46 protein-coding genes (2 of these 46 running past the window's edge) are annotated in these 57,671 nt (G+C 68.0%); 26 read left to right on the forward strand and 20 right to left on the reverse strand.

Going from position 1 to position 57,671, the window contains the following annotated elements:
* Positions 1–133: the start of a Crp/Fnr family transcriptional regulator gene (locus D620_RS16525; RefSeq protein ID WP_196795245.1), read on the reverse strand. The gene continues 623 nt to the left of window position 1, outside the view; only the first 133 of its 756 coding nucleotides appear in the window; the start codon lies at positions 131–133; its stop codon lies off the left edge, out of view.
* 147 nt (positions 134–280) lie between these two features.
* On the opposite strand from D620_RS16525, the gene D620_RS0102685 reads away from it, so the two are divergent.
* Positions 281–967: an OmpW/AlkL family protein gene (locus D620_RS0102685; protein WP_026091902.1), complete on the forward strand. Its 687-nt coding sequence runs from the start codon at positions 281–283 to the stop codon at positions 965–967.
* An 82-nt stretch (positions 968–1,049) separates the two neighbouring features.
* On the opposite strand, the gene D620_RS0102690 is transcribed toward D620_RS0102685, so the two are convergent.
* Positions 1,050–2,459 (reverse strand): DcaP family trimeric outer membrane transporter, encoded by a 1,410-nt coding sequence (locus D620_RS0102690; protein WP_233991943.1) that lies wholly within the window; start codon positions 2,457–2,459, stop codon positions 1,050–1,052.
* A 146-nt stretch (positions 2,460–2,605) separates the two neighbouring features.
* Here D620_RS0102690 and acs point away from each other — a divergent pair, with 146 nt between their 5' ends.
* Positions 2,606–4,537 carry an acetate--CoA ligase gene (gene acs / locus D620_RS0102695; protein ID WP_017664247.1) on the forward strand — a complete coding sequence of 644 codons (1,932 nt, stop codon included), beginning with the start codon at positions 2,606–2,608 and terminating at the stop codon, positions 4,535–4,537.
* Between the two features lie 7 nt (positions 4,538–4,544).
* On the forward strand, positions 4,545–5,183 hold the full coding sequence (locus D620_RS0102700; RefSeq protein WP_017664248.1) for a response regulator transcription factor: 639 nt from the start codon (positions 4,545–4,547) through the stop codon (positions 5,181–5,183).
* Here the strand turns inward: D620_RS0102700 and D620_RS0102705 are convergent.
* From D620_RS0102705 to D620_RS0102725, 5 genes are all read right to left on the reverse strand, one after another.
* The gene (locus tag D620_RS0102705) at positions 5,153–8,527 is read right to left on the reverse strand and encodes a PAS-domain containing protein (protein WP_017664249.1); all 3,375 of its coding nucleotides are present in this window, start codon (positions 8,525–8,527) and stop codon (positions 5,153–5,155) included. The genes D620_RS0102700 and D620_RS0102705 overlap by 31 nt on opposite strands.
* 108 nt (positions 8,528–8,635) lie before the next feature.
* Complete coding sequence (locus D620_RS0102710) at positions 8,636–10,306, reverse strand: MFS transporter (protein WP_017664250.1); 1,671 nt, start codon at positions 10,304–10,306, stop codon at positions 8,636–8,638.
* 190 nt (positions 10,307–10,496) lie between these two features.
* Complete coding sequence (locus D620_RS0102715) at positions 10,497–10,796, reverse strand: hypothetical protein (RefSeq protein WP_017664251.1); 300 nt, start codon at positions 10,794–10,796, stop codon at positions 10,497–10,499.
* A 120-nt stretch (positions 10,797–10,916) separates the two neighbouring features.
* Complete coding sequence (locus D620_RS0102720) at positions 10,917–13,790, reverse strand: M16 family metallopeptidase (RefSeq protein ID WP_017664252.1); 2,874 nt, start codon at positions 13,788–13,790, stop codon at positions 10,917–10,919.
* Positions 13,791–13,833: 43 nt separating this feature from the next.
* Positions 13,834–16,053: an acylase gene (locus D620_RS0102725; protein ID WP_017664253.1), complete on the reverse strand. Its 2,220-nt coding sequence runs from the start codon at positions 16,051–16,053 to the stop codon at positions 13,834–13,836.
* A 208-nt stretch (positions 16,054–16,261) separates the two neighbouring features.
* On the opposite strand from D620_RS0102725, the gene clpB reads away from it, so the two are divergent.
* From clpB to D620_RS15670, 3 genes are all read left to right on the forward strand, one after another.
* Positions 16,262–18,838 (forward strand): ATP-dependent chaperone ClpB, encoded by a 2,577-nt coding sequence (gene clpB / locus D620_RS0102730; RefSeq protein ID WP_017664254.1) that lies wholly within the window; start codon positions 16,262–16,264, stop codon positions 18,836–18,838.
* Between the two features lie 86 nt (positions 18,839–18,924).
* The gene (locus D620_RS0102735) at positions 18,925–19,467 is read left to right on the forward strand and encodes a hypothetical protein (protein WP_017664255.1); all 543 of its coding nucleotides are present in this window, start codon (positions 18,925–18,927) and stop codon (positions 19,465–19,467) included.
* Between the two features lie 15 nt (positions 19,468–19,482).
* Positions 19,483–21,276, forward strand: coding sequence for a 2OG-Fe(II) oxygenase family protein (locus tag D620_RS15670; RefSeq protein WP_017664256.1), 1,794 nt, complete (start codon positions 19,483–19,485; stop codon positions 21,274–21,276).
* Positions 21,277–21,388: 112 nt separating this feature from the next.
* Here the strand turns inward: D620_RS15670 and D620_RS0102745 are convergent, their stop codons facing one another.
* Positions 21,389–24,349, reverse strand: a complete 2,961-nt coding sequence (locus tag D620_RS0102745) for a TonB-dependent receptor plug domain-containing protein (protein ID WP_017664257.1) — start codon at positions 24,347–24,349, stop codon at positions 21,389–21,391.
* Positions 24,350–24,641: 292 nt separating this feature from the next.
* Here D620_RS0102745 and D620_RS0102750 point away from each other — a divergent pair, with 292 nt between their 5' ends.
* Positions 24,642–25,811 (forward strand): acetyl-CoA C-acetyltransferase, encoded by a 1,170-nt coding sequence (locus D620_RS0102750; RefSeq protein ID WP_017664258.1) that lies wholly within the window; start codon positions 24,642–24,644, stop codon positions 25,809–25,811.
* Between the two features lie 90 nt (positions 25,812–25,901).
* On the forward strand, positions 25,902–26,687 hold the full coding sequence (locus D620_RS0102755; RefSeq protein WP_017664259.1) for an SDR family NAD(P)-dependent oxidoreductase: 786 nt from the start codon (positions 25,902–25,904) through the stop codon (positions 26,685–26,687).
* Between the two features lie 156 nt (positions 26,688–26,843).
* Here the strand turns inward: D620_RS0102755 and D620_RS0102760 are convergent, their stop codons facing one another.
* The gene (locus tag D620_RS0102760) at positions 26,844–27,719 is read right to left on the reverse strand and encodes a hypothetical protein (protein ID WP_017664260.1); all 876 of its coding nucleotides are present in this window, start codon (positions 27,717–27,719) and stop codon (positions 26,844–26,846) included.
* A 322-nt stretch (positions 27,720–28,041) separates the two neighbouring features.
* Between D620_RS0102760 and D620_RS0102765 the strand changes: the two genes are divergently transcribed.
* Together D620_RS0102765 and D620_RS0102770 are read left to right on the forward strand one after the other, a co-directional pair.
* Entirely contained in the window at positions 28,042–28,914 is an 873-nt protein-coding gene (locus tag D620_RS0102765; protein ID WP_017664261.1) for a crotonase/enoyl-CoA hydratase family protein, read from the forward strand.
* The gene (locus tag D620_RS0102770) at positions 28,907–29,422 is read left to right on the forward strand and encodes a MarR family winged helix-turn-helix transcriptional regulator (RefSeq protein WP_017664262.1); all 516 of its coding nucleotides are present in this window, start codon (positions 28,907–28,909) and stop codon (positions 29,420–29,422) included. Before D620_RS0102765 ends, D620_RS0102770 begins: the two co-directional genes overlap by 8 nt.
* Positions 29,423–29,447: 25 nt before the next feature.
* Here the strand turns inward: D620_RS0102770 and D620_RS0102775 are convergent, their stop codons facing one another.
* The 7 genes from D620_RS0102775 to D620_RS0102805 form a co-directional block, all read right to left on the reverse strand.
* On the reverse strand, positions 29,448–30,458 hold the full coding sequence (locus tag D620_RS0102775; RefSeq protein WP_017664263.1) for a type II secretion system F family protein: 1,011 nt from the start codon (positions 30,456–30,458) through the stop codon (positions 29,448–29,450).
* Positions 30,459–30,477: 19 nt separating this feature from the next.
* Positions 30,478–31,449, reverse strand: a complete 972-nt coding sequence (locus tag D620_RS0102780) for a type II secretion system F family protein (RefSeq protein WP_017664264.1) — start codon at positions 31,447–31,449, stop codon at positions 30,478–30,480.
* 127 nt (positions 31,450–31,576) lie between these two features.
* Complete coding sequence (locus D620_RS0102785) at positions 31,577–32,860, reverse strand: Flp pilus assembly protein ATPase CpaE (protein ID WP_017664265.1); 1,284 nt, start codon at positions 32,858–32,860, stop codon at positions 31,577–31,579.
* Positions 32,861–32,863: 3 nt separating this feature from the next.
* Positions 32,864–33,547 (reverse strand): CpaD family pilus assembly protein, encoded by a 684-nt coding sequence (locus tag D620_RS0102790; RefSeq protein WP_017664266.1) that lies wholly within the window; start codon positions 33,545–33,547, stop codon positions 32,864–32,866.
* A gap of 19 nt (positions 33,548–33,566) precedes the next feature.
* Positions 33,567–35,216 carry a type II and III secretion system protein family protein gene (locus tag D620_RS0102795; protein ID WP_017664267.1) on the reverse strand — a complete coding sequence of 550 codons (1,650 nt, stop codon included), beginning with the start codon at positions 35,214–35,216 and terminating at the stop codon, positions 33,567–33,569.
* Positions 35,217–35,258: 42 nt separating this feature from the next.
* Complete coding sequence (gene cpaB, locus D620_RS0102800; protein WP_017664268.1) at positions 35,259–36,380, reverse strand: Flp pilus assembly protein CpaB; 1,122 nt, start codon at positions 36,378–36,380, stop codon at positions 35,259–35,261.
* Positions 36,381–36,469: 89 nt separating this feature from the next.
* A complete protein-coding gene (locus D620_RS0102805; RefSeq protein WP_026091904.1) occupies positions 36,470–36,955 on the reverse strand; it encodes an A24 family peptidase in 486 nt (161 codons plus the stop codon).
* A 134-nt stretch (positions 36,956–37,089) separates the two neighbouring features.
* Between D620_RS0102805 and D620_RS0102810 the strand changes: the two genes are divergently transcribed.
* From D620_RS0102810 to D620_RS15915, 3 genes are all read left to right on the forward strand, one after another.
* The gene (locus tag D620_RS0102810) at positions 37,090–38,073 is read left to right on the forward strand and encodes an alpha/beta fold hydrolase (RefSeq protein ID WP_017664270.1); all 984 of its coding nucleotides are present in this window, start codon (positions 37,090–37,092) and stop codon (positions 38,071–38,073) included.
* The gene (locus tag D620_RS0102815; RefSeq protein WP_017664271.1) at positions 38,070–39,179 is read left to right on the forward strand and encodes an NAD(P)/FAD-dependent oxidoreductase; all 1,110 of its coding nucleotides are present in this window, start codon (positions 38,070–38,072) and stop codon (positions 39,177–39,179) included. Before D620_RS0102810 ends, D620_RS0102815 begins: the two co-directional genes overlap by 4 nt.
* A 62-nt stretch (positions 39,180–39,241) precedes the next feature.
* Positions 39,242–39,418 carry a YegP family protein gene (locus tag D620_RS15915; RefSeq protein WP_017664272.1) on the forward strand — a complete coding sequence of 59 codons (177 nt, stop codon included), beginning with the start codon at positions 39,242–39,244 and terminating at the stop codon, positions 39,416–39,418.
* Positions 39,419–39,539: 121 nt separating this feature from the next.
* On the opposite strand, the gene rnhA is transcribed toward D620_RS15915, so the two are convergent.
* The 3 genes from rnhA to ispH are packed head-to-tail and all read right to left on the reverse strand — an operon-like array spanning position 39,540 to position 42,007.
* Positions 39,540–39,998, reverse strand: a complete 459-nt coding sequence (gene rnhA / locus D620_RS0102825) for a ribonuclease HI (RefSeq protein ID WP_017664273.1) — start codon at positions 39,996–39,998, stop codon at positions 39,540–39,542.
* Positions 39,999–40,023: 25 nt separating this feature from the next.
* Complete coding sequence (locus D620_RS0102830; protein WP_017664274.1) at positions 40,024–41,010, reverse strand: homoserine kinase; 987 nt, start codon at positions 41,008–41,010, stop codon at positions 40,024–40,026.
* 19 nt (positions 41,011–41,029) lie between these two features.
* The gene (gene ispH, locus D620_RS0102835; RefSeq protein WP_017664275.1) at positions 41,030–42,007 is read right to left on the reverse strand and encodes a 4-hydroxy-3-methylbut-2-enyl diphosphate reductase; all 978 of its coding nucleotides are present in this window, start codon (positions 42,005–42,007) and stop codon (positions 41,030–41,032) included.
* 72 nt (positions 42,008–42,079) lie between these two features.
* Here ispH and D620_RS0102840 point away from each other — a divergent pair, with 72 nt between their 5' ends.
* The 9 genes from D620_RS0102840 (at position 42,080) to tatC (ending at position 49,599) form a co-directional block, all read left to right on the forward strand.
* Positions 42,080–42,730, forward strand: coding sequence for a hypothetical protein (locus D620_RS0102840; protein WP_017664276.1), 651 nt, complete (start codon positions 42,080–42,082; stop codon positions 42,728–42,730).
* 255 nt (positions 42,731–42,985) lie between these two features.
* The gene (gene argS / locus D620_RS0102845) at positions 42,986–44,728 is read left to right on the forward strand and encodes an arginine--tRNA ligase (protein WP_017664277.1); all 1,743 of its coding nucleotides are present in this window, start codon (positions 42,986–42,988) and stop codon (positions 44,726–44,728) included.
* Positions 44,729–44,757: 29 nt separating this feature from the next.
* Entirely contained in the window at positions 44,758–45,501 is a 744-nt protein-coding gene (locus D620_RS0102850) for an SPOR domain-containing protein (RefSeq protein WP_017664278.1), read from the forward strand.
* 81 nt (positions 45,502–45,582) lie between these two features.
* Positions 45,583–46,596, forward strand: a complete 1,014-nt coding sequence (gene nagZ / locus D620_RS0102855; RefSeq protein ID WP_017664279.1) for a beta-N-acetylhexosaminidase — start codon at positions 45,583–45,585, stop codon at positions 46,594–46,596.
* The gene (locus tag D620_RS0102860) at positions 46,593–47,381 is read left to right on the forward strand and encodes a segregation and condensation protein A (protein WP_017664280.1); all 789 of its coding nucleotides are present in this window, start codon (positions 46,593–46,595) and stop codon (positions 47,379–47,381) included. The genes nagZ and D620_RS0102860 overlap by 4 nt, the downstream gene beginning before the upstream one ends.
* A complete protein-coding gene (gene scpB / locus D620_RS0102865; RefSeq protein WP_017664281.1) occupies positions 47,378–48,016 on the forward strand; it encodes an SMC-Scp complex subunit ScpB in 639 nt (212 codons plus the stop codon). The genes D620_RS0102860 and scpB overlap by 4 nt, the downstream gene beginning before the upstream one ends.
* A 110-nt stretch (positions 48,017–48,126) precedes the next feature.
* A complete protein-coding gene (locus tag D620_RS0102870; protein ID WP_017664282.1) occupies positions 48,127–48,363 on the forward strand; it encodes a twin-arginine translocase TatA/TatE family subunit in 237 nt (78 codons plus the stop codon).
* 38 nt (positions 48,364–48,401) lie between these two features.
* Entirely contained in the window at positions 48,402–48,809 is a 408-nt protein-coding gene (gene tatB / locus D620_RS14540) for a Sec-independent protein translocase protein TatB (RefSeq protein WP_017664283.1), read from the forward strand.
* A complete protein-coding gene (gene tatC / locus D620_RS0102880) occupies positions 48,802–49,599 on the forward strand; it encodes a twin-arginine translocase subunit TatC (RefSeq protein ID WP_017664284.1) in 798 nt (265 codons plus the stop codon). Before tatB ends, tatC begins: the two co-directional genes overlap by 8 nt.
* On the opposite strand, the gene D620_RS0102885 is transcribed toward tatC, so the two are convergent.
* Positions 49,600–51,249, reverse strand: a complete 1,650-nt coding sequence (locus tag D620_RS0102885) for an amidohydrolase (RefSeq protein WP_017664285.1) — start codon at positions 51,247–51,249, stop codon at positions 49,600–49,602.
* A gap of 148 nt (positions 51,250–51,397) precedes the next feature.
* Between D620_RS0102885 and D620_RS0102890 the strand changes: the two genes are divergently transcribed.
* The 4 genes from D620_RS0102890 to D620_RS0102905 form a co-directional block, all read left to right on the forward strand.
* Positions 51,398–52,660 carry a threonine ammonia-lyase gene (locus tag D620_RS0102890; protein ID WP_017664286.1) on the forward strand — a complete coding sequence of 421 codons (1,263 nt, stop codon included), beginning with the start codon at positions 51,398–51,400 and terminating at the stop codon, positions 52,658–52,660.
* Between the two features lie 208 nt (positions 52,661–52,868).
* The gene (locus tag D620_RS0102895; protein ID WP_017664287.1) at positions 52,869–53,714 is read left to right on the forward strand and encodes an arginyltransferase; all 846 of its coding nucleotides are present in this window, start codon (positions 52,869–52,871) and stop codon (positions 53,712–53,714) included.
* Positions 53,715–53,757: 43 nt separating this feature from the next.
* Complete coding sequence (locus D620_RS0102900) at positions 53,758–56,034, forward strand: autotransporter assembly complex protein TamA (RefSeq protein WP_017664288.1); 2,277 nt, start codon at positions 53,758–53,760, stop codon at positions 56,032–56,034.
* Positions 56,034–57,671: the start of a translocation/assembly module TamB domain-containing protein gene (locus D620_RS0102905; RefSeq protein ID WP_017664289.1), read on the forward strand. The gene runs 2,607 nt beyond the window's last position; the window shows 1,638 of its 4,245 coding nt (coding positions 1–1,638); it begins with the start codon at positions 56,034–56,036; its stop codon lies off the right edge, out of view. Before D620_RS0102900 ends, D620_RS0102905 begins: the two co-directional genes overlap by 1 nt.

Below are 57,671 nucleotides of genomic sequence, written 5' to 3' on the forward strand. Positions count from 1 at the left end.
CGGTCCGCCCGAGCGCGCACAGACCGTCGGCCACGCGTCCCTCGCCCGTTCCGGCCGGCAGTGCGGCGCGGAATGCGGCAAGCCCCGGGTCGGGAGCCGGAGAGGATCGGGGCGGGGGGCTGAGTGTCGCCATGATGGATGCCGCAATGGCCGGACTTCCCGCAATGGTCTTTGATTCCGATCAATGAGGCGCGGGCGGGAAGCGGCCTATCCGGCCCCCACAGGCAGCAACCATCCTGGGCCGCGGAGGGCGGCCACTGCTGCCGGTGAGGACATGAAAATGAAGCGAATTCTGATGCTTGGCGGCGCCTTGCTGGCGCTCGCCGCGACGCCTGCCATGGCTGATGACGGCAACGAGAGCGATCGTGCCGGCGATATCCAGATCAAGGTGCTCGGCACCTATGTCGCGCCCGACGGGGCGATCACCGACATCACCGTCAATCTGCCGGGCCTGCCTGCCACGACCCAGACCAAGGCCAACGACAATGTGACGCCCACAATCGCGATCGAATGGTTCGTGACCGACAATGTCTCGATCGAGACCATCGCCGGGATCACCCAGCACGATGTCGATGCGACCGCCGGGCTTGCCGCAGGGGCCGAGCTGGTCTCGGACGCCAAGCTGATCCCGGCCACGGTGACCGCGAAGGTTCACTTCGACCTCGGCGGCGTCAAGCCCTATGTCGGCGCAGGGCCGGCGCTGTTCCTGTGGGTCGGCGATGATCCGGGTGCGGCGACCGTGCCGCTGGGCGTGACCGAGACCAACCTGTCGAATGAACTCGGCCTCGCGCTACAGGCGGGGATCGATGTGCCGGTCGGCGACAAGGGCTTCGGCCTCAGCCTCGATGTGAAGCGCTATTTCATCGACACCACCGCGCGCTGGTACGTTGGCAACACGCTGGCGATCGAGACCGAACACCAGCTCGATCCCTGGGTGATCAGCGCAGGGATCGCCTACCGCTTCTGAGACGAGTCTCGGTTACGAAGACAAAATGGCAATGTTTCACGTGAAACATTGCCATTTTGGTTATCAGTGCCGGAGGGGGCGCTCAGAAATTGTAGCGGGTCGAAATCATCATCCGCCTGAGATCCCCCGTCCGCCCGTCTTCCAGAGAGCGCTCGGCATAGAGCAGTTCGATCCCGATATCGAGCGGGTCGACCGGGGTCCAGATGAGGTTGACGAGCGCGTTCCAGCTCTCGTCGGTGACCTGCCGGGTCGTCAGCATGACCGGGTTATCGGCCTTGAAATAGGAGGCCGCCACGCTCGATCGCAGCCGCGTGCTCCAGCCGTGCTGGTAAGCGGCAAAGCCCGACCAGGTGAAGATCGGATCGAGCTTGCCGGTGGCGGTCACCGCCGCGTCGTTGACGATGTTGAGCCCGATATAGCGCCCGAGGCCATCGCCTGCCGTCGCCATGAAGCGCAGGTCGTCATGCGCACCGACAATGATCTTGCCCGACAGGCTGAGCCCATAGCCCAGCGCGCTGTCGCTGCCCGTCCCGAAATCGTCGTCCGAGACCTTGAGGGTCCGCCCGATCCCCGCCAGCGACAGCGAGCCCCAGGGCTTGGCAAGATTGTAACGCACCACCACATCGGGGATGGTATCATCGCCCGCCATGATCCGCGCCCCGCTGCGGGTGGTGACGGTGGTCTCGGGCTGTTCGAGCGCGATCTGCCAACCGTTCTTGCTGTAGCGGATCATCGGCTGCCGATCGAACACAGTTCCCGGTGTTACGCCAATGAAATCAAGGCTATCCGGCAAAGCGGCGATGTTCTGGAAGGTCGACCATGCCTGACCGAAAAGCCAGTCATCATAGGTGATGAAGGCCTGGCGCAGGCGCGGGACATAGGAATTGGTGGTCCGCTCGTCGCCCCCGTCGGTGACGTTGAAATCCATCTCGATATGCGAATTGAGCGTATGCCCGGCGCCGACATCGGTGGCGGTCTTGAGGATGAAGCGGGTCTGGCGCGCCGAATAGTCGGTGTCATATCCCGAATCCGTGCCTCCCACCGGGATCAGCGCCGGGATCAGGAAGTCGCGCCCGATCGAATTGTCGGGGATCTGCCCGCCGCTGGTCGCCTGCACCAGCGCATCGAGCTTGACGTAGCCGGCATAGCCGACTGTGGTCTTGCCGATGCGGAAGCCCTTGTCTTCCTGGGCTTGGGGCACCGCGATTTGCGCGGCGAGTTCGGCCTGGCGATCCTTGAGATCGCGGGTCGCAGCGAGCAGCGCGGTGCTCTGCTCGCGTACCGCCGCCTGCTCGGCGCGGATCGCCGCATCGCCCTCGGCCTGGCTGGACTGGTCGGCATCGAGCCGCGCGATCAGCCCCTCGACCAGCTTCTCGAGCCGGTCGAGCCGTGCATTGACGCTCTGTTCCTGCGCCAGCGCCGGAGCGGACGTCAGCACGCTTGCTGCCAGCAGTGCCGCGCGCAAGGCACGGGCCATTCCCGATAGGACCATGTGACTTTCCCATCCTCTCTTTTCTCCCGCGAATCTGCGCCCAAGCGCGGGCGGCGGACAGCTAGCGGATGGTCGTAAGACCTTTGTCTGATGGGGCGCGGCGTGTAGCCTGATGTAGAACGGGGTCAGAACAAGGGAGAGTCGAGATGATCCACGCCGTCGAGCGGCCGAAGCCGCACACGCCGACCCATTGCACCCCCGAGGAATACGCCGCGATGTATCGCGCCTCGGTGGAGACACCCGATGCCTTCTGGCTGGAGCAGGCGCAGCGGCTCGACTGGGTGAAGGTGCCGACGCGGGGCGGCGACTGGGCCTATGATCCGGTCGCGATAACGTGGTTCGAGGATGGCGCATTGAACCTGTGCCACAATGCGGTCGACCGGCACCTTGCCGACCACGCCGATCGCACCGCGCTGATCTTCGAGCCCGACGATCCGGCGACCCCTTCGCGCAAGCTCACCTATGGCGAGCTTCATGCCGAGGTCGTGCGCATGGCCAATGCGCTGAAGAAGCTCGGCGTGACGCGGGGCGAGCGGGTGACGATCTACATGCCGATGATCCTCGAAGGGGTGGTCGCGATGCTCGCCTGTGCAAGGCTCGGTGCGGTGCATTCGGTGGTGTTCGGCGGCTTCTCGCCCGAGGCGCTCGCAGGCCGCATCGAGGATTGCGGCAGCCGCTTCGTGGTCACCGCCGATGAAGGCCTGCGCGGCGGCAAGCACGTGTCGCTCAAGGCCAATGTCGACGCGGCCCTGAACCTCGCCGCCCACGCGACCCATGTCGCAGGCGTGCTGGTCATTCCCCACACCGGCGGCGCCATCGCCATGACCCCCGGCCGCGACCACTGGCTTGCCGACCTTGCCAGCGACGATGATTGCCCCTGCGAGGTGATGAACGCGGAAGACCCGCTGTTCATCCTCTACACCTCGGGTTCGACCGGCAAGCCCAAGGGGGTGCTCCACACCACCGGCGGCTACGGCGTGTGGACGGCGACGACCTTCCACTACATCTTCGATTACCAGCCCGGCGAAGTGTTCTGGTGCACCGCCGATATCGGCTGGGTGACGGGGCACAGCTACGTCGTTTACGGCCCGCTGTTCAACGCCGCGACCGCCGTGGTGTTCGAAGGCGTGCCCAATTACCCCGATCACGGGCGCTTCTGGGACGTGGTCGACAAGCACGGCGTCAACATCATCTACACCGCCCCCACCGCGATCCGCGCGCTGATGCGCGAGGGTGATCACCACGTGACGAGCCGCTCGCGCGCGTCGCTGCGGCTGCTCGGGTCGGTCGGCGAGCCGATCAATCCCGAAGCCTGGCGCTGGTATTTCGATGTCGTGGGCGAGGGCCGCTGCCCGGTGATCGACACCTGGTGGCAGACCGAAACCGGCGGCTGCATGATCACCACGCTGCCGGGCGCACACGACATGAAGCCGGGCAGCGCGGGCCTCCCCTTCTTCGGCATCCGTCCGCAACTGGTCGACAACGAGGGCGGCGTTCTGGAAGGCGCGGCCGAGGGCAACCTGTGCATCACGCATAGCTGGCCGGGGCAGGCGCGCACCGTCTACGGCGATCACGAGCGCTTCGTGCAGACCTATTTCAGCACCTACAAGGCCAAGTATTTCACCGGCGACGGCTGCAAGCGCGACGCGGATGGCTATTACTGGATCACCGGCCGGGTGGATGATGTGATCAACGTCTCGGGCCACCGCATGGGCACGGCCGAGGTCGAGAGCGCGCTGGTGCTCCACCCCAAGGTCGCCGAGGCCGCGGTGGTCGGCTATCCCCACGACATCAAGGGGCAGGGCATCTATTGCTATGTCACCCTCAACGCGGGCGAGGAGGGCACCGATGCGCTGCTCGCCGAATTGAAGGCCCATGTACGCAAGGAGATCGGCCCGATCGCAACCCCGGACGTGATCCACTTCACCGATGGCCTGCCCAAGACCCGCTCGGGCAAGATCATGCGCCGGATCCTGCGCAAGATCGCCGAGAACGAGTTCGGATCGCTGGGCGACACCTCGACCCTCGCCGATCCCTCGCTGGTCGAACGGCTGATCGAGGGCAGGCAGAACCGTTGAGGCGCGCATGACGGGGCGTATCGTCATCGCCGATGACCACCCGCTGTTCCGCAGCGCGCTCGCCCATGCGGTGGGCAAGGTGTGGGAGCGGGCCGCGATCATCGAGGCCAGCACCGCCGCCGAGGCCCGCGCCGCGCTCGAAGCGGGCGAGGCCGAGGCGCTGCTGCTCGACCTGCACATGGCGGATTCCTCGGGGCTCTCGGTGCTGATGGACCTGCGCCAGGATTACCCCGCGCTGCCGATCGTCATCGTCTCGGCTTCGGAAGAGCCGCGCGTGGCGGCCGCGGCGGCGCAGCTGGGGGCGGCAGGGTTCATCCCCAAGTCGGCAAGCCTCGAGGCGATGCGCGAGGGGCTCGCGGCGGTGCAGGGCGGCGACGCGTGGTTCCCCCAAAGCGCCGCCGGCGAGGACAATGACCTCGCCCGCATCGCCAGCCTGACGCCCGCCCAGCGGCGCATTCTGGCGGGCATCCGGCAGGGGTTTTTGAACAAGCAGATTGCCTATGAACTCGCCATATCCGAGGCGACGGTGAAGGCGCATATCACCGCGATCCTGCGGAAGCTCGGCGTCGGCAGCCGCACGCAGGCGGTGCTGCTCGCGGCCAAGCTCGACGTCGATCAGCCGGTCGCCGATCCCGCAAGGGCCTGACCGGCAGCCTCGCGGCCCTCAGCCAGCGCGGTCGCGACGAGGGCGCGCAGGGCGGCAGGGGCGGCGGGCTTGAGCAGGCGGTTCGCGCCCATCCGCGCGGCGGCCGCTTCGGTTTCTGCCGAGGCTTCCGCAGTCAGCAGGATCGCCGGACAGCGCGCGCCCCATCCCTCGCACAGCAGCGCGAAGGCCGCATCGCCGCGTTCGGCATCATCGAGCCGGTAGTCCATGATCGCCGCATCGGGCGCCTGCGGCATGGCGGCGCGTGCTTCAGCGGGACTCGCCGCGGTCGTCACGGACAGCCCCCAGCGGGCGAGCAGCGCAGCGGTGGCGGCGAGCGCGGCGGGATCATTGTCGACCACCAGCACCCGCGCCTCGCCCAGCCCCGACGCCCTGCGCTGCGGCACGATCCGCAGGGCAGGCGCGGCCTCGCGACGCAGCACCGGCAGGGCCAGCGCAAAGCGGCTGCCGCGCCCCGGCGTCGAGGTGGTCTCGACCTCCACCTCCAGCAGCCGGCCCGCGCGCCGGACGATGGCAAGGCCCAATCCCAGCCCCTCGCGGTCGGTCGAGGCACCGCGTTCGAACTCGCCGAAGATACGCTCGATATCCTCAGGCGCGATCCCCCGGCCGGTGTCGTGGATCGCGATCACCGCCTCGCCCCCGCGGCGCCGCACTCCGATCAGGACGCCGCCCCTGGCGGTATAGCGCACCGCGTTGCCGAGGAGGTTGCGCAAGGCGGCAGTCAGCAACGCGCGGTCGGCCATCACCCAGACGCTCGTTCGCGCGCGCTTCAGTCTCAGCCCCTTCGCCTGCGCCTGAAGCGTGAACTCGCGCGCCACATCCTCGAACAGCTGGTCGAGCGCGATCGGTTCGGGCTTGGGCACCACCCCGCCGCTGTCGAGCTTGGAGATTTCCAGCAGGACCCGGATCAGGCGGTCGGCCGCGACGATCGACCCGTCGAGATCGGCGACCAGCCGCTCCAGCGCGGCCTGCCCTTGCACTTCCTCGCCCAGCGCCGAGGCGAACAGGCGCGCCGCGTTGAGGGGCTGGATGAGATCGTGGCTGGCGGCGGCAAGGAAGCGGGTCTTGGACTGCGTCGCCTGCGCCAGCAGCGCGTTCGCCTCGGAAAGCTGGCGGGTGCGCTCGGCAACCTTGCTTTCGAGCGCTTGCTCGGCCCGGCGATCCAGCGTAATGTCGGTGTAGGAGGTGGTGTAGCCGCCGCCCGGCGTGGGCGCCCCGACGATCCTCAGCACGCGGCCATCGTGCTGCACGCGCTCGATGCGGTGCTCGGTGCCCGCGCGCATATAGGCGAGGCGGCGCGCGACCTGCGCGTCGATCTCGGCTCCGGAAAGGTGCCCGCGCGCCAGATTGAAGCGGATCAGATCGGCAATCGGCGTGCCGACGCTGACGAGATGGTCAGGCAGGTCGAAGAGCTGCTGGTAGCGGCTGTTCCACGCCACCAGCCGCATCTCGCTATCGACCAGCGCAATGCCCTGGTCAATGCTCTCGATCGCGGTCTGGAGCAGCTCGGCGGAGAAGGACAGGCGGCGCTGGGTCTCGTCGAACATGGCGACGACCTCGGGCAGCGGGATCGGATCGCCCCCCGCCCAAGACCCCACCAGCATCCGCGCCGAAGAGGTGCCGATCACCCCCGCGATCACCCGCTCGGCCAGCTCCAGCGCCGCCGCGCCTGCCGTATCGCCGTTGCGCAGGCCAAGCGGGGCGAGCGCGGCATCGGCCCGTTCGCGCCCGACGAACTGGGCGAGCAGCGCGCGCACATCGCCCACCCGCTTGGCGGTGGCGTGGCGGGGCAGATCTCCGGGCATCGGCGTGCCCACGAAGGCCGCCGCTTGCGCCTGGTCGAGCAGCGAGGGCCGCACCACTGCCGAGACCAGCCAGTAAAGGGCGGCATTGATCCCGAGGCTGAGGATGACGCCCGAGACCAGCGGGTCGGGGTGGATGCTGACGAGCGGCGCGGTGTCGCTCGCCGCGGGCCAGATGAGGAGCGCGAGCCACAGGACAAAGCCGGTCGCAAGGCCGGTCAGCATTCCGGCGCGGTTGCCGTGCTGGCTCACCATGCCGAGCACGAGGCCCGGCGCGAACTGGGCGGCGGCGGCAAAGGCGAGGGTGCCCATCCCGGCAAGGTTGGTGATCCCGGCAAAGCCGCGGTAGAAGGCATATGCCGCCGCGAGCAGGCCTGCGATGACCACGCGGCGGACCAGCAGCAACCGCCCTGCGATGCGGCTGCGGTCGCCGCGTCCGGCCAGCGCGCGGCGCAGCAGCAGGGGGGCGACAAGGTCGTTGGTGATCATGATCGACAGCGCCACGCAGGCGATCACGATCATGCCGGTCGCCGCCGAAAACCCGCCGAGGAACACCAGCACCGCGAGCCACGGCGCCTCGCGTGCCAAGGGCAGGGCAAGCACGATGGTGTCGGGATCGGTCCCCGCCGGCAGCAGCGCGAGGCCGGCAAGCACAATCGGGACGATCACCGCCGCGGTCGCTGCGAGATAGGCCGGGAACACCCAGCGCATCGCCCGCCCGGCGCGCTCGCCCGGGGCCTCGATGAAGGCCATGTGGAACTGGCGCGGCAGGCACAGGATTGCGGCCGCCGCGATTCCGGTGAGGACCGCAAAGCGCGCGTCGAGCTGGCCGGGTGCCAGCAGCATCGGCCGCGCCGGCAGCGGAGCGCCGCCGCCCGTCGCCAGCCACCACACCGCGAGCGCTGCCACCGCGAGCAGCGCGGCAAGCTTGACCACCGCCTCGAGCGCGATGGTGAGGACCAGCCCGGCATTTTCCCCCGGCCGGTCTGCACGGCGCGAACCGAACAGGATCGCAAACAGCCCCATCAGCGCGGCAACGATCAGCACCAGCTGGTCGGCCGCCACCCGGGTGCGCAGGTCCGGCGCCAACAGCAGCAGGCTCGTGCCCACCGATTGCAGCTGCAACGCCATATAGGGGAGCGTCCCCGCGCTCGCGATCACGGTAACCAGCGCGGCGAGGCTGGCGCTCTTGCCGTAGCGGGCCGATAGGAAGTCGGCGATCGAGGTCGAATGCTGGGCCTTGACCTGCGCGAGGATCTTGCGGACCAGCCCGAAGCCGAGCGTGAAGACGAGGATCGGGCCGAGGTAGATCGCGAGGTAATCGAGCCCCGTCGTGGCCGCGGTGCCCACCCCGCCGAAGAAGGTCCAGCTCGAACAATAGACCGCAAGGCTGAGGCCGTAGATCACGCCGGCGCGGCGTTGGAGCCAGCCACCGGGCGTCTCCTGCCGGTCGCGCCACGCAGCGAGCCAGAACAGCGCCCCCAGATAAAGTGTCGCGGCCGCCAGTGCCGCGCCGAGCATCATCACCTGCGTTCTCCCCCTCGCGACGAAACTACTGCAAGGCCGGGGATAAGCAAAGGGGCCGCGCCCCTGCGGACGCCGCCCCTTCCTTGCGACCCTTGCGGGCTGGTTTTACGCGTCGATGTTGCGGCGGTGTGTTTCGGGCAGGAACACCAGACCCACGACCACGGTGAGGGCGCAGATCCCGATAGGGTACCAGAGGCCGTAGTAGATATCCCCCGTCGCCGCGACCATCGCGAAGGCGGTGGTCGGCAGGAACCCGCCGAACCAGCCGTTGCCGATGTGGTAGGGCAGGCTCATCGCGGTGTAGCGGATGCGGGTCGGGAACAGCTCCACCAGCAGCGCGGCGATCGGGCCGTAGACCATCGTCACCAGCAGCACGAGGTAGGTCAGCACCGCCACGACGAGGCCGGTGTTCATCGCCTCGGGATCGGCCTTGGCGGGGTAGCCGGCGGCGGCGAGCGCGGCCTTCACCTCGCCCTGGAAGGCGTCGATGGCGGCCTTGCGCTGATCGCCTGTGACCTTGGCCGGATCGGGCGCGGTGAAGGTGGCATTGCCGACCCTGACCACGGCGATGGCCCCTGCGGCGGCGTCCACATTGGTATAGCTGACCGCGCTCTTGGCGAGGAACGACTTGGCGATGTCGCAGCTCCTGGCGTCAAACTTGTTCTTGCCGATGGGGTCGAACTGGACCGAGCATTCGGCATTGTCGACGACCACGCTGACGGGGGCCGCGACCTGCGCCCTGGCGAGCGCCGGGTTGGCGGCTTCGGCGAGCAGGTGGAAGGCGGGGAAGTAGGTCACCGCCGCCAGCGCGCAGCCTGCAAGGATGATCTTCTTCCTTCCGATGCGGTCCGACAGCCAGCCGAAGAACACGAAGAACGGTGTGCCGATGGCGAGCGCGACGGCGATCAGGATATTGGTCGTCGCCCCGTCGACGAGCAGCATTTTCTCGAGGAAGAACAGCGCGTAGAACTGGCCGGTGTACCACACCACTGCCTGCCCCGCGACCGCGCCGAGCAGCGCGACGAGCGCCCACTTGCCGTTCTTCCAGTTGCCGAAGGCTTCCGAGATCGGCGCCTTGGAATTGGTGCCTTCCTCCTTCATCTTCTGGAAGACCGGGCTTTCCTGAAGCTGCATGCGGATCCACATCGACACCCCCAGGAGGATCGCCGAGACGAGGAACGGCACGCGCCAGCCCCACTCCTTGAAGGCGTCCTCGCCGATTGCGGTGCGCGTGCCGATCACCACCAGCAGCGCCGCGAACAGGCCGAGGGTGGCGGTGGTCTGGATGAAGCTTGTATAGAGCCCGCGCTTGTTGTCGGGCGCGTGTTCGGCAACATAGGTCGCAGCCCCGCCATATTCGCCGCCCAGCGCCAGACCCTGCATCAGCCGCAGCAGCACCAGCATGATCGGCGCGGCAACGCCGATGCTCGCATAGGAGGGCAGCACGCCGACGGTGAAGGTCGATGCGCCCATCAGGCCCATCGTCACCAGGAAGGTGTATTTGCGCCCGACCAGATCGCCCAGCCGCCCGAACACCAGCGCGCCAAAGGGCCGCACCGCGAACCCGGCCGCAAAGGCCGCCAGCGCGAAGATGAAGCCGGTGGTCTCGTTCACCCCCGAAAAGAACTGCGCCGAGATGATCGTGGCCAGAAGGCCGTAGAGGTAGAAATCGTACCACTCGAACACCGTCCCCAGCGACGAGGCGAGGATGACCCGCTTTTCGGTCCCCGTGGCCTCGTGGTGCTTGGGCAGCGCGCCTTCATATGTCGTTGCCATGCCTGCTCTCCCGCTTGTGCGCCCGGTCCGCAGCAGCAATCATGCCGCAACAGCCGAGGCGTGCAAAGTCGCGCGTAATGCCGCGCGGGGATAGCTAGACCTTGGTCGGATGGGGGCGGAGGGGACGGGCACGAAAAAGCCGCCGGGGCACGAACCCCGGCGGCTTTCGAAAACCCGTGGCGGGAGCCAATCAGCCCTCGCGGGTGCCCGACAGCGGCATCGCGCCGAAAGCGCCGGCATTGACCGAGCCGGTCAGGGTGTCGCCGTCGATGGTCGCTTCGCAATCGAGCGTCATCGGCATGGGGACGACCATGTTCATCTTCCACTTGATGGTGTTGCCTTCGATCGTGCCGCCGGCGATGTCCATCGAGCCGAGGCTGCCGACCAGCGAGCCGCTGAAGGTGTCGCCATCGGGCACCACGGTGAGGGTACCGCTCTGGTCGCCCATCGGGCTCTTGACAGTGGTCTTGTAGGTACCTGCAACGGACATGATCCATCTCCTCCTAAAGGTCCGGACCATCGGTGACCCGGCTCAACTGGCGTCGCTATTTACACCCATGTCAGCGCGCTTCAACCGGTTTCCGGCCGAAGCGCGCCGAGGTCTTCCGCTTTATTCGCCCTCGGGCTCGCGCTGCTCGATCGGCAGGCCGAGCGGTTCGATCTGGGCGCGGACCTTGGCCGCATCGCCGACCACGACCCACACGAACTTGTCGGGGCTGATCGCCGCGCGCGCCGCCGCATCGAGGCTCGCCGTGGTTTGCCCGCGATAGATTGCGGCGAGCTTTTCCTGATAGTCGTCGGCCCGGCCGAACAGCGCGTTCTGCTGGAGCGCGCCGAGCACCGCGGGCGAGGTTTCGAAGGAGCCTGGCAGCGCGCCGATATCGGCCGAAGTGCTGCGCGCAAGCTCGGCATCCGTGACGCCCTTCACGGTCAGGAATTCCCTGGTCTCGCGGATCATCTCGGCAAGGGATTCGCCGGTGCGGTCGGCCTGCACCCCGCCCGAGACGGCGTAAGTCACCGATTTCTCGCGCGGCTGCGCGCCGCCGAACACGCCGTAGCTCCAGCCCTTGGTCTCGCGCAGGTTCATGTTGAGGCGCGCGAGGAAGGTGCCGCCCAGCGCGTTGTTGGCGCTGTTGAAGTTGACGAAGGCCTCCTCGCCCGCCTTGAGCGGGGTGATCTGCGCGCCGACGATCACGCTTTGCGGCGAGTTCGGGCGGTTGACGAGGATGATGCGCCCGCCTTGGCCGACCTGATTGGCGGCGAAGTTCTTGGTGCCCTTGGGTGCCTCGGGTGCCTTCCAGTCGCCGAAGGCAGCATCGAGCGACTTGACGATCTCGGCGAGCGGCTTGTCGGAGATGACGAAGACCTCGCCATTGTCGGGGCGGATCCAGCCGTCCTTGAAGGCGACGAGATCATCGCGGGTGATGCCCGAAACGCTGGCCAGGGTCGGCACGCGGCCATAGGGGCTGTCGGGGCCGTAAAGCTCGGGCGCCATGGTGCGCAGGGCCATCCCCTGGGGCGACTTCATCTGTTGGCGCAGGCCGGTCAAGGTCTGGTTGCGCACGCGCTCGAGATCGGCCGGGTTGAAGGCCGGCTCGCGCATCACCTGGCGCATCAGATCGAGGCTCGGCGCGAGGTTCGCGGTCAGCGCCGAGAGCGTGAAGGTCGAACGGTCATCGCCCCCGCCGACCGAGACATTGGCCCCCAGCCGCTCGCCCGCCTCGGCGATCTGCTGGGCGGTGAGCTTGGCGGTGCCCTCGTCGAACAGCGCCATGGTGAGGTTTTCAAGGCCGCGCTTGCCGGCAGGGTCGGCGGCGTCGCCCGCATTGAAGCTCATCGCCACGTAGGTCGCGGGCACCGCGGTGCGGCGGGCATAGGTGACCTTCATTCCGTTCCTGAGCGTGGCCCGCTCCACCGCCGGGAAATCGAGTTCGGCGACCGACGTCACCGGCGGCTTGGGGCGCTCCACCGAGACCGTGATGGTCTCGGCCGCGCGGTCGCGGGCCGAGGCGTTCCCGCCCGCGGCGGCGACCGAGGCGGCTTCCTCGTAGCTGGCATCGCGCGGGCCGGGTTCAAGCACGATGGTCAGCGCCGGGCGGCTCATCCACCGCGCCATCGCTGCCTTGACGTCGGCCGGGGTGGTGCGGGCGAGGGTGTCAAGCTCGTGCTGGTAGAACGCCGGGTCCCCGGCCAGCACGCCGCCTTCGGCAAGGGTCTGGGCCTTGCCCGAGAAGCCGCCGACCTGTTCCAGCCCGCGGATCGTGCGCGCCATGCTGCTGGTGACCGCGCGGCGCACCTCGTCCTCGGTCGGGCCTTCGGTGATGAGGCGGCTGACGACCGCATCCATCCGGGATTCGAGCGCGGCGATATCGACGCCGGCCTTGGCGGTCGCTTCGACTTCAAGGATGCCGATGCGCTGGAACGTACCGTTGCTGGCCGAGACATTCACGGCGAGCTGTTCGTCGCGCACCAGCACATTGTCGAGCCGGCTCGAGGCGAGCCCGCCGAGGATCGCGGCGCCGACATCGAGCGCGATGCGGTCCTTGCCCGCGATCCCTTCGACCGCCCAGTAGCGGGTCACGCTGGTCGCGGCGACCTGGTCCTTCATGGTCATCCGCACGGGCGCGGCGAGGGTCGGCACATCGGCGGCCGCAGGCACGTTCACCGGCCCGCGCGCGATGGCGCCGAAATACTTCTCGACCAGCGGCCGGGCCTCGGCGGCCGAGACGTCACCGGCAATCACGAGGGTCGCGTTGTTGGGGCCGTACTTGTCGCGGAACCAGGCCTTCACGTCCTCCATCGAGGCCGAATCGAGGTCGGCCATCGAACCGATTGCCTCGTGCTGGTAGGGGTGGCCGTCCGGGAAGAGGGTCTTGAGCACCTCGTAATAGACAAGGCCGCCCGGCTGGTTGTCGCCCTCGCGCTTCTCGTTCTGCACCACGCCGCGCTGGTTATCGAGCTTGCCCTGGGTGATCGCGCCCAGCAGGTAGCCCATGCGGTCGCTCTCCAGCCACAGCGCGCGTTCGAGGGCGGGGCGGGGCACGGTCTGGAAATAGTTGGTGCGGTCGAACCAGGTCGTCCCGTTCTCGTCGGTCGCGCCGATTTCGGCGAGGTACTGGAAGTAGTCCTCGGGCGCATTTTCCGAGCCGTTGAACATCAGGTGTTCGAACAGGTGGGCAAAGCCGGTCTTGCCCTCGGGCTCGTCCTTCGAGCCGACATTGTACCACACCGTGACATTGACGATCGGCGCCTTGCGGTCCTCGTGGACCAGCACGGTGAGGCCGTTCTCGAGCTGGAAGCGCTCGTAGGGTATGGCGATCTGCTTCACCAGCGAGGGCAGGTCGGCGACCGGCTGCGGACCCGCGGGGGCGGCAGGAGCAGCATCAGCGGCGGGCGCGGTGCTTTCGGCGAGCGCGGGGGTCAGCGGCGCGGCCAGCGCAAGGGCGAGCGCGGTGAGGCTGGCGGCAGCAAAACGATGGGTCATGGACGTGGGCTCCGGTAGGGGAACGGGGGGTCTCGGGCGCAGGTCAGCGCGCGTTGGTGACGGTCCTGATGCTGTGGCGGCGGCTGCTGACGCTTGTCAGCAGATCATCGCGCCAGAAGTGGACCGGTTTCAGCCGGTGTTCGACGAACAGCTTCATCTGGTCGGTGTAATGCGGGCTTTCGGGCCGCGTGGTCGCCGCGCCGAAGGGCTGCACCGAACGCGAGCTGACCTTCTGGCCCGGTTGCCATTCGATCCACATGATGAAGCTGTCGCCGTGCTTGAGGCTGAGCCGCCCGTCATCGGCCACGTCCCAGGTGGTGGCGGCGCGCAAGGTGTCCGATCCGCCATCGACAGGCAGGTCCATCTTGCCCTGTCTGAGGCGCACCAGATCGCTCAGCGGCGGGTCGAGCCGGCCGAAGTGCTTCATCAGGTGGTCGCGCGCGGCCTTCAGCTTTTCGGCGACAGCAGGGAAGGGCTTGTTGTTGTAATCGGCGGCCATGAAGTCGCGGATCATCAGCATCGCGATGGCATCGGCCGGGCCCTTGCCGTCCGAGGCGAAGTCCCACGACAGCAGCAGGTCGCGTGGCCGGGCGAGGTCGCCGCCTGCCGGCATCGCTTCCAGCGCCTCGAACAGGCGGGCGACATAGCCGTCGCGTTCGTAGCCGGTGTCGTATTTGATCGCCTCGAGCGCCGCGCGGTCGAGCACGCCCGCCTCGCTCAGCAGCTTGTGGGCGCGGCGCGAGCGGTTGGTCTGCTTCAGCTCGATCCCCAGCGTGGGCGAGAAGGCCTCGGGGTCGAGATCGCTCCCCGCGCCCGCCGCCGTGAAGGGGGTGTTGTTGGAGTTGTAGACCCATCCGCTCGCCGGATTGACGATCCTGGGGACCGCGCTGAACGGCACCGCGCCCTGCCAGATCAGGTCAGAGCGGTTGCCGGGCAGCACAGAGCGCCAGTCGGCCTTCACATTGGCGGGCCGGTTGGGGATCGCCGCATTGTAGAAATAGCCGATCGTGCCGGTCTCGTCGGCATAGATGAAATTGGTCGAAGGGATCGCAAGGCGCGCGAGCTGGCCCTCCCATTCGGCGAAGGTCCGGGCCTTGTTCAGCCGGTAATAGGCATCGAGCTGCTGCAACTGCCCGATCCCGCCATAGCGCACCGCGAAGGCTCCTTTGGCGTTCTTGATGACCGGGCCGTGGACCGAGCGCAGCACCTCCTTGCGCACCGGCAGCACCACCGGGCCCATCCTGACCGGCAGCGTCACCCATTCGCTCTCGAGATCGCGCCACTGGCCATCGAGCTTGTAGCGCATGCCACCCTCGTCGAGCTCGAGCTGGTAGACGTCGATCATGTCGGGGGTGTTGACCGTGTTGGTCCAGCCCAGATGCTCGTTGTGGCCGAGGAAGGGGAAGGGCGAACCCGGGAAATTCGCGCCCGCGAAATGCCAGCCCTCGCCGCTCTCGACCACCAGTTCGTACCACGCCACCCCGCCGCGCAGGGGCTGGTGCGAATTGGATATGAGGGTGGTGGTGCCGCCCGCGCGCCTGGGGGCGACCGCAAAGGCGTTGGAGCCGAGGGCTTCGGCATCCTCGCCCAAGGGGAGAACCAGCGTGCGCGCCTGCCTCGGCGCGGCGGCCTTGGCCTCGGCCGCATCGCCGAGCGGCGGGCGGGGGAAGCCGGGGATGTCGGGGCCGTGCTCGCGGCGCAGCGGTTCGCCTGCCACCAGCGGGCCGATCACACCGTCGAGGCCGAAGAAGAACGGCTGGCGCAGCGCGAAGCCTGCGGCAACGTCGATCCCGGCGACAGGGAAGAGATTGGCGAGCTTGACCTCGCCCGGATGCTCCTCGGCGTACTGGTTGAGCCCTGCGGCATAGGCTTCGAACAGCGCGCGGGTATCGGCCGGGAGCCCCGGATATTCGCGCTCCGCCGTGCCGCGCGCGTCGATCAGGTGGTAGACATAATCGATCTGCGCGCCCTCGGCCCCGGCGATCGCGCCATAGCGGCCCCGCGACATGGCGACCACATCCTGTAGCGTGAAGAAATCATCCTCGGCATGGGCGATGGCGACGCCGTAAGCCGTGTCGGCATCGGTCTTGCCGGTGATGTGCGGCACGCCCCATTCGTCGCGGATGATCTCGGCCGTGTAGATGCGCGCCGCCCCGCCGGCCGAAGCCGCGCTTGCCATCATCGGCTCCCATGTGGCGAGCACCGCCACCGCCAGCACGAGCACCCCCAGCAGCGCAAAACCGCCGCGCTTCACCCAGATCATGACGGATTTCTCTCCCAAATCGCGCGGGGTTCCTCATCGCTTGGGCAAGGGACGAGGTCAAGCACGCGCGCGCCCCCTTGCCATGGGCGCGGAATGAACCCACCTAGTCGGCTAATACACCTCGCCGAGGCTTTTTACGGGGCGGGGCTTGTGTTGCCAATGTGCAACACTATCTGCTGACGGTAACCTTTGGAGGGGTTAGACGATCATGAATCTCGAAAAGTTCACCGACCGCGCCAAGGGCTTTCTGCAAGCCGCGCAAACGGTCGCGATCCGCCTCAATCACCAGCGCATCACTCCGCTGCACATCGCCAAGGCCTTGCTGGAAGACAGCGAGGGGATGGCTGCCGGGCTGATCCAGCGCGCCGGCGGTCAGGCACCGCTGGCGGCGACGGCGGTCGATGCGGGGCTTTCCAGGATCCCGGCGGTGACCGGCGGCGGCGCGCAGGCGACCCCGGGCCTTGATAATGACGCGGTGCGCCTGCTCGATGCTGCCGAACAGCTCGCCGACAAGGCGGGCGACAGCTACGTCACGGTCGAACGGATGCTGACCGCGCTCGCGCTTTCCCCGACCCCGGCGGGCGAGGCGCTGAAGGCGGCGGGCATCACGCCGCAATCGCTCAATACCGCGATCGAGGCCCTGCGCGGCGGCAAGCGCGCGGACAGCGCCGGGGCCGAGAGCACCTATGATGCGATGCAGAAATTCGCCCGCGACCTCACCCAGGCCGCGCGCGACGGCAAGCTCGATCCCGTCATCGGCCGTGACGAGGAAATCCGCCGCACCATCCAGATCCTCGCGCGGCGCACCAAGAACAACCCCGCACTGATCGGCGAACCCGGCACCGGCAAGACCGCGATTGCCGAAGGCCTTGCGCTGCGCATCGCCAATGGCGACGTGCCCGATAGCCTCAAGGGCCGCACCCTGATGAGCCTCGACATGGGGTCGCTGATCGCGGGCGCGAAGTATCGCGGCGAGTTCGAGGAGCGGCTGAAGTCGGTGCTCGACGAGGTCAAGCACGCCGAGGGCCAGATCATCCTGTTCATCGATGAAATGCACACGCTGATCGGGGCGGGGGCGAGCGAGGGTTCGATGGATGCCTCCAACCTGCTGAAGCCGGCCCTGTCGCGCGGGGAACTCCACTGCATCGGCGCGACCACGCTCGACGAATATCAGAAATATGTCGAAAAGGACCCCGCGCTCCAGCGGCGCTTCCAGCCGGTGTTCATCCAGGAACCGAGCGTCGAGGACACGATCTCGATCCTGCGCGGCATCAAGGACAAGTATGAACTCCACCACGGGGTGCGGATCACCGACGGCGCGATCGTCGCCGCGGCGAAGCTCTCCGACCGCTACATCCAGAACCGCTTCCTGCCCGACAAGGCGATCGACCTGATGGACGAGGCGGCGAGCCGCATCCGCATGGAGGTGGAGAGCAAGCCCGAGGAAATCGAGGCGCTCGACCGGCGCATCATCCAGTTGAAGATCGAGGAAAGCGCTCTCAGCAAGGAGACCGACGCGAATTCGAAGGACCGCCTTGTCGCCTTGCGCGAGGAGCTGGCGAACCTTGAACAGCAATCGGCCGAACTCACCACCCGCTGGCAGAACGAGCGCGACAAGATCGAGGCCGAAGGGCGGATCAAGGAGCAGCTCGATGCGGCGCGGCTGGAGCTCGAGCAGGCCCAGCGCGAAGGCGATCTCGCCAAGGCCGGGGAGCTGTCCTACGGGCGCATCCCGCAGCTCGAAAAGCAGCTCGCCGAAGCGCAGGGCCAGGCCGCCAACGCCATGCTGCGCGAGGAGGTGACCGAGGAGGACATCGCCGGGGTGGTCAGCCGCTGGACGGGCGTGCCGGTCGACAAGATGATGGAGGGCGAGCGCGAGAAGCTGCTGGCGATGGAGAGCATCCTCGGCAAGCGGGTGATCGGCCAGTCGCAGGCCATCGAGGCGGTCTCCAAGGCTGTCCGCCGCGCGCGCGCCGGTTTGCAGGATCCGGGCCGGCCCTTGGGCTCCTTCCTGTTCCTCGGGCCCACGGGCGTCGGCAAGACCGAGCTGACCAAGGCGCTCGCGGGCTTCCTGTTCGACGACGACAGCGCGATGGTGCGCATCGACATGAGCGAATTCATGGAGAAGCACGCCGTCGCCCGCCTGATCGGCGCGCCTCCGGGCTATGTCGGCTATGAAGAGGGCGGGGTGCTGACCGAGGCCGTGCGCCGCCGCCCCTACCAGGTCGTGCTGTTCGACGAGGTCGAGAAGGCGCACCAGGATGTCTTCAACGTGCTGCTCCAGGTGCTCGACGACGGGCGCCTTACCGACGGGCAGGGCCGCGTGGTCGACTTTGCCAACACGCTGATCATCCTCACCTCGAACCTCGGCAGCCAGTATCTCGCCAACCTGCCCGATGGCGCGGCGGTCGAGACGGTCGAGAAGGATGTGATGGACGTGGTGCGCGGGCATTTCCGGCCTGAGTTCCTGAACCGTCTGGACGAGATCATTCTCTTCCACCGGCTCGGGCAGGAACACATGGCGCCGATCGTCACCATTCAGGTGGGGCGCGTCCAGAAGCTGCTCGCCGACCGCAAGATCACGCTCGATCTCACCGATGCGGCGCTGCGCTGGCTGGGCCGCGTGGGCTATGATCCGGTTTACGGCGCGCGGCCCCTGAAGCGCGCGGTGCAGCGCTATTTGCAGGACCCGCTCGCCGAGATGCTGCTCGAGGGGCGGCTGCCCGATGGCAGCACGCTCAGGATCGACGAGGGTGACGGCGCTTTGGCGATGACCGTCGCGTGACGCGGGCGCACGCCGCCTTCGCCCTGTTCCTCTCGCCGCCAGATTGGCTATAGGTGTCGGTCACGGACAGATCCGGGAGAGCGACAATGGCGAATTGGACAAAGGCGGCCGCAGTGCTGGCGGCAGTGGCGACAGTGACGGCAGCGGTGCCGGCGGCGGCGCAGAAGAAGGAAGCGCCTCCGCTGCCCGAGGTCTTCGCCAAGGTTCTCGATTGCCGCGCAATCGCCGATCCGGCGCAGCGCCTCGCGTGCTTCGATGCCGCCGTGCCCGCTCTTGCCGAGGCGCAGGAGAGCAAGGAACTGCGCGTCGTCAGCCGCGAGGACGTGAACCGCACCCGCCGCGGCCTGTTCGGCTTCGTCGGCTCGGGCTTCGGCATCTTCGGCGATGACGAGGACGAGGCCGAGAAGGAAGAGATCAAGGAAATCACCGCGGTGATCAAGGCGGTCTCGGGATCGGCGGGAACCTACGTCTTCACGCTCGATGACGGGTCGGTGTGGGCGCAGTCGGACGAAACCTACCTCAAGAAGCCGCAAGCCGGAAAGTCGATCACCATCCGCCGCGCCGCGCTCGGCAGCTTCATGGCGAGCGTCGAGGGCGGGCTCGGCTTCAGGATCAGGCGCCGGAACTGATCCGGCCCTATCCGCGTGACGACCGGCGCAAGCGTCCTGTCCTCGATCCATGCGAGGCTGCAATCGGGCGATGTCGCGGGCGCGGCCCGGGCGATCGCCGATGTCGTGCGCGCCGAACCGGCCAACGGCGCGGCCTGGCAGCTGGCGGGCATCATCCGGCGCCGCGCCAAGGATGCCGCCGGCGCGGTCGAAGCCTTCGGCCGCGCGCTTGCCGCAGGGGTGCGCAGCGCCGAGGTCTACAACAGCCTCGCCCTCTCGCTCGAGGATCTGGGCAGGGCGGAGGAGGCGGCAGCGGCCTATGAACAGGCCTTTGCCTGCGATCCGGCCTACCTGCCGGCGCGGATCAATGCTGCCAGGCTTGCAGCAGCTCAGGGCGATCTGGCGGGGGCGGAGGCGGCGCTGCGCGCGGTGCTTGCCGAGCAGCCCGGCGCGGTCACTGTCAGCAACGCGCTCGGCGCGCTTTATGCCGAGGCGGGCGAACCGGGCAAGGCGGCGGCGCAATACCGCCAGTCGATCGCGGCCGTCCCCGGCAACCTCGCCGCCACGATCCGGCTCGGCCTGGCGCTGCGCGAGGATGGCCGCGCCGAGGAGGCGCTCGCCCATTTCCGCGCGCTCGCGGGGCGCTTCCCGCGCGCGCCCGAATTCGCCGATGCGATGGCCGGCGCGCTGATCGAATGCGGCCACGTCGCCGAGGCCGAAGCCCTGCTCGAGAGGACGGTGGAACAGTCCCCCGACTACTTCCCCGCGCATCGCGGGCTCGCCCGGCTCGCCCATGAGTATGGCACCGGCAAGGATCCCTACCGCAGCTATCGCGCGCTGGCGGAGCGCTGGCCGGGCGAGGCGGCGATCTGGCATAGCTGGACCGGGCTGATGCTCGACCGGCGCGATTATGCCGGGGTGCTGGGGGCGGTGGCGGGCGCGCGCCGTGCGCTGGGCGGACTTCCTGAGCTCGACCTCTACGAGGCGATAGCGCGCAGCGAGCAGGGCGAGGGCACGGCTGCCGAAGCGCTGTTCGCGCGCGCCGCGCCGCGGCTCGGGGGCACGGTGCTGGTGCCGCGCGCCCGCAATGCGCTGCGCCGGGGCGAACCGGCGCAGGCCGAGGCGCTCGCGGCCGAAGCGACGCGGGCCGATCCCGCCGACCGCTTCGCCTGGGCCTATCGCGGCCTGGCCTGGCGGCTGCTCGACGACCCGCGCGAATTCTGGCTCCACGATTACGACCGGCATGTCGAACAGCGTGCGGTGGCCTACCTGTCGGACCCGGGCGCGCTCGACGAACTGCGCGAGACGCTGCGGGGGCTGCACCGCGCGCAGGCTCACCCTTCCGAACAGAGCCTGCGCGGGGGCACGCAGACCGAGGGCAATCTCTTCAACCGCTCCGATCCGGTGCTGCGCCGTCTGCGCGAGGCGATCCGCGAGCAGGTGGCGGCCTATCTTGCCCGCTTCGATGGGGCAGCCGATCACCCCTGCGCCGGCTATGCCGGCGCGCGCTTCGGCTTCGAGGGGTCATGGTCGGTGCGGCTGATGGGGGAGGGCTTCCACATTGCCCATATCCACCCCGCAGGCGCGATCAGTTCGGCGCTGCATGTCAGCGTGCCGCCGCTCGGCGCCGAGGACGGGCGCGATGCGGGCGCGCTGGTGCTGGGCGAACCGCCGGCCGAGCTTGGCCTTGGCCTGGGCCCGCGGCGCGTGGTGACCCCGATCGAGGGCGCGCTGGTGCTGTTCCCGTCATCGATGTGGCATGGCACCAAGCCTTTCAGGCTGCATGCCGAGCGCATGACGGTGGCCTTCGATGTGGCGGTGAGGCGCTGAGGCGCTGACTGCCTGGCGCCCCGGGCGGGGCGCTCATTTCCCGACGGCACAAAAGAAAAGGGCGGCTGGCCGAAGCCAACCGCCCTTCCCCCGTTGCTTGTTCAGCCGTCGCTTAGAACGTGACGGTCGCCTGGACGGTGAAGGTCCGGCCGAGGATCAGCGGCGAGAAGAACGACACGTTGGTGTTCGCCTGCTCGAAGGTGCCGGTCGCGGTCTGTTCCGGATATTCGTCCAGCACGTTGTTGATGATGCCGGTGAGCGAGAACTTGTCGCTGACGTCGTAACGCAGCGAAAGGTCGACCACATGCAGGTCAGGCACGCGCGGCGTGAAGAAGCCGGCGTCGGCTTCGTTACCGAACAGGTTGCCCGACTGGTCACCACCGCTCTTGTAGACCCAGCGGACCTGGCCGCTGAAGCGCTCCTGACGGTAGAGGACCTGGAGGGTCGAGGCCCATTCCGAGGTGATCGCGCCGAGACCCGCGTCAGCGGTGTCGACGAACTCGGTGCCCGCAACATTGTACGAGTCGACCCAGGTCAGCAGTTCCTGAATGCTCAGGTTGCCTGCGAACAGCGGGAACGACCAGTTCAGACCAAGGTCGATACCCGAGGTCTTGAGGTCGGTGTCGCCGTTCACCAGCGTGGTGTTGACCGAGATCACCTGGCCATCGACCGCGCTACGCACGATACGGTCGCAGGCCGTGAGGAGCTGCTGACCGTAGCACTGGTTAAGGAAGAACTGCGCGCCCTGACCGGCAATACGGTTCGACAGGGTGATGTCGTAGTAGTCGACGGTCAGCGAGAAGTTGCCGATCGGGAAATCGCTGGGAGCGATCACCGCACCGACGGTGAAGGTTTCGGCCTGTTCTTCCGACAGGTTCGGGTTGCCGAAGGCGAAGGCCTGAACCTGCGAGTTGTTCTGGGCGAAGCCCGTCACCAGGGTCGGGTTGGCACCGTAGCGGGTGAACTGCGCCTGGCAGAACGCGGTGTTGCGCGAACCGTTGATCTGGTTGCAGGGATCGCTGTAGCCCGGGAAGCCCTGGTCACCGTTCTGGAACAGTTCGAACACCGAAGGCGCACGCGCCGCCTTGTTGTAGGTCCCGCGGAAACGGATCAGCTCGATCGGAGCGAATTCGACGGCGAACTTGTAGTTGAACAGGTTGCCGACCGACGAGTAGTCCGAATAGCGCGCACCGGCTTCGACGGCGAGGAGGTCGGGGAAGCCGTCACCGCCGAGCAGCGGGAGACGGATTTCGCCGTAGACTTCCTTGACGTTGATCGAACCGGCAATCGGCTGCTGTGCGTTGAAGCCGATGATTTCACCGCGCTTCTTGGCATCGTCGGGCACCGAGGTACCGGTGTCCTTGCGGTATTCCGCACCGACCGCGATCCCGGCCGGACCGCCGGGCAGTTCGAACAGCGTGCCGGTCAGGTTGACGGCGGCACGGATCTGCTCGAATTCCGAGAAGTCGTAGGTGTCGGTCTGGAGGAACTTCACCATCGTCGGGGTGAGGGTGTCACGACCGAAGATGTCGATGGGGACGCAGCCCGGGAGGATGCCGGGGCCGTTCAGAACGCCCGAGGCATTGCGGCAGCCGCGCAGACCCTGGTTGGCCGCAACGCTGTTGATGTTGCCGACCGAGTAGGTGTCGAAATCGGTGCGGCCGTAGCTCGCCACCGCGCTCACGTTCCAGTCCTTGGACAGTTCGTGGTTGAGGATGGCGCGCAGCTGGACCTGCTGCGATTCGTTGGTGCCGATACGCGGACCGGTTTCACCGAAGCGACGGTTGAACGAGAAGTCCGCAGTCGGGTTCGGACGGGTGGCGAGAGCCGCGGCGAGGTCCGCCGGGATCAGCGGCGAGGTCACCGGAATGACGAAGCCGGTGCCGCCCGCAGCCGGGGTCGGCGCGAGGTTCACGACCGAGGTGGTCTTGGCGTAGCTGGCGAACAGCTTGGCCGAGGTCTTGTCCGAGAACTCGTAGCTGCCGATCGTCGAGATGTTCAGACGGTCGAACGGAATCAGAAGGTAGTTCTGATCCGCGAAGCTGTAACGCGACGAGTTGCCGACCGGGATCTGGCAGCGGCCGCCGGTGCTGCTGGGACGCAGGTTGCCGTTGGCATCGAACGACAGGCTGCCGCCGTTGACGGTGGTGCCGGCGGTGGCCGGGTTACAGTCGTTGTCGAAGTTGGTGAAGTTGGTGCCAACGCCCGGGGTGGTCGACAGGTTGCGGAACGGGTTGTTCGCGTTGTTGACCACGGTGCCGAAGGGGTTGGTGCCCGAACCGCCGGCGAAGATCACCGCGCCGCTGGCGCCGAGATCGGCCGGATCGTCGATCACGCGCAGCACGCCGTCGACCACGCCGAGCGCGCCCGAGGTGCGCGAGTAGTCGTAACGGCCCTGGCCGACCGGATCACGGTCGTAGTACTGCACGGCGACCGCGATGTTGCCGCGGCCTTCGTCGAAGTTGCCGCCGAACACGCCCTGGACCGCGAAGTTGTAGCCCGTGCCATCCTGCGAGATTTCGTTCTGCGCGGTCAGCTCGAGACCTTCGTAGTCGTCCTTGAGCACGAAGTTGATGACGCCGGCGATGGCGTCCGAACCGTACACCGCGGTCGCACCGCCGGTCACGACGTCGACGCGCTTGATGAGCGCGGTCGGGATCTGCGAGATGTCGATCGCACCGGTGGTCGAGGACGGAGCGATACGCTCGCCGTCAACCAGGATCAGGGTGCGGTTCGGGCCGAGGCCGCGCAGGTCGAGGGTCGCGAAGGCTTCACCGCCCGAGTTGTTCGACGTGCGGTTGTTGCCCGGGATGACCTGGGGCAGATCGTTGATCAGCTCTTCCAGGGTCAGGGTGCCGGTGAGGCTGATGGTCTCGCCGGTAACCGAGGCAACCGGGCTCGCCGATTCGAGGTCCGGACGCGCGATGCGCGAACCGGTCACCAGGATGGCGCCGGTGTCTTCGGCGGCCTCTTCGGATTCGGTCTGGTCCTGCGCGAAGGCAGGGACGGCGGCGAGCATCAGACCGAGCGCGATCGGTGCAGTGCCAGCCTTCAGGATCGAAGTCTTTCTCATGTGTGGTTCAGTCCCCTGTCCGTCCGGCGGGTGGCCGGAGCAAAGTGGTGTATAGATCGCACGTGAACGGGCCGCTCGAACGGCCTTCGCCCCTGCGTCTGGGACCGAAATGCTCCATCAGCCGCAATTCTCGCAAACGAAAACGCTCTTATCCGCCCCGTTTGACGAAATTCTGTGTCAATGTTGCAACACCGCGACACTGCGGATTTGCTAGGAGGGTTTGCGGCCCGCTTGACCTGCCCCGCCCGGGTGCTAACGTTTACGCAAACGGAAGGCGTTTTCGGGAGAGATCATGAGCACTGCATATATTGTCGAAGCCGTCCGCACTGCGGGCGGTCGCCGCGGCGGGCGTCTGGCCGGCGTGCACCCGGTCGATCTGCTGGCCAGGTCGCTCGATGCGATCGTCGAGCGCGCGGGGATCGACCCCAAGGCGATCGACGATGTGGTGACCGGCTGCGTCAGCCAGGCGGGCGAACAGGCGCTCCAGGTGGGCCGCATGGGCGTGCTCGCCAGCCAGCTGCTCCCGCAGTCGACCCCGGCCGTCACCATCGACCGCCAGTGCGGCTCCAGCCAGCAGGCGATCCAGTTTGCAGCCCAGGCGGTGATGAGCGGCACGCAGGACGTGGTGATCGCCAGCGGCGTCGAGAGCATGACCCGCGTGCCGATGGGATCGAATGTCACGCTGCACATGAAGGAAGGGCTGCTCCAGAAGGCGGCCGGCCTCGAAGAGAAGTTCCCCGGCATCAATTTCAGCCAGTTCATGGGCGCCGAGATGATCGTCAAGAAGCACGGCTTCACCAAGGACGATCTCGACCGGTTCGCCTACGACAGCCACCGCAAGGCGATTGCAGCGACTGAGGCCGGCGCTTTCGAGCGCGAGATCGTGCCGGTCGCCATCCAGACGCCGGACGGTGCGGCCTTGCACACCGTCGATGAAGGCATCCGCTTCGACGCCAGTCTTGAAGGGATCGCCGGGGTCAAGCTGCTCTCGCCCGACGGCGCAATCACCGCCGCCTCCTCGAGCCAGATCTGCGACGGCTCCTCGGCGGTGCTGGTGGTGAGCGAGGCGGCATTGAAGGCCCACGGCCTCACCCCGCTTGCGCGCATCCACAACCTCACCGTCACCGCGGGCGATCCGGTGATCATGCTCGAAGAGCCGCTGTTCGCCACCGACCGCGCGCTGCAACGTGCCGGCCTCGGCATCGACGATATCGACCTGTTCGAGGTCAACGAGGCCTTCGCCTCGGTCCCGCTGGCCTGGCTCAAGCACACCGGCGCGGACCCCGAACGCCTCAACGTCAACGGCGGCGCGATCGCCTTGGGCCACCCGCTCGGCGCGAGCGGCACCAAGCTGATGGCGACCCTCGTCCACGCCCTGCGCGCGCGCCGCAAGAAATACGGCCTGCAAACGATGTGCGAAGGCGGCGGCGTCGCCAACGTCACCATCATCGAGGCTTTGTGACGCGTTTTTCGCCAGAGCTCCGCGCGCGAAAAGGCTTCGCTCAAACGCCGCGCGGGCTTAACTGATCCCCCCTGCCTGAGAGGAAGAACCATGGAAGTTTCAGCCAATACCCCCGCGGTCGTGACCGGCGGGGCCTCGGGCCTTGGCGCCGCCACCGCGCGCGCGCTTGCCGCCAAGGGCGCGAAGGTCGCGATCTTCGACATGAACGCCGAAAAGGGCGAAGCGCTCGCCGCGGAAATCGGCGGCGTGTTCTGCCTGGTCAACGTGACCAAGGACGAGGACGTCGACGCCGGCTTCGCCAAGGCGCGTGCGGCCCACGGGCAGGAGCGCATCCTTGTGAACTGCGCAGGCATCGGCAACGCGATCAAGACCGCCAGCCGCAGCAAGGAAGACGGCTCGATCAAGCACTTTCCCATCAGCGCCTTCGACTTCGTCATCCAGGTCAATCTGATCGGCACCTTCCGCTGCATCGCCAAGTCGGCGGCCGGCATGCTGACCCTCGATCCGCTCGACGAATTCGGCGAGCGCGGGGCGATCGTCAACACCGCGAGCGTCGCGGGCGAGGACGGCCAGATCGGCCAGGCGGCCTATTCGGCCTCGAAGGCGGGCGTGATCGGCATGACCCTGCCCATCGCGCGCGACCTGATGAACGAGGGCATCCGCGTCAACACCATCCTGCCGGGCATCTTCGACACCCCGCTGCTCGCCGCCGCGCCGCAGAACGTGCGCGATGCGCTCGCCGCATCGGTGCCGTTCCCCAAGCGCCTCGGCATCCCCACCGAATATGCCAAGCTTGCGATGTGCATGATCGAGACCGGCTATTTCAACGGCGAGGACGTGCGCCTCGACGGCGCGATCCGCATGGCTCCGCGCTAGGCAGGGTGCCCCTCCCGGCCTGCGCAAACGGCGGGGAGGGGCGTGCCAGCGGGTTTGTCGGAGAGGTCGTGCCCAGCCGGCCGACCCCTCCGACCGGAGCCTTGCGGCCCCGTTCGCCTCCCCGTTCGCTGGCGATCGGGGAGGGACGGCGTGCACTTACCCCAGACCGTCGTGCCCGGGGTGAGTGAAGAGTTCGCACAGCGGCTCCAGCTCGGGGATGCCGAAATGGGCCGGCCACCGGTGGGCTGCGACAAGGTTCTCGCAGCCTTCCGGATAATAGTGAAAGAACAGCAGGTTGCAGTAACCGCCGCGGCTCTTCGGATGGCGGTGGTGCCACTGCGATGCGCCGTTGAAGAGCAGCGCATGCCCCGGTTCGAGCAGGTGCTCGCGGAAGTCGAGGCCGGGTTCGGCGATGATCGCGGCCGGATCGAATTGGGCCGGCACCTCGCCCCCGATCCAGTCGACCACGCGGCTGACATGGATCGGCCAGACCGCGTCCTGTTCGATGCAGTAGTCGAAGGTGAACATGGCGAGCGGATCGTCCATGTGAACGTCGCACCTGCCGTCCGCCCCGTAGCGGCTGAGGAAATTGTAGCTCGACACCAGCGGCCGCCCGACGAGCGCGGCGAGGCGCGGGCGGATGGCTTCCTGGAATTCGAGGTAGCGGGGAATGTCCCAGAGCACGTCGCGCCCGAAATCGGCATTCTCGCGCGCTTGCCGCTCGCCCGGCTCGGGCTGTGCGGCGCGGGCGATGGCGGCGATCTCGTCGCGGGTGGCGGCATCGAAGACGTCCGCGATCACGAATTCGCGGAACCCGGGCGCGGGGGCGAGCAGCGCCAGGCCCTCGGCAAAGGCGTGCAGCGTGTCCGGCCGCACCTTGGCGAGATAGGCCCGCGCGATGGCGACGCGGCGCAGGAAATGCGAATCGTACCAGCCCAGCTGGCCGACCTCGCGGATGGCGGCGGCCGCCTGCAAGTGCAGTCCGAAATAGCCGGGATCGCGCAGGCGCGTTTCCGGAGAGGTATCTGGCATGGTCGGGGCGGCCTCTTGCCCGGTCGTGTTGTCGGGCCACCTTCGCAGGTTTGCAGGCAGGCGCAATCAAAAAACTAACTAAAGTTAGGTTGCGTGGCGGTTCGGTCGCCGCCCGAAGGCCGGCGGGCGTCCCGCCTTGCCGCGTTCCTACACGCCTGCGCAGGCGTAATGTCGCCGCCATGCCGTCATTCCGGTCCCGCTTTTCCGCCCCTGCGCCTCACAAAAGCGCGCAAGGTCGCAAGGCTTGTTTTCATGCTCTGGACAGTGTCTCATGTGTCTCCAACACGGGCATCAAAGCCCGGTCGCGGGAAGAGAGACGCACATGACGCAATACACCCAGATCACCCTCGCCAAGGCGGACGGCATCGCCACGATCACGCTCAACCGTCCGGACAAGATGAACGCCTACACCCGCACCATGGGCGAGGAGATCATGGCGGCGATGGACGACATCGACGCCGACGATGCGGTCCGCGCGGTGATCTTCACCGGCAGCGGCGAGCGGGCGTTCTGCGCAGGCGCCGACCTGACGCCGGAAGGGGGCGGGCAGGTGTTCTCGAGCGGGGATGCGGTCGAGACGCTCTCCGACCCGCGGGTGCGCGACGGCGGGGGCCTGCTGACGCTGCGGCTGTTCGAAGCGAAGAAGCCGCTCATCTCGGCCTGCAACGGCGTGGCGGTGGGCGTGGGCGCGACGATGCAGTTGGCGATGGACATCCGCCTTGCCAGCAGCACCGCGCGCTACGGCTTCGTTTTCGCGCGGCGCGGGATCGTGCCCGAGGCCGCCTCGAGCTGGTTCCTGCCGCGCATCGTCGGCATCAGCCAGGCCCTGGAGTGGTGCTACACGGGCCGCATCTTCGATGCCGAGGAAGCCAGGGCGGGCGGCCTGGTGCGCTCGGTCCACGCGCCCGAGGATCTGCTCCACGCGGCCCAGGCCCTCGCGCGCGAGATCGCCGAAAACACCTCGGGCGTGTCGGTGGCGATGACGCGGGCGATGATGTGGCGGCTCGCCGGCGCCGACCACCCGATGGAAGCGCACAAGATCGACAGCCGCGCCATCTACCGCCTCAGCCGCGGCGCCGATGCCAGGGAGGGGATCGCGAGCTTCCTCGAGAAGCGCCGCGCCATGTATCCCGGCAAGGTCAGCGCCGACATGCCCGACTTCTACCCGTGGTGGGACGAACGGCCCTATGAATGACGCGGGCCCGGGCGAGGGGGCCGGTGCGGGGGCAGGCGAGCTGGCTGGCTTCCTGCCCTACCAGCTCTCGGTCACCTCCAACGCGGTCAGCAGCCTGATCGCCGAACGCTATCGCAAGCGGTTCGGCCTCAAGATCCCCGAATGGCGGGTGATGGCGGTGCTGGGCGACGCCGAGGCCGCTGGGCGCGCGCTGACCCAGCGCGCGCTGACGGCGGCAACGGTGATGGACAAGGTTGCGGTCAACCGCGCGGTCAAGGTGCTCGAGGAGCGCGGGCTGATCGCGCGGGTGCCCAATCCGGGCGACGGCCGCTCGCACCTGCTTGCGCTGACGGGAGAGGGGCGCGCGATCCACGCCGAGGTGATGCCGCTCGCCCGTGCGACCGAGCGCGAGCTGCTCGAAGGCTTCGCGGCTGCCGAGGAGGCGGCGCTGCGCGATCTGCTGGCGCGGCTGAGGGCGCGGGCGGTGGCGGCGGGCGGCCCGATGCGCGAAGGGCCGGAGCAGGACTGATCGTGCTCCGGCGTCGCGCGGGCCGTTACTTGCCGACGTTCGAGTTGACGAGGTTGTCGCTGATCGAACAGGCTGCGGGGCCGAGAATGACGACGAACAGCGTGGGAAGGATGAACACGATCAGCGGCACGGTCATGATCGCGGGCAGGCGCGCGGCCTTCTCCTCGGCGCGCATCATGCGCTCGTTGCGGAATTCGGCCGAGAGCACGCGCAGTGCCGAAGCGAGCGGGGTCCCGTAGCGTTCGGTCTGGACCATGGTGGTCACCACGCCCTTCACCGCTTCCAGATTGACGCGGTAAGCAAGGTTGTTGAACGCCATGCGCCGTTCGTTGAGGAAGCTCAGTTCGATCGCGGTCAGCGCGAATTCGTCGCCCAGTTCGGGATAGGCGCGGCCCAGTTCCTTGGCGACGCGGTTGAAGGCGGCGTCGACGGTGAGGCCCGCCTCGGCGCAGATCACGAGCAGGTCGAGCGCGTCGGGAAGTCCCTTCTGGATCTCCTTGGTGCGCTTGGAGGCCTTGTTGCTGAGGTAGAGTTCGGGGCCCTTGTAGGCGAGGAACACCGACATTGCGAAGGCACCCAGCCGGGTCATCGGGCCCCAGTCAGGCCAGTACTCGACGACATAGATGAGCAAGCCCATGACCGCGCCGACCACGATCGGCAGGATCGCGCGCGCGCCGATGATCAGCACCGCGAGTTCCTTGTTGCGGTAGCCCGCATGCGCCAGCTTCTGCTGGATCGTCTTGATCTGGCTTTCCTGAAGCACGTTCAGGCGGTCGAGGCCCGACTTGACCTTGTCGGTCGTGTCGGAGCGGCGGACCAGGCTGGTGCGCTTCTTCGTGGCGGCGGTGACGATGCCGGCCTTCAGCTGTTCGCGCCGCGCCTCCAGCGCCTTGACGCGCTTGGCCATCGGATCGCGGATCGTGACCGCGGCATAGATCGCCAGCATGGTCGCAAAGGCGGCCATGGCGACAAGCATCGTTCCGACGAGGATGACGTCGAAACCGAGCAGCGAGGGTCCGGCGGGTTGATCGATCATGGTCTGCTGCCCTTCGCGCTCAGATCTCGAAGTTGACCATCTTGGCCATGATGAACACGCCAAGACCCATCCACACGCCCGCACCGAGCCCGGCGACGATCAGGCGATCATCGGTGAAGAAGGGATACATGTAGTTCGGGTTGATGTAGAAGATCGCGCCGAACACGAGGAAGGGCAGCGAGCCGACGATATAGGCCGAGGCCTTGGATTCCGAGCTCATCGCCTTGATCTTGAGCTTCATCTGCGCGCGCTTGCGCAGCACGTCGGCAAGGTTCGAGAGCGTCTCGGCAAGGTTGCCCCCCGTCTCGCGCTGGATCGCCAGCGTGATCGTGAAGAAGTTGAATTCGGAGATGCCGAGCTTGTCGGCGGTGTCCTGGAGCGCGTCCTCCATGGTCTTGCCGACCTTGATGCGGTCGATCACGGTCTTGAATTCGTAGCCGACGGGGCCGGGCACTTCGCTTGACACGATCCCGAGCGTTTCGGTCACCGGCAGGCCGGAACGAAGCCCGCGCACGAGCAGCTCGATGCCGTCGGGGAACTTGTTGATGAACTGGTTGGTGCGGCGGTTGATGAGGAAGCCCACCACCATGTGCGGGAGCCCCGCGCCCATGAACAGGCCGACGCCCAGCGACAGCAGCGGCGCGCGGCTGAGCGCGAAGACCAGCACCGCGACGCCGAGCGCAAGCCCCACCGAGATATAGAGATATTGCGAAACCGTCCAGCTCTTGCCGGTGCGGTTGAGGCGCACCTGGAGCGCTTCCATGCGCGAGCCGGAGCCCGCGACCTTGTAGGCCTTGGGCTTGCGCGCGGCGATGGCGCGCTTGAACTGCGCGTCAACCTTGGCATCGAGGCTTTCGGAGTGGCGGTAGCGCACCGCCTGCATCCGCCGCTTCACCGCCTTGGAGGCACCCGACCCCGCGATGACCGCATAGCCCGCGACAAGCGCGGCGAAGATCACCAGCGTGATGAGCAGGGTTTGGAAGAGGTCCATACTGTCGTTTCCTGCCTCGCTCCGCCGGGTCGCGGCGGGTCCTTGTCCTCATGGTGCCGCAGCGGCGCCGGGGCGGGGCGGCGGGCGCCTGCGCGCCGTGCCCCGCACGCCCCCGGCCTCGCGGCGATCAGTCCGCCTTGGTCAGATCGACCTTGGGCTTCTTGGCGAGCATCGCCTTCAGGTCGAAGTTGCCCAGCAGCGACTTCTTGTCGCCGCCGCCGGCCACCGCGATATCTTCCGCGCTCACGCCCATCACGCGCTCGGCGATCTGGCGGATCGCTGCGGTCGCCTTGCTCGAACGGTTGGCATCGACGAACACCTGACCAAGCTTGGCCGCGTTGGAGGCCGCCTTGATGTCGTAAGGGATCACGAAATCCACCTTGCGCTCGATCGAGGCCTCGAAATCGGCCTTGCTGATCTCCGACAAGCTCGGCTGCACCTTGTTGGCGACGATCATCGGATGCGCATGGCTGGCATTGGACTTGAGCCAGGAAAGAATGCGGATCGTGTCGCGCGCCGAGGCGAGGGTGAACTCGCAGGTCAGCACCACCAGGTTCACGTCTGCCAGCAACTGCGGGAAGTTGATGAGCATGTTGCGCGGCAGATCGATGACCGTCATCTCGAAGGCCTGGCGGAACTCGTCCTCCAGCTGCACGAAGGCCGAACCATCGGTCATCAGCGGCTGGTTGATCGGGGCCTCGGCCGACAGGATCGACAGGTTGTCGCCGGCCCGCACCATGGCGCGTTCGATGAACAAGGGGTCGATACGGCTCGGGTTCTCGATCGCGTCGGTCAGGCCGCGGCCCGGTTCGAGATCGAGCGCCAGCGCGCCGGTCCCGAAATGGACATCGAGATCGAGCAGCGCGGTCGGCGCCTTGTGCGCTTCGGAGAACAGCCAGGCGAGCGAGGTCGCCAGCGTCGAGGCGCCCACGCCCCCGCGGGTGCCCACGACGGCGGTCGAGATATGACGCCTGGCCGCATCGGCATCGCCCGCCTTGGGGCTCATAAACACCGCCAGCGCCTGGTTCAGGGCATCATGCACCTGCTGGGGCGAAAGCGGCTTCAGGAGATAGTCGTGGATCCCGCTGGCCAAGAGATCGCGGTAAAGGCGCACGTCGTTGACCTGGCCGATGGCGATCACCACCGTGCCCGGCTCGCAGACTTCGGCCAGCGCGTTGATATCGTTGAGCGGATCGCCGCTTTCCGACAGGTCGACCACGAGGATCGCCGGCGAGGCGCTGACCGACAGGGACTGCACCGCGTTGCGCAGGCCGCCCTTGTTGCACTTTTCCGGCTGCCAGCCGAGCTCGATCACCACCGGACGCAGCACGTCCAGCGCGTTGTCGTCGCAGATATAGGCCGAGAAGGGATCGCGGTTGCCGGGCAGGCCCGATTTCCAGGGAGCATTCATGGCTTAGTTACCTCCTCCGCCCGAGCCCGAGGCGCCGGCTTCCTTCAGGCCCGCCTTGCCGGTCGGGTCCATTTCACGATAGGTCGAGATCGCCTTGTTCGAGGTCGCGATCACGGTCTCGCCCGAACCCTGCTTGCCTTCGAGCAGGTCCTGCGGATCGGCGACCATCGCGGCCAGATTGCTGTTCACCGCGCAGCCGAAATTGGGGCTCGTGCCGTTCGAATATTTCATGTCGGACTTGGCCGACCAGTCCGGGCAACCGGGCACGCTGGCGCTCGAGCGGGTGATGACGACGCGCGCCTGGCCGGGCTGGACGAAGCCGGGGGTGACGGGCGCGGTGTCGCTGATCATCAGGCCGTAGCGCGCGGCAAGATCGCGCACCGCGGCGGTCACGGCCGGATTCTGGCTCGGGTTCTCGATCGCGATGCGATCACCGTAGCGCAGGTCCATCGTCTCGAACCAGCCGTTGAGACGCTGCTGTTCGGAGATCGGCAGGCCCGCCGAGGTGGTGTTCACATCGAGCACCATGTTGGTGCGTTCGACCACCGGCTGCTTGATGCTGTAGAGCGAGGTGTTCTCGGCCATCCCGCCGCAGCCGGCAAGGCCAAGGCCCTGCGCCAGCGCGACAGCGAGCTTGAGCTTGTGGGCGGGCGCGCGGGCCGGCCGGTTCGATCGTGCATTCGGCATGTTGGGCACCTTTCTCGCGTTAGAGGCTGAAACCGGGGGCGGCGGCGGGAGCATCGGCCTTGGCGGCACGCTCCGGACGGCGGCTCTTCTTGTCGGCGCGGCGCGGCTTTTCCTCGCCGGTCGGGACGATCGCTTCGGGGTCGGCCGTGCTGACCTTGGGAGCCGGGGCATCGGGCTGTGCCGCGCTCGGGCCCGGGCGCTGTTCGCCCGAGACGCCCGCGTTCTCGCGGAAGCCGAGCAGCTGCTGGAATTCGTCGGCCGAATGGAAGCCATCGGTCGGCAGCTTGATGTCCTTGGCGTCGACCGGCTTCACCAGATAGGGGGTAACGATGATCACCAGCTCGGTCTCGCCCTTGCGGAACTGCCGGCTGCGGAACAGGTTGCCGAGGATCGGCACGTCACCCACACCCGGCGCCTTGTCGAGCGTGTTCTGCGAGTTGGCGCTCATCAGGCCGGCGATCATGAAGCTCTGGCCCGAACCCAGCTCGACCGTGGTTTCGGTGCGGCGGGTGGTGAGCGCGGGGACCTGGAAGCCGTTGAGCGTGACCGAGCCCTGGCTCGACAGCTCGGAGACTTCCGGACGCACACGCATCGAGATGCGGCCGTTCGAGAGCACGGTCGGGGTGTAGGCGAGGCTCACGCCGTATTGGCGGAATTCGACCGACACCTGGCCGAGACCCTGCGAGATCGGCACCGGAAACTCGCCGCCGGCCAGGAAGGTCGCGGTTTCGCCCGAGAGCGCGGTGAGGTTGGGCTCGGTGATGGTCGAGACAAGCCCCAGACGCTCCGACAGGTCGAGCGCGCCGAGCATGTCCATGCCGAACAGGCGGCCAAGCCCCGACAGGGTCGTGCCGTTGTTGCTGTTGACCGCCGTGCCGAGGATGTCCCGGGTGATCGGCGTGCCGTCGCTGTTGAAGAGCGGCAAGCCGTTGGCGCCGATCACAGGCACGGTGATGGTCGGGTTGAGGATATTGTTGCCGGTCGCGAAAGGACCGCCGAGGCCGTATTCGCCGCTCACCATCGAGCGTGTGCCGGTGCCCACGCCGAAGCGGAAGCCGCCGGTGGTGTCGAAGGTCTGGAGATTGCCGCCGATGCTGCGCAGCAGCGAGCGGTTGACTTCGGCGACCTTCACCTGAAGGTTGACCTGGAGCGGGGTTGCGGTGCGCAGGCGGCTGATCACGTTGGCCTTGTCACCAAGGAAGGCCTGCACCAGGCGCTCGGCCTCGGCGGCATCCTCGGGGGCGCCGACAGTGCCGGTCAGCAGCACGGTGTCCACGCCCATCGTCGACACGCTCACCTTGGCATCGGGCATCGCCATCGCCAGCATCTGGCTGATGCTGCCGATGTTCGAGCCGACCCGGATGTTGGCCGAAAAGATCACGTCGCCGCGTTCGTTGCTGGCGTAGATGGTGGTCTCGCCGCCCGACTTGCCGAAGACGTAGAGCTGGCGCTGCGACTTGATCTGGACGTCGGCGATTTCCTCGTTGGCGACGAACACATCGGCCATCGTGCCGGGCACCGTCACCAGCTCGCCCTTGCCGATCGACAGGACGATTTCCTGCGAGGGGCGGACAACCTGCTGGGCGATAGCGGTGGTGGCGGGCATCGCCGCCATCGGCACCGCAGCCATCGCGGCCACCAGCAGCTTGAGCTTGAACTTGCGTGTCATGGGTTGACCCCCCCTCGGGTTTGAACGACATTGGTGCAGTCCTCAGAAGACCACGGTGGCACCGGCGCCGGGCAGGGTCTGCCCGGCGCGGCGCACGCCGCTGGATTGGCTGGAGAGGACGGCACCGACCTTGGTGCTGACCGGTGTTTCGGTGGTTTCCTTGCCGCGGGTGACGCGCACGCTCGGGCCCTTGTAGACCGGCGCCTCGCCGCTGCTTTCCGAGCGCGCTGCCCGCGGCGCGGGAGCCGGGGCAGGGGCGGGTGCCGCCTGCTGCTGCCCGCCGTTCTTGGGCGGCATGGTGGTGCGCTGGAAGCGCGACACGTCGCCGCCGGTCACGAAGGTCGTGCCCTTGTCGAGCGGACGCGCCATGGCGGCCTTGAGGATACGCTCTTCCTGCTCGGGCGTGGCGCCCGCCGGGATCTGCACATCGCCCGCGGCGACCGCACGTTCGAGCTCCGACTGGCTGTCGGCGATCGAGCGCAGCGCGAGGCTGATCGTGCCGATGGTCTGGGCGACGGCGATCTTCTCGGCGATCTTGGGGGTCACTTCGAGCGTGACGGTGCGGAATTCGGTGACCTGGGTCTTGCCGTTCTCGTCCACGGTCTTCTCGACGGTCTGGTCGGTCGCCAGCACGCGCAGGTTGCGCAGCACGGTTTCGGCCGCGCGCAGCGGCGCGGTGCCGTTCTCGCCGTCGATCTGCTGGGTCAGCACGAGGTCGACGCGGTCACCGGCGAACACGAAGCCGGCAACCCCGGTCGTGGCCGACACCGGCACGGTGACGGCGCGCATGCCCGGCCCGAGCGCGGCGGCGAGGAAGCCGCGGTCGCCCGGCGCGACCAGCGCACCCTGGGTGACCGGCTCGCCCGCGGTGATCGGGAAGCGGACCACGGTGCCCAGCAGCTTGTTCATGTCGGCCTCGCCGTCGATGAAGTAGGCGTCCTGCACCAGTTCCTTGGGCCAGGGCTGGAAGCCGAGCGCATCGGCGGTGATGATCGTGCCGGCGGTCAGCGCCCGCTTGGCAACCAGCACGCGCGGCCCGGTGGCAACGGCAGCGGCTTCGGCATCGGGGGCGGCGCCTCCGGCGAACATGCTGCGCGCGGCAAAGGCCGTCCCGATCGCGATGATCAGCGCACCGAGCAGCAGAACCAGTTTCTTCCTATCCATGGCTCAAATAGCCCCCTCGTAATCGCCCGTGGGTTGGTTAGCGGGCAGGTTTGGTTGCAGTGCGTAAGGCTTGACTGGTTAAAATCGGGTTATACCGATTGGGCGGCGAACGAGACGCCCGGCAGATAGTTGGCCCACAGCACCCACAGCCCGCCGAAAGCGATGGCGATACCGTAGGGGATCTTGATCTTGTCGCGCTCGCCGCGGATGATGTGCCAGCCCGCCAGCACGATGGTCAGCGCGCCGCCGGCAAGCGACATGATGAGCAGCAATTGCATGAACACGAAGGGCGGCACCCACAGCGCCAGCGCGGTCAGCAGCTTGACGTCGCCGCCGCCCATCACCTTCATCGCGAACAGCCCGGCAAGGATGACGAACGCGGCCACCGCCACGCCGAGCTGCGTCGCGACGCCCGGCCACAGCTCGAGCCCGCTCGCCCACCAGAACGCCGGCGCCGCCAGCGCGATCGCGGCGTTCAGCCAGTTGTCGATCTGGCGCCGACGCATGTCGGTATAGGCAGCAATGACCAGCGCAATTGCCAAGCCGATCAGCAGACCGTAGGAAATGGTATTCATCTTGCGTTGCCCCCGGAGCATGGCCGCGCGCCATGCGCAGACCGTCCTTCAATGGGACACGTGCTACAGGTTATGACTTACCAAATAGTAACCACGATTTCCGGTTTGCGCGGCCCGCGCAAGGGACCTGCGCGATGAGCGCCCCCGTGACCGATGGCGTGATCGGTGGCGCGATCGATCGGCGCGCTATCCCCGCTGCCGCGAGCGAGAGCACGTGGACCGCTGCCGATGGCCACAAGGTGCGCCGCATCGACTGGCCGGGCGCGCAGCCACGCGGTTCGATCCTGTTCCTCCCCGGGCGCGGGGATTTCTACGAGAAATATCTCGAAACGCTTGAGGAATGGCACCGCGCCGGGTGGCGCGTCACCGCCTCGGACTGGCGCGGGCAGGCCGCATCGGGGCGGCTCGGCAAGGATAATGTCACCGGGCACGTCGAGGACTTTTCGGTGTGGATCGAGGATCTGGCGCTCCTGTGGCAGCGCTGGACCGCCGAGACGCCCGGACCGCATGTCCTCGCCGCGCATTCGATGGGCGGGCATATCGTGCTGCGGGCGCTGGCCGCTGCACGCCTCGCGCCCGATGCGGTGGTGCTGAGCGCGCCGATGACCGGGGTCAATGGCCCGCCGCTGCCACTGCCGATCCTCCACCGCGTCGCGGGAGTGATGTGTGCGCTTGGCGATCCGATGCGGCAGGCGTGGAAATGGAGCGAGAAGCCGGGCGAGGCGCCGTCGAAGCGCGTCAACCTCCTGACCCATGATGCCGAACGCTATGCCGACGAGATGTGGTGGCGCGGGGCGCGGCCCGAACTCGTCATGGGCCCGGCGAGCTGGCGCTGGGTCGAGCGCGCCTATGCCTCGTGGCTGGAACTGGAGGCCCCCGGTGCGCTGGAGCGCATCGCCGTGCCGGTGCTGATCGTCTCGACCGCGATCGACAAGCTCGTCAGCCACCCCGCCAATGTCCGCGCCGCCGCCCGCCTTCCCAAGGGCGAGATCATGGTGCTGGGCGAGGAGGCCCACCACGAGGTGCTGCGCGAGACCGATGCGGTGCGCGCAGCGATCTTGGCGAGGATCGCCGGCTTCCTCGACCGGGCGGCGCCCCCAGAACCGCCGGCGCAATGATCCACGATATCGCCGTGATCGGCGCCGGGATGGCGGGCGCAAGCCTTGCCGCCGAGCTTGCCCCTGAGGCCCGCGTCCTGCTGCTCGAGGCCGAGGACGCGCCGGGCTATCACGCCACCGGGCGTTCGGCGGCGTTCTGGGAGGAATGCTACGGCGGGCCGGGCGTTGTCCCGCTGACCCGCGCCTCGGGCGCCTATCTGGCCGAGCACGGCTTTCTGACGCCGCGCGGCGCACTTTATATCGGGCGCGCCGAGGACGCGGCGGCGATGGCGGATTTCCGCGCGAGCTACGAGGGCACGGGGGTGCGGATCGAACGCCTCGCGCCCGCAGCGCTGGGCGCGATGATCCCGCAGATCCGCCCCGAATGGAGCGAGGCGCTGCATCAGCCGGCCTGCGCGGATATCGATGTCGCCGGGCTCCACCAGCACTACCTCGCGCTCGGCCGGCGGCACGGGGTCCAGACCGCTTGCCGCGCGCGGGTCACGGGTCTCCTGCGCGAGGGCGGCGCGTGGACGATCACCGGCGAGCGCGGCGAGACGTGGCGGGCGGCGACCATCGTCAATGCGGCCGGCGCATGGGCGGACGCGATCGCGCACCTTGCCGGCGTGCGCCCCGTCGGCATTTCGCCCTACCGCCGCACCGTCGCCGTGCTGCGCGTCGAACCGCCCGCGCCTGCCGATCTGCCGCTGGTGCTCGATATCGGCGGCGGCTTCTACTTCAAGCCCGATGCAGGCCGCCTGTGGCTCTCGCCCCATGACGAAATCCCCTCCGAGCCCTGCGACGCCGCGCCCGAGGAGCTTGATGTGGCGATCGCCATCGACCGGTTCCAGCATGTCACCGATTGGCGCATCGCCGCAGTCGAACGGCGCTGGGCGGGCCTCAGGAGCTTTGCGCCGGACCGCATGCCGGTCTATGGCTTCGCGCCCGAAGCGGCAGAATTCTTCTGGTTCGCAGGGCAGGGCGGCTTCGGCATCCAGACCGCACCTGCGGCTGCACGGCTGGCTGCGCAGCTGCTGCTCGGGCAGGGGCCGGACGCAGTCACGGCGGGGATCGATGCAACCCCTTACAGCCCGGCGCGCTTTGCAAGGGCGCTACAATCGGTCTAGGCAAGCCCGCAGCCTTCTGCCATTTTCCTAACGTGGATTAACCACTTCAGGAGGGAAGGGCGATGGCGCACACATTCGAGATCTACAAGGACAAGGGCGGCGAGTTCCGCGTGCGGTTCAAGTACAATTCGGAAGTCATGTTCGCGACCGAAGGCTATGCCAGCAAGGCGAGCGCGCAGAACGCGATTGATTCGATCAAGAAGAACGGCCCCGACGCCGAGGTGGTCGACAACAGCTGAGTTCTTCGCCGTCGTTGCGAGCCGGCGGCGAAGCAATCCATGGTCTGACGTTTGCGCCGATGGCGCATCTCGGCCCTCGATTGCCGCCTCGCCTGCGGTTCCTCGCAATGACGAAAACGGCCTAGTGACCGAAGGCAGACTTCGGGTCGGCCTGCCGCACCGCTTCCTCGCTCGCCAGCGCGTCGGCGCGTTCGTTTTCGGGGTGGCCGGCATGGCCCTTGACCCATTGCCACGACATCTGATGCGGGCGCACCGCCGCGATCAGCTCGCGCCACAGGTCCTCGTTGGCGACCGGCTTCTTCTGTGCATTGACCCAGCCGCGCTTCTGCCAGCCGAAAATCCACTGGGTCATCCCGTCGATGACATAGCGGCTGTCGGTATGGACGGTGACGGCGCAGGGCTCTTTGAGGGCGGTGAGACCGCGCAGCACTGCGGTCATCTCCATGCGGTTGTTGGTCGTCTCGGGCTCGCCGCCGACGAGCTCCTTTTCGTGCCCGCCGCTGCGCAGGATCGCCGCCCAGCCGCCCGGGCCCGGATTGCCCTTGCACGCGCCGTCGGTGAAGATGTCGACCTGTTTCATCGCGGCCGCTTTGGCGCTCGGGGGCTCAGCCTGCAAGCAGCCGCGCGCCATGCGCGTCGTAAAACTGCCAGCGCCGCGCGAACTGCATCGGGTCCTTGCGGGTGACGAGCGCATCGTCAGGGGTGTCGAGCCAGTCCTCGGCGCGGCTGGCGACGAACCGCAGGCACGCGCCCTTGGCGACATCGGCAAACACCGCGCGCTCGGCCGCATCGAGGCGGCGCACCGACTGGTAGCCCTCGACCAGCGCCGCGCCGCAATCCGCGCGGTAGGCATTCGCCCCGTCGAAGCACCACGCGGCATGGGTGACGGCAAGATCGAGCACCATCGGCCCGGTGCAGGCGAAGTAGAAATCGATGAGCCCCGTCACCCTGTCGCCGAGCATCAGGACATTGTCGGGGAAGAGATCGGTGTGGGTCTGCGAGCGCGGCAGGGCGGCAAGGTCGAGCGCTGCGGCGGTGCGGGCGGCGTCGATCATCGCGGGCAGCTGCGGGTCGATTGCCGCCAGCGCCCCGGCCCCGCAGGCCTCGAGGATCGCGGCGCTTGCGGGGAAATCCATCGCATTGGCGCGGGTCTGGGGGAAATCCTGCGCCGCCACATGCAGCTGCGCGAGCACCGCGCCCACCGCGCGTGCCTGTGCCGGGGTGGGCTGCGTCGGCGAGACGCCGGGCAGAAACTCGATCAGCGCGGCCGCCTTGCCCTCGACCGTCCGCCACGATGCACCCTTGCGGTCATGCATCGTGCGCGGCACCGGACAGCCCTTGCCCGCCAGATGATCGAGCAGCCCGAGGAAATAGGGCAGGTCGGCATAGTCGATCCGCCGCTCGTAAAGCGTCAGGATGAAGCGCGTGCCGCCCCCTTGCTCTTTTGGCGCGCCCGAACCGGTGGTCTCGACCAGCCAGTTGGAATTGGACACGCCCTCGGCGATGCCCTTGGCCGAGACCAGCTCGCCCACGTCGTATTCGCCGATCAGCCGGGCGAGATCCTCCGCGCCCAGATGGGTGTAGACCGCCATGCTCTCCTCCGCGACGCGCCTATTCGGTCAGCTGGCGGGGCAGCTTGAAGACCATCTTCTCGACGGTGGCGGTGATTTCCTTCTCGTGGATGGTGCGCTGCGTTGCCAGCGCGGCGACGACTTCGCGCACCAGAATTTCGGGAGCCGATGCCCCGGCGGTCAGCCCCAGTGTCTCCACGCCTTCGAGCCACGCAAAGTCGATTTCCGACGCGCGCTGGATCAGCTTGGCGGGGGTGCCGAGCCGTTCCGACACCTCGACCAGCCGCAGCGAGTTCGAGGAATTGGGTGCGCCGATCACCAGCACCAGATCGCAATCATGCGCCAGTTCCTTGACCGCCGCCTGGCGGTTGGAGGTGGCATAGCAGATGTCCTCGGCGCGCGGCCCGGAGATGTTGGGATAGCGCCATTCGAGCGCCTGGATCACCTCGCGCGTGTCGTCGACCGAGAGAGTCGTCTGGGTGAGGTAGGCAAGTTCCTCATCGGAATCGAAGGGCAGCTTGTCGACATCCTCGATCGTCTCGACCAGCGTCATCTGCCCGGGCTCGACCTGGCCCATCGTACCGATCACTTCCGGGTGGCCTTCGTGGCCGATGAAGATGATGTGGCGGCCCTTTTCGATCTGGCGTTCGGCCTGGCGGTGGATCTTGCTCACCAGCGGGCAGGTGGCATCGACATAGAGCAGCTGGCGGCGCTTGGCCTCGGCGGGCACCGTCTTGGGGACGCCGTGGGCGCTGAACACGACCGGCGCATCGTCGGGCACTTCGTCCAGTTCCTTGACGAACACCGCGCCCTTGGCCTTCAGCCCTTCGACGACATATTTGTTGTGGACGATCTCGTGGCGCACAAAGACCGGCGCGCCGTAGCGTTCGAGCGCCTTCTCGACGATTTCGATCGCCCGGTCGACCCCGGCGCAGAAGCCGCGCGGGGCGGCGATCAGAAGGTTCAGCGGGGGCAGCTCGGCAACCGGAGCGTCAGCGGCGGGAAAGGGCGCGTTCATGTCGCCCCCTCTAGCGCAAGCGCCGCGTCCTCGCTAGGGCGCTCGGGATCGTTTAATTCGAGGACGGCTTTGATGAAGCTTCGCGCGCGCGCCCTTACTGCCCTTACCGCCGTGGCGGCGCTGTCCGCCTGCTCGAACGAGGGCGAGCTGGTGATCGATCAGGGCGTCGGCATCGCCAGCGTGCTGACGCTGTGCCCGTCGGTCGGCATCCCCGACTACACCGGCGATGTCACGACCTTCAGGAACCCCGCCGACACCTCGGTCGCCAGCCTCGATATGAGCGCTTCGATGACCAACTTGCGCTCGACCTGCAACGATACCGCCGACAAGATCTATTCCGAGGCGACCTTCACCGTGAACGCGCGCCGCACCGACACGCGCGGTGCGCGGACGGTGGAGCTGCCCTATTTCGTCACCGTGGTGCGCGGCGGCAGCGCCGTGGTCTCCAAGCGCATCGGCACCGTCACCCTGACCTTCGCCGACGGGCAGGAGCGCGCGCAGGGGACCGCCAAGGCGGGCGGCTATGTGAACCGCGCCGACGCCGCGCTGCCCGAGGACATCCGCGAGAAGATCACCAAGAAGCGACGCGCGGGCGATCAGGAAGCGGCGCTCGATCCGCTCGCCGATCCCGAGGTCAAGGCCGCGATCGCGCGCACCCGCTTCGAGATGCTGGTCGGCTTCCAGCTGACCGAGGACCAGCTGAAGTACAATGTGACGCGTTGACGCTGCGGGGGCGCTTCCGCGCCCCCCTCCTCGGCGGGTCTTTGGTTGCCCGCTTCGCTGCTTGAGGGCCTGTTCCTTCGCTTCGCTACGGAGCGCCTGCGGGCGGCCGTTCGGCCTTGCGGTGCCTTTGGCACCGTTGATTGCCGCATGCCGGTGCTGGTTTGCGTTCCCTTATCGTCATCCCGGGCTTGACCCGGGACCCCGCTTCCTTCTTTGCACGCGCGCGATATTCCGCGCCATCGCCACGAGAACGCCATGACCAAGACCCTCTATGCCGCCCACGCGGCCCTGATCGAGCAAGTGCTGACCGAACTCGTCGGCGAAGGGGTGCTGCCCGCGGGCACATCCTTCGCCAATGTCACGCTCGAACCGCCGCGCGATGCCGCGCATGGCGACCTTGCGACCAATGCGGCGATGGTGCTCGCCAAGCCTGCGGGCCTCAACCCCCGCGCACTGGCCGAGGCGATCGCCGGCAAGCTTGGACAGCACCCCGGGATCACCAGCGCCGAGATTGCCGGGCCGGGCTTCATCAACCTGCGCCTCGCCCCCGCCGCCTGGCTCGACGAACTCGCCGCCATCGCGCAGCTGGGCGCGGATTACGGCCGCTCGGGAATGGGCGGGGGCAAGATCGTCAACGTCGAATATGTCTCGGCCAACCCCACCGGACCCATGCACATGGGCCATTGCCGCGGCGCGGTGGTGGGCGATGCGCTGGCCGGATTGCTGGAATTCGCGGGCCACCGCGTCACCAAGGAATACTACGTCAACGATGCGGGCGCGCAGGTCGATGTTCTCGCCCGCTCGGTGCACATGCGCTACCGCGAGGCCCTGGGGCAGGCGATCACCATCCCCGAGGGGCTCTACCCGGGCGACTACCTCGTTCCTGTCGGCGAGCAGCTGGCCGCCGAGTTCGGCGACCAATATGCCGCCGCGCCCGAGACCGAGTGGCTCATCGCGTTCCGCACCCGCGCGGTCGCGGCGATGATGGACATGATCCGCGCGGATCTCGCGACGCTCGGCATCGCGCATGACCTGTTTTCCTCCGAGGCCGAGCTTCAGGCCTCGGGCAAGGTCGATGCAGCCGAGCAATGGCTGCGCGATCATGACCTCGTCTATGATGGCGTGCTCGAAGCCCCCAAGGGCAAGGCCCCGCCCGAGGACTGGGAACCGGTCTCGCTCCCGCTTTTCCGGTCGACCAGGTTCGGCGACGATCAGGACCGTCCGATCAAGAAGTCGTCGGGCGCATGGACCTATTTCGGCGCGGACCTCGCCTACCATTTCCAGAAAGCCCAGAGCGCCGATGCGCTGGTCGATATCTGGGGCGCCGACCATGCGGGGACCGTCAAGCGGATCAAGGCTGCCGTGGCCGCGCTGACCAGTGCCGACGGGGCGGCGCCCAAGCCTTTCGAGGTCAAGCTCGTCCAGATGGTGCAGCTGATGAAGGGCGGCCAGCCGTTCAAGATGTCGAAGCGGGCGGGCAATTTCGTCACGCTCGCCGATGTCGTCGAGATGGTCGGCAAGGATGTGGTGCGCTTCACCATGCTGACCCGCAAGCCCGACGCGCAGATGGATTTCGACTTCGACAAGGTGGTCGAGGCCAGCAAGGACAATCCGGTCTTCTACGTCCAGTATGCCCACGCGCGCATCCGCTCGACGCTGAGGAAGGCGGCCGATCTCGGGGTCACCCCCTCCGATCGCGCGCTGGCAAAGCTCGGCACCGAGGAACTCGCGCTCGTCGCCCGCGCAGCACAATTCCCGCGCGAGATCGAGGCGGCTGCGCGCGCGCGTGAACCGCACCGGATCGCCTTCTACCTCTACGATCTGGCCGCCGACCTCCATTCCTACTGGAATCTCGGTAATGACCGCCCGGAAAAGCGCTTCATCGTGGAACAGGATGCAGAGCTGACGGCCGCAAGGCTTTTCCTTGCCCGCGCAATCGGGCAAGTGATCCACAATGGCCTCGGCGTGCTCGGCGTTGAGGCGGTCGAGAGCATGTAGTTTCGCCTTAGGGGGGCGCAGGGTCCGTGATGGTCGATGCCGAATATGAAGAGCTGAACGACGACGCCGGGGAACTCGGCGGCGAACTCGGCCTTTCCGATACCGACAGCCTGCCCTGGCTCGAATCCGATGACGAGGAAGAAGGCGCAGGCGGGCTCGACACCAGCCAGATCCTGCTCTTCGCCGCAGGCCTCGTGGCGCTGCTCGGCGTGGTGGTGGCCGGCGTGTGGTACATCACCAACCGCGCCGCGACCACCGAGGTGGTTGCCGATGGCAGCGTGATCCCCGCGCCCGAGGGCCCGATCAAGGAGCGGCCCGAGGACCCGGGCGGCAAGACCTTCGACGGCACCGGCAATGTCGCCCCCGTGGTGGGCGAGGGCGGATCGCGCCCCGGCGTGGTCGCCGGAACACCGATGCCGGCGCTTCCGGGCGGGACGCCGGGTCCGGCCAAGGCCGGCCAGCCTGCCGCTGCGCCTTCGGCCGCGCCGACCAAGCCGGTCGCGGCCGCGTCCCCCGCCGCCGGACAGGCACCCGCCACCGGCGGTGTCGGCGTCCAGCTCGCCGCCTATGGCACCCGCGCCCGCGCCGAACAGGGCTGGAGCGATGCCCAGCGCCGCACCGATGCCCTGAAGGGCATCAAGTACCGCGTGGTCGAGGGCAAGGTCGACATCGGCACGGTCTACCGCTTGCAGGCCGTGGTCGGCAGCCGCGGCGAGGCCGACAGCCTGTGCCGCGCGCTGAAGGCCGACGGGGTCGATTGCCAGGTCAAGTAGTTGGGGATTGGCGGGGGCTTTCCCCCGGCGGCGGCCCCTCCCGGCCTTGCTACCCCTTTCGCGCGGTGCGACGTTAGCGGCATGATTCCGGCGATCTTCGGCATTTCGGGCCCCGAGCTCTCCGCGGACGAGCGCGCCTTCTTCCGCGAGTGCGATCCGGCGGGCTACATCCTGTTCGGGCGCAACTGCCTGGACCCGGGGCAGCTGCGCGCGCTCACCGATGATCTGCGCAGCATCCACGGCCGCGACCGCCTGCTGGTCTCGATCGACCAGGAAGGCGGCCGCGTCGCCCGCCTGCGCCCGCCGCACTGGGCGGGCTATCCGGCAGGCGCGGCGTTCGAGGCGCTCTACGCCATTGCGCCCGCCAGCGCGATCGAGGCGGCCCGCGCGAACGCGACTGCGATGGCGCTCGAACTCTCGGCGATGGGGATCACCGTCGATTACCACCCCCCGCTCGATCTCAGGGTCCCCGGCGCGCACGACGTGATCGGCGACCGCGCCTTCGGCAGCGACCCGATGCAGGTGGCAGCGCTGGGCCGGGCGGTGCTCGAAGGACTGGCCGCCGGCGGGGTGGCGGGCTGCGTCAAGCACATGCCGGGCCACGGACGCACCGATGTCGACACCCACAAGGCGCTGCCCACCGTCACTGCCTCGGCGGCGGAGCTGGAGGATGACCTCGCTCCGTTCCGCACCTTGAATTACGCCCCGATCGGGATGACCGGGCACCTCGTCTTCACCGCCTGGGATGCCGAGAACCCCGCGACCCTGTCCGAAACCGTGATCCGCGACGTGATCCGCGGAGCGATAGGCTTTGATGGCCTGCTGCTCACCGACGATATCGACATGGAGGCCTTGGGCGGCGCGATCCCCGAGCGCGCCGCGCGCGCCCATGCGGCAGGCTGCGACATCATCCTCAATTGCTGGGCGAAGATGGACGACATGGTCGGCATCTGCGAGGTCCTGCCCGCCATGTCCGAAGCGACCGCCGCAAGGCTGGACCGCGCGCTCGCGGGCACCCGCGTCGCCGAGGCCATCGCTCCGCAGGCGGCCGAACTTCTCGCCAAGCGCGACGCGCTGCTGGCGCTTGCCGCATGAACGCGTCCGATCAGCCCTTCATGCTCGCGCCCGAAGCCGGACGGCAGGACGCGGACGCGCTCTATCTCGCGCTTGACGGCTGGGAAGGCCCACTCGACCTGCTGCTCGATCTGGCGCGGCGGCAGAAGGTGGACCTGCGCCAGATCTCGATCCTCGCGCTGGTCGACCAATACCTCACCTATATCGAGCGCGCAGGCGCGCTGAAGCTCGAACTTGCCGCCGATTACCTGGTGATGGCCGCGTGGCTCGCCTACCTCAAATCGGCGATGCTGCTGCCCAAGGCCGAGCAGGAGGACCCCTCGCCCGAAGAACTCGCGCTGCGCCTCCAGCTCCGCCTCCAGCGCCTCGGCGCGATGCGCGAGGCGGCCGGACGGCTGATGGGCCGCGACCGGATCGGGCGCGACGTGTTCCTGCGGGGCGCGCCGGAGGGCCTGCGCACCGACCGCAAGACCGTCTGGCGTTCGGACCTGTTCAGCGTCATCCAGGCCTACGGGCAGGTCAAGGCGCGCACCGCCCCGCGCATCTACCATGTGGCGAACCGCCCGGTGATGACCCTCGATTCGGCGCTGGAGCGGGTGTCCTCGATGCTCGGCGTGACGCTCGAGTGGATGGAGATCCGCGACTTCCTGCCGCCCCATGCCTCGCCCGCATTGAAGCGCTCGGCGCTGGCGTCAAGCTTCGTCGCCGCGCTCGAACTCACCAAGCGCGGGCGGGCCGAGATCGAACAGGACGGCGCCTTTGCCCCCTTGCGCATCCGCCGGCTGAGGGACGCGGCGGGCGCATGAGTGACGAGCCCGGCACGCTTGAACGCGCGGTCGAGGCCACGCTGTTCGCGGCCGAGACGCCGATGGGTGTCGAGGCGCTTTGCGCCCATCTCGGCGGCCTCGCGCCGGGCGAAATTCGCGAGGCGCTGGGCTTGCTCGAAGCACGTTACCGCAGCCGCGGCGTTCACCTCGTGGAGCGCGGCGGGCGTTGGCATTTCGAGACCGCGCCCGATCTGGCGCATCTCCTGAGGCGCGAGAAGGAGCAGGTCCGCCGTCTCAGCCGCGCCGCGACCGAAGTGCTCGCGATCATCGCCTATCACGAGCCGGTCAGCCGCGCCGAGATCGAATCCATCAGGGGCGTGCAGACCAGTGCGGGGACGCTCGATGTGCTGATGGAGGCAGGCTGGGTGAAGCCCGCTGGCCGCCGCGAGGTGCCGGGGCGTCCGGTGGTCTACGCCACCACCCCCGATTTCCTCGATCATTTCGGACTCGCCAGCCGCCGCGACTTGCCCGGCATCGACGAATTGCGCGCCGCAGGGCTGCTCGATCCGGTCGACGAGGCGATGGAGGCGGCAATGCGGTTCGAGCCCGACGAAGCGGATGAGGCGCAGGACGACACACCCGATCCCGATGACGACGAGAATCTGGCGGACTGACTCGCAATTCGCGCGGAAGGGGCCTAAATGGGCCCTCATCAGACGCCGGGCCGGGCCCGGTCTTGCGGCGCAGCTTCCTCGCATCCCGCCGCTGTTCAGGAGTTGAGATAATGGGTATTGGTTCGCTGTGGCACTGGATCATCGTCTTGCTGATCGTGCTGGTCCTGTTCGGGCGCGGCCGCATCTCCGAGATGATGGGCGATTTCGGCAAGGGCATCGCGAGCTTCAAGAAGGGCCTCAGCGAGACCGAGGAAACCGCCGCCAAGGCCGCCCGCATCGAGCCGCCCGCAGCGCCGGCCGAAACCCCCGCGCCGAGCCTCGACAAGACCGACGGCACCGGCGCCTGATCCGCACCTTTCCCTGACCGCAGCGCAGGCACCCTTCCATGTTCGATGTCGGCGCCGGAGAGCTGCTGGTCATCCTGATCGTCGCCGTGGTGGTGATCGGGCCCAAGGACCTGCCGCTCGCCATGCGCACCGCAGGCCGCTGGATCGGCAAGATGCGCCGCATCTCGGCCCATTTCCGCAGCGGGATCGACGCCATGGTGCGCGAGGCCGAGCTGGAGGAAATGGAGAAGAAGTGGAAGGCGCAGAACGAGGAAATCATGCGCCGCTCCGCCGCGCTGACCGAAGCCGAAGCGGGCGCGCCGGTGATGACCGGCCCGCCTCCGCTGGACAAGTCGCTGGTGGATACCCCCCCGCCGCCGCTGCCCGAGACTGCCGCCACACCGCCGCAGCCTGAAGCGCCCGCCGCTCCCGACGCGTCCACCAAGGGCACGAGCGCCGATGTTTAAGATCGATGACCTCGACGAGACCCGTGCGCCGCTGCTCGACCACCTGATCGAGCTGCGCACCCGCATCGTGCGCGCGCTGCTGGCGCTGGGAGCGGGCTTTGCGGTGTGCCTCTATTTCGCCGACGCAATCCTCGGCATTCTGGTCTGGCCGCTGAAGCAGGCCTTCCCCGAGGGACAGGGTCAGCTGATCTTCACCAAGCTTCCCGAAGTGTTCTTCGTCGAGCTGAAGGTCGCGCTGTTTGCCGGCTTCATGGTAAGCTTTCCGGTGATCGCCAACCAGCTGTGGGCCTTTGTTGCCCCGGGCCTCTATGCGCGCGAGAAGAAGGCTTTCCTGCCGTTCCTCTTCGCAACGCCCGTGCTGTTCGGTGCCGGCGCCTCGCTCGCCTATTTCATCGTCATGCCGACCGCCTTCAAGTTCTTCCTCGGCTTCGGGGGAGAGGCTGGGGGCCTTCAGGTCCAGGCGCTGCCGAGCGCGGGCGAGTATCTCAACCTCGTGATGCAGTTCATCCTCGGCTTCGGGGTGACCTTCCTTCTGCCGGTGCTGCTGCTGCTGCTCCACCGGGCGGGGATCGTCAGCCGTGACCAGATGGTGGCGGCGCGGCGCTATGTGATCGTCGGCATCTTCATCATCGCCGCGATCGTGACCCCGCCCGATCCGGGCTCGCAGATCATCCTTGCGCTGCCGCTGCTGGTGCTGTTCGAGGTCTCGCTGGTGCTGATGCGCTTGCAGGAAAAGGCGGTGGCGGCCGACAAGCTCGCGCGCGAGGCGGAAGCGGCGGCGGCCGAGTAGCTACTGCGCCTCGCGCACCTTCACGCCGGCGATCCACACCTGAAGCACCCTGGTCTCGCGCAGCGCCTGGGGCGAGGCGAACAGCGGGTCGCGGTCGACGATCAGGAAATCGGCGCGCTCGCCCGGGACGAGGCGGCCGAAGCGGCCATCGGCGAACCCGGCAAAGGCGGCGTCCGCAGTGAACCCGGCAAGGGCCTGTTCGCGGGTCACGCTCTCCTGCGGGAACCACCCGCCGAAGGGCTCGCCCCGGGCATCGGTGCGGCTGATCGCGGCGGCCATCCCGGCCCAGGGATCGGCGGGCTCGACAGGCGCGTCCGAACCGAAGGCCAGGCGCCCGCCGGCTTTCAGCACGCTCCGCCACGGATAGGCGCCCGCGAGCCGCTCCGGCCCGAGCCGCGCTTCGGCCATCAGCCGGTCGGAGGTCTGGTGCAAGGGCTGCATCGAGGCGATCGCGCCATGCCGGCCGAGCAGCGCGATATCGGCCGGATCGACGATCTGCGCATGCTCGATCCGCCAGCGCCGGTCTCCCTTGTAGCTTTCCGAAAGCTCGCCGATCGCCGAGAGCACCTCGGCATTGGCAGCATCCCCGATGGCGTGAACGGCGGTCTGGAAATTGTCCATCGCCGCGCGGCTCATCAGGTTCCTGAGCTGCGAAGGGCTGAGCAGCGGCAGGCCCTTGGCGCCAGGATCATCGTGATAGGGCGCCTTGAGCACCGCGCCGCGCGATCCCAGCGCGCCGTCGAGATAGAGCTTGACCCCGCCCATCCGCAGCCGGTCATCATAGAGCCACACCGTCGGCTCGGGCCCGGCGACGGTCTCGAGAGTGTCGATGCTGTCGGCATAGGACATGATGCGGATCGCGAGGCGCCCGGTGTCGCCCGCGCGGCGGAAGGTGTGCCAGTCGGCAAGGCTTGTCCCCATGTCGGCGACCGCGGTGATGCCGTAGCCGAGCAGCACCTCCTGCGCCTTGGCGAGCGCAAGGTCGCGGTCTTCGGGGCGCGGGGCGGGGACTTCCTTCTGCACCAGCAAAGCCGCATTGTCGACGAAGACCCCCGCCGGATTGCCCCTGGCGTCGCGGATGATCCTGCCGCCTGCCGGATCGGCGGTCTTCGCGGTGACGCCGGCGGTGCTGATCGCGAGGCTGTTGCCCCAGGCCGCGTGGCCATCGACCCGTTCGAGCCACACCGGCCGGTCGCTGACCACGGCATCGAGCTCGGCCGCCGTCGGGAAGCGGCCGAGGCCCCACTTCTCCTGGTTCCAGCCGCGTCCAAGGATCCACGGGCGGCCCTCGTTTTCGGCGGCGAAGGCCTTGATCTTGGCGAGCGCCTCCTCGAGCGAATTGGTGTCCGACAGGTCCAATGTGAGCGCGCCGAACCCGATGCCCATCACGTGGACATGGGCGTCGATCATCCCGGGCAGCATCACCCGCCCGCCGCCATCGACGAGGAAATCGGTGCGCGGGCGCTTGTCGGAGCGCTCGAGCACCTGCGTGATCGTCCCGTCGTCGCCAAACACCAGGCCCGAGAAGCGCCTGACCTTGCCTGCGGCGTCGATCGTCACCCCGTCGACATTGTCGACCAGCGTATCGGCCAGAGCGGGCGCGGCGAGCACGAGGGCAAAAACGGTGGCAAGAAGGCAAACGCGGCGCATGGCAATCCTTGAGCAGGGCTGAGGCCCGTGGTGCCTATCGGCTTATGCGCGGCTTGCCAACTTTCACCCCCGCACAGAAATCCTTTCGCGCGTCAGGCCCCAAGCGACATTGCCCTTGCGCGCCCGAGGCTCTAATCGCCTCGTCACCATGTCGACACAGCTTGCCGCATCGAACCCCAAGGGCGCCGCCGCGTCCCCGGCCGACCTTACCCTCGACGATGTCCGCGCCGCCGCCGCGCGGATCGCGGGCGCGGTGGTCAACACGCCGATGATGCATTCGATCACGCTGTCGGAGATTACTGGCGCGGATATCTGGCTGAAATTCGAGAACCTCCAGTTCACCGCCGCCTACAAGGAGCGCGGGGCGCTGAACGCGCTGCTGTTGCTGACCGAAGAACAGCGCGCCCGCGGCGTGATCGCGGCCTCGGCGGGCAACCACAGCCAGGGCCTCAGCTATCACGGCACCCGCTTGGGCGTGCCCGTCACCATCGTCATGCCCAAGCCTACCCCCACCGTGAAGGTGATGCAGACCGAAAGCGTCGGCGGCAAGGTGGTGCTGGAGGGCGAGACCTTCGACGAGGCCTATGCCCACGCGAGGGAGCTCGAGGGCGAACTGGGCCTGACCTTCGTCCACCCCTTCGATGATCCGCATGTCGCGGCGGGCGCGGGCACGGTGGCGCTGGAAATGCTCAGCGTGAAGCCCGATCTCGATTGCATCGTCACCCCGATCGGCGGGGGCGGGCTCATTTCGGGCATGGCGACGGTCGCCAAGGCGCTCAACCCCGCTATCGAGGTGGTCGGCGTGCAGGCCGGCCTGTTCCCGAGCATGTTCGACCGCATCAAGGGTGCAAGCCTGCCTTGCGGGGGCGACACGCTGGCCGAGGGCATCGCGGTCAAGGTGCCCGGCGACTTCACCTCCAAGGTGATCGCGGAGCGGGTGGACGATATCGTGCTGGTCGACGAGCCGGCACTGGAAAAGGCGGTCGCGCTGTTGCTCCAGATCGAGAAGACCGTGGTTGAGGGCGCGGGCGCGGCGGGGCTGGCGGCGGTGCTGCGCAACCCGGCGCGGTTCGCGGGCAAAACCATCGGCCTCGCGCTGTGCGGCGGCAATATCGACACGCGCCTGCTCGCCAATGTGCTGCTGCGCGATCTTGCCCGGCAGGGTCGCCTTGCGCGCCTGCGGATCACCTTGCAGGACCGCCCCGGCGCGCTGTTCCGGGTGATGCGCCTGTTCGACGAGCACAACGTCAACATCATCGAGATCTATCACCAGCGCATCTTCACCACGCTGCCGGCCAAGGGCCTGATCACCGATATCGAATGCGAGGCGCGCGATGCCGAGCAGGTCGAACGGCTGGTCGAGGGCCTGCGCGCCAACGGCTATTCGGTGCAGCTGGTCGAACTCGGCTGATTTTTCTGACAATTCGGTGAGCGCGATCGGGGCATTTGTCCCGGTTTGCACCATTGCGGGCGCGGTTTGCCGTCGCCGCCCCCGCTCTCAAGTCGTTTTCGCGACATTTTCATGGTTGAGGGACTTTTACCGGAGCGAAGGTGTGGGCATAAGATTTTCTTAACACTTTCCCACCCGCGATTCATCGCACGAAGGACAGGCCCCGCACGTGACGGCACCGATCCGCTTCCCCCGCTTCTTCGTGACGAGCCCCGCGCCGTGCCCCTATTTGCCGGGCCGCAGCGAACGCAAGGTGTTCACCGAGCTGAAGGGGCCGCATGCCGACCAGCTGAACGAGGCCCTGGGCCGGATCGGCTTCCGCCGCAGCCAGACGGTTGCCTATCGCCCGTCCTGCCTCGATTGCCAGGCCTGCGTTTCGGTGCGGGTGGTGGCGGGCAGGTTCAAGCCCTCGGCCACGCAGAAGCGCGAACTCAAGCGCAACAGCGATCTCATCGTCACCGAATGTCGCCCCTGGGCGACCGATGAACAGTTCGAGCTGCTTTCGCGCTATCTTGGCCAGCGCCACCCCGATGGCGGGATGTCGGCGATGGACGAACTCGATTATGCCGACATGATCGAACACACGCCGGTCACCAGCGTCGTCACCGAATATCGCGAGCCCGGGCCGGGCGGCAAACCCGGCCGTCTGGTCGGCGCCTGCCTGACCGACCGGCAGGGCGATGGCCTGTCGATGATCTACTCCTTCTACGATCCCGATCACCCCGAACGCGCGGGGCTGGGCAACTTTATTATCCTCGATCATATCCGCCGCGCCGCAGCTGAGGCATTGCCCTATGTCTATCTGGGATATTGGGTCGAAGGCTCGCCGCGCATGCAATACAAGGTCCGCTATCGCCCGCTCGAGAGGCTCACGCGCGAAGGCTGGCAGCTGATGGAGAAAGGCGAACAGCATCGCCTGATCGCCGCAGCCACAGCGCCGCGCCGCCCGCAGGACGAAAGCCTCGCCGGTGCGCGGGGCAAGGATGGCCAGCCTGTCAAGTTCCCCGCGACCTGAGACGGCAAGGCGTCTCTCGCTCGGTCTCGCCATTGCCGCAGGATTGGGTAACGCCGCGCTGGCGCTGGACGGCGCGCCGGTGGCGGCGGCCGTGCAGCAGGAGGGGCCGGCGCAGGCCGGCCGCAGCGAACAACCGGATGCCGGCGCGCCGCCCGCTGCGCCCGCGCCCGCGCCGGCCCCCGCACCCGTGCCGGACTCGCTCGATGATCTGATCCCCGAATCCGCCCTCGCCGATCCGGAGGGCTGGGCGGCCAGCGGGGTTGCCGATCGGGCAGCGGTGAGCGAGCCGGTCGTTCCGCTCTCCGAGGTGCCCGATCCGGCCTTCGATGCCGCCTTCGCCGAGCCTGATGCCGCCGCGGGCGGCGCCCCGCTTCCCGAAGGCCCATCCGCGCTCGCCGAACTCGCCATCCCCGAGCCGCAGCCGCTCCCGCCCGATCCCGAGCTTGAAGCGCTCGCCAGCATCAGCGACCCGGTGCTCGCCGCAGCGCCCGAACTGGCCGAAACGCGGGTCAGCGGCACATTGGTGCTCGCGCTCCCCGCCGACCCCGAAGCCTTCCCCGAGAAGGATGAATTCGTCGATCGCTTCCGCGACCTGTCGACCTTGCGCGCGCTCGATGACGGCGTGGAGGCCGCCCCCCAGGTCGCCGCCCGCGCCCGCGCGGATGCCGAGCTGCTCGGCGATATCCTGCGCACTTACGGCTATTACAGCGGCGAGGTGGTGCGCCAGCTTTCGGGCGGGCGGCGCGCGGGTGAGGCGGCGGGGGAGGAGGATGCCGAGGCCGCCGCCCGCGAACCCAGCGTGCGCTTCGATATCCTGCCGGGTCCGCGCTACAGCTTCGGGCGGATCGACCTCGGCGAGATCCCGGCGCTCCCCGAACCCGATGCCAGCCGCCTGATCGAGGCCTTCGGCATCAAGACCGGCGACCCGCTCTATGCCGACCGCATCGTCGAGCGCGAGCTGAACTTGCGCGTCGCATTGGGCGAAAGCGGCTATCCTTTCGCCAGGGTCGAAGAGCCGCAGCTGCTGATCGATCATGCGCGTATCGCCGGCGATCTCACCCTCACCGCGCGCCCGGGCGGCAAATATGTGTTCGGGCAAGTGGTCAGCAATGATCCGCGCTTCCTTTCGGGCAGGCATCTTGCGCGCATCGCCCGCTTCGATGCGGGCGACACCTTCCAGCAAAGCCTCGAGACCGACCTCAGGCGCGCGATCATCGCCACCGGCCTCGTCTCGAGCGTCACCATCACCCCGCGCGAAACCCGCGCGCCCGCAGATGGCCAGCCGGGCGAGGTCGCGCTCGATGTGGCGATGGAGCGCGCGCCGTTGCGCACCATCGCGGGTGCGATCGGCTACGGCACCGAGGACGGCTTCAAGCTTGAGGGGCGCTGGGAACACCGCAACCTCTTCCCGCCCGAAGGCGCGCTGCGGCTGCGCGGGATCGTCGGCACGCGCGAGATGCTCGGCAGTGTCGGCGTGCGGCGCAACAACTTCCTCGGGCGCGACCAGGTGCTGACCGTGGACCTCTTCGCCAGCGACATCACCACCCAGGCGGTGGATTCGCGCGGGGGCGGGGTGCGCGCGACCTTCGAGAAGATTTCCAACATCCTGTTCCAGAAGCCGGTCAGCTGGCAGGTGGGCGGCGAGCTGATCTACACCGACGAGCGCAACCGCAACGCGCACACCGCGCCCGGCGTGCTGGTGCCGCGCCAGGCCTATCTGATCGGCGGGCTGTTCGGCAGCGTGACGCTCGATGAAAGCGACGACCTGCTCGATCCGAGCGAGGGCTGGCGCGCGACCCTGTTCCTCGCGCCCGAGGTCTCGCGCAGTAGCGGGATGCAGAGCTTCTACCTGCGCGCGCAGGGCGATGCGAGCTATTACCAGTCATTGGGAGATCTGGTGCTGGCAGGGCGGGTGCGCGCGGCGACCATCCAGGGGGCAAGCGTCGACGACATCGCGCCCTCACGCAGGCTGTATGGCGGCGGCGGGGCCTCGGTGCGCGGTTACGGCTTCCAAGGCGTCGGCCCGCGCGATGCGCTCGGCAATCCCACCGGCGGCACCTCGCTGGTCGAATTCTCGCTCGAGGCGCGCGTGCCGACCCCGCTGCTCGGCGGTGCGATCGAGGTCGTGCCTTTCATCGACGGCGGATCGGTGGCGCGCGGATCGACCCCCGATTTCGACGAGATCCGCTTCGGGGCGGGCGTCGGTATCCGCTACAAGACGACCTTCGGCCCGATCCGCGTCGATGTCGCCGCCCCGCTCAATCCGACCGCATTCGATAGCCCGGTGGTGGTCTATGTCAGCCTCGGGCAGGCATTCTGATGGCGGACGGGCTGATGGCGGACGGGGCGCAGGGCACCGCGACGGCGCGCGCGCGCCGGGAGGCGGGCCGGCGCTGGGGCAGGTGGCTGGGCTGGGCGTTCGGGCTGCTGCTCGCGCCGGTGCTGCTCGTCGCCCTGTTGCTTGCGACCCCGATCGGCAAGCGCTTCGTCGCCGACCAGATTGCGGCCGTCGCCCCCGCTTCGGGCCTGCGCTTCACCGTCGGGCGGATCGAGGGCGATATCTACGGGCAGGCGGTGCTGCGGCAGGTGACGGTGAGCGACCCCAAGGGCGCCTTCCTCACCATCCCCGAGGTGCGGCTCGACTGGCGGCCTGTGAACTGGCTGTGGAGCGGGCTCGACATCCGCGAGGTGACCGCAAGGCGCGGCCGGCTGACGCGGCTGCCCGAACTGCTCCCCGGCGATCCCGATGCGCCGCTGCTCCCCGATTTCGATATCCGGGTCGACAAGCTGGTGGTCGAGGACCTGACCATCGCCAAGGGCCTCGCCACGCCGCGTGACGAGCGGGCGAACCTCTCCGCCAAGGTCGATATCCGCCAGGGCCGCGCGCTGATCGACGCGCGCGGGAGGCTGGGCGCGCGGGACCGTTTCGCACTGCTGCTCGATGCCGAGCCCGACGGCGACAGGTTCGTGCTTTCGGGCGATGCGCTTGCGCCTGCCGGCGGAGTGCTGGCGGGGCTGGCGAAGCTTGAGGCAGGCTATGCCGCGCGGATCGCGGGCGACGGGACGTGGACGCGCTGGCGCGGCGCGGCGGTCGCGCGGGCGATCGGCAGCGCGGCGGACCGGCCGGTCGCGGCGCTGCGCATCACCAATGACGCAGGCCGCTACGGGGTGCTGGGCGAGCTGCGCGCAGGGCTGGGCGATGCGACCATCGCCGCCCGCGCACTGGGCGAGACCACCGCGCTCGCCGCCAGCTTCACCCTTTCGGGCAGCGTGATCGATGGCCGCGCGGCCGCGGTTTCCACCGGGCTCGATGCGCGCCTCAGCGGCCTTGCCGACCTTGCCGACAAGGTGGTGGACGGCGCGCGTGTGCGGCTGGGCTTGCGCAATCCCGATCTGTTCGGCCCGAACCTGAGGCTCGAACGCGCGGCGCTGGTGGCCGATCTGACCGGCGACTTCGACGATCTGGGCATCAAGCACGAGATCGCGGTCGGGCGCCTCGCCGTGCAATCCGTCACCGCCACCGGACTTGCCCAGACGGGCCGCGCGCGGCTCGATGGAGCGGTGCTGAGCCTGCCCCTTGCGCTCACCGCGCAAGCTGTGACGACCGGTATTGCCCAGGCCGATCCGCGGTTGGTGAAGGGGCGGGCAAGCGGCCTTCTCACTTACGATTTCGCCAAGGGCGCGCTCGCCGCCGACCGCGCTGACATCACCTTCCCCGGGCTCGGCGCGCAGCTTTCCCTGCAAGGTGACATCCCCGCGGGCGCCTATGCCATCGCCGGGCCCGTCACCGCCAGCCGCCTCAGGGTCGAGGGCGCGGGCGAGGTCACCGCCAATGCCAAGATCCTCGCCAAGTTCGGCCCCGCCGTGCCGTGGAGCCTGCGTGCCAATCTGGCCGGCGTCCTCGGCCGCATCGGCAATGCCACGATCGTCAATCTTGCGGGCAATGAGGTGCGCTTC

The sequence above is a fragment of the Porphyrobacter sp. AAP82 genome, from assembly GCF_000331285.1.
Lineage (GTDB): Bacteria > Pseudomonadota > Alphaproteobacteria > Sphingomonadales > Sphingomonadaceae > Erythrobacter.

Bases quoted from the DNA above. Each gene is read 5' to 3' on its own strand.
- D620_RS0102685 (WP_026091902.1), top strand. From the start codon at position 281: ATGAAGCGAATTCTGATGCTTGGCGGCGCCTTGCTGGCGCTCGCCGCG.
- D620_RS0102690 (WP_233991943.1), bottom strand. From the start codon at position 2,459: ATGGTCCTATCGGGAATGGCCCGTGCCTTGCGCGCGGCACTGCTGGCA.
- acs (WP_017664247.1), top strand. From the start codon at position 2,606: ATGATCCACGCCGTCGAGCGGCCGAAGCCGCACACGCCGACCCATTGC.
- D620_RS0102700 (WP_017664248.1), top strand. From the start codon at position 4,545: ATGACGGGGCGTATCGTCATCGCCGATGACCACCCGCTGTTCCGCAGC.
- D620_RS0102705 (WP_017664249.1), bottom strand. From the start codon at position 8,527: ATGATGCTCGGCGCGGCACTGGCGGCCGCGACACTTTATCTGGGGGCG.
- D620_RS0102710 (WP_017664250.1), bottom strand. From the start codon at position 10,306: ATGGCAACGACATATGAAGGCGCGCTGCCCAAGCACCACGAGGCCACG.
- D620_RS0102715 (WP_017664251.1), bottom strand. From the start codon at position 10,796: ATGTCCGTTGCAGGTACCTACAAGACCACTGTCAAGAGCCCGATGGGC.
- D620_RS0102720 (WP_017664252.1), bottom strand. From the start codon at position 13,790: ATGACCCATCGTTTTGCTGCCGCCAGCCTCACCGCGCTCGCCCTTGCG.
- D620_RS0102725 (WP_017664253.1), bottom strand. From the start codon at position 16,053: ATGATCTGGGTGAAGCGCGGCGGTTTTGCGCTGCTGGGGGTGCTCGTG.
- clpB (WP_017664254.1), top strand. From the start codon at position 16,262: ATGAATCTCGAAAAGTTCACCGACCGCGCCAAGGGCTTTCTGCAAGCC.
- D620_RS0102735 (WP_017664255.1), top strand. From the start codon at position 18,925: ATGGCGAATTGGACAAAGGCGGCCGCAGTGCTGGCGGCAGTGGCGACA.
- D620_RS0102745 (WP_017664257.1), bottom strand. From the start codon at position 24,349: ATGAGAAAGACTTCGATCCTGAAGGCTGGCACTGCACCGATCGCGCTC.
- D620_RS0102750 (WP_017664258.1), top strand. From the start codon at position 24,642: ATGAGCACTGCATATATTGTCGAAGCCGTCCGCACTGCGGGCGGTCGC.
- D620_RS0102755 (WP_017664259.1), top strand. From the start codon at position 25,902: ATGGAAGTTTCAGCCAATACCCCCGCGGTCGTGACCGGCGGGGCCTCG.
- D620_RS0102760 (WP_017664260.1), bottom strand. From the start codon at position 27,719: ATGCCAGATACCTCTCCGGAAACGCGCCTGCGCGATCCCGGCTATTTC.
- D620_RS0102765 (WP_017664261.1), top strand. From the start codon at position 28,042: ATGACGCAATACACCCAGATCACCCTCGCCAAGGCGGACGGCATCGCC.
- D620_RS0102770 (WP_017664262.1), top strand. From the start codon at position 28,907: ATGAATGACGCGGGCCCGGGCGAGGGGGCCGGTGCGGGGGCAGGCGAG.
- D620_RS0102775 (WP_017664263.1), bottom strand. From the start codon at position 30,458: ATGATCGATCAACCCGCCGGACCCTCGCTGCTCGGTTTCGACGTCATC.
- D620_RS0102780 (WP_017664264.1), bottom strand. From the start codon at position 31,449: ATGGACCTCTTCCAAACCCTGCTCATCACGCTGGTGATCTTCGCCGCG.
- D620_RS0102785 (WP_017664265.1), bottom strand. From the start codon at position 32,860: ATGAATGCTCCCTGGAAATCGGGCCTGCCCGGCAACCGCGATCCCTTC.
- D620_RS0102790 (WP_017664266.1), bottom strand. From the start codon at position 33,547: ATGCCGAATGCACGATCGAACCGGCCGGCCCGCGCGCCCGCCCACAAG.
- D620_RS0102795 (WP_017664267.1), bottom strand. From the start codon at position 35,216: ATGACACGCAAGTTCAAGCTCAAGCTGCTGGTGGCCGCGATGGCTGCG.
- cpaB (WP_017664268.1), bottom strand. From the start codon at position 36,380: ATGGATAGGAAGAAACTGGTTCTGCTGCTCGGTGCGCTGATCATCGCG.
- D620_RS0102805 (WP_026091904.1), bottom strand. From the start codon at position 36,955: ATGAATACCATTTCCTACGGTCTGCTGATCGGCTTGGCAATTGCGCTG.
- D620_RS0102810 (WP_017664270.1), top strand. From the start codon at position 37,090: ATGAGCGCCCCCGTGACCGATGGCGTGATCGGTGGCGCGATCGATCGG.
- D620_RS0102815 (WP_017664271.1), top strand. From the start codon at position 38,070: ATGATCCACGATATCGCCGTGATCGGCGCCGGGATGGCGGGCGCAAGC.
- D620_RS15915 (WP_017664272.1), top strand. From the start codon at position 39,242: ATGGCGCACACATTCGAGATCTACAAGGACAAGGGCGGCGAGTTCCGC.
- rnhA (WP_017664273.1), bottom strand. From the start codon at position 39,998: ATGAAACAGGTCGACATCTTCACCGACGGCGCGTGCAAGGGCAATCCG.
- D620_RS0102830 (WP_017664274.1), bottom strand. From the start codon at position 41,010: ATGGCGGTCTACACCCATCTGGGCGCGGAGGATCTCGCCCGGCTGATC.
- ispH (WP_017664275.1), bottom strand. From the start codon at position 42,007: ATGAACGCGCCCTTTCCCGCCGCTGACGCTCCGGTTGCCGAGCTGCCC.
- D620_RS0102840 (WP_017664276.1), top strand. From the start codon at position 42,080: ATGAAGCTTCGCGCGCGCGCCCTTACTGCCCTTACCGCCGTGGCGGCG.
- argS (WP_017664277.1), top strand. From the start codon at position 42,986: ATGACCAAGACCCTCTATGCCGCCCACGCGGCCCTGATCGAGCAAGTG.
- D620_RS0102850 (WP_017664278.1), top strand. From the start codon at position 44,758: ATGGTCGATGCCGAATATGAAGAGCTGAACGACGACGCCGGGGAACTC.
- nagZ (WP_017664279.1), top strand. From the start codon at position 45,583: ATGATTCCGGCGATCTTCGGCATTTCGGGCCCCGAGCTCTCCGCGGAC.
- D620_RS0102860 (WP_017664280.1), top strand. From the start codon at position 46,593: ATGAACGCGTCCGATCAGCCCTTCATGCTCGCGCCCGAAGCCGGACGG.
- scpB (WP_017664281.1), top strand. From the start codon at position 47,378: ATGAGTGACGAGCCCGGCACGCTTGAACGCGCGGTCGAGGCCACGCTG.
- D620_RS0102870 (WP_017664282.1), top strand. From the start codon at position 48,127: ATGGGTATTGGTTCGCTGTGGCACTGGATCATCGTCTTGCTGATCGTG.
- tatB (WP_017664283.1), top strand. From the start codon at position 48,402: ATGTTCGATGTCGGCGCCGGAGAGCTGCTGGTCATCCTGATCGTCGCC.
- tatC (WP_017664284.1), top strand. From the start codon at position 48,802: ATGTTTAAGATCGATGACCTCGACGAGACCCGTGCGCCGCTGCTCGAC.
- D620_RS0102885 (WP_017664285.1), bottom strand. From the start codon at position 51,249: ATGCGCCGCGTTTGCCTTCTTGCCACCGTTTTTGCCCTCGTGCTCGCC.
- D620_RS0102890 (WP_017664286.1), top strand. From the start codon at position 51,398: ATGTCGACACAGCTTGCCGCATCGAACCCCAAGGGCGCCGCCGCGTCC.